The organism is Ciceribacter azotifigens (assembly GCF_048159625.1).
Lineage (GTDB): Bacteria > Pseudomonadota > Alphaproteobacteria > Rhizobiales > Rhizobiaceae > Allorhizobium > Allorhizobium azotifigens.
In genome coordinates this window covers 1-41,487 of record NZ_JBLQTA010000024.1, presented here as the reverse complement: position 1 = coordinate 41,487, position 41,487 = coordinate 1, and the positions used below count along the sequence as shown (strand labels likewise).

At 62.8% G+C, this 41,487-nt stretch carries 55 protein-coding genes; 34 read left to right on the top strand and 21 right to left on the bottom strand.

Features of this window, described 5'->3' with window-relative positions:
• The 28 genes from ACM6UT_RS22120 to rplQ form a co-directional block, all read left to right on the top strand.
• On the top strand, positions 1 to 337 hold a 337-nt coding region (locus ACM6UT_RS22120; RefSeq protein ID WP_465245566.1), incomplete at its 5' end, for an EF-Tu C-terminal domain-related protein.
• A 260-nt stretch (positions 338 to 597) separates the two neighbouring features.
• The gene (gene rpsJ, locus ACM6UT_RS22115) at positions 598 to 906 is read left to right on the top strand and encodes a 30S ribosomal protein S10 (RefSeq protein WP_006728688.1); all 309 of its coding nucleotides are present in this window, start codon (positions 598 to 600) and stop codon (positions 904 to 906) included.
• Positions 907 to 1,077: 171 nt separating this feature from the next.
• Positions 1,078 to 1,719, top strand: coding sequence for a 50S ribosomal protein L3 (rplC, locus tag ACM6UT_RS22110; protein WP_416799467.1), 642 nt, complete (start codon positions 1,078 to 1,080; stop codon positions 1,717 to 1,719).
• Between the two features lie 13 nt (positions 1,720 to 1,732).
• Positions 1,733 to 2,353, top strand: a complete 621-nt coding sequence (gene rplD / locus ACM6UT_RS22105; RefSeq protein WP_129331162.1) for a 50S ribosomal protein L4 — start codon at positions 1,733 to 1,735, stop codon at positions 2,351 to 2,353.
• Positions 2,350 to 2,643 (top strand): 50S ribosomal protein L23, encoded by a 294-nt coding sequence (locus tag ACM6UT_RS22100; protein ID WP_114362263.1) that lies wholly within the window; start codon positions 2,350 to 2,352, stop codon positions 2,641 to 2,643. The genes rplD and ACM6UT_RS22100 overlap by 4 nt, the downstream gene beginning before the upstream one ends.
• A 17-nt stretch (positions 2,644 to 2,660) precedes the next feature.
• Positions 2,661 to 3,497 (top strand): 50S ribosomal protein L2, encoded by an 837-nt coding sequence (gene rplB / locus ACM6UT_RS22095; RefSeq protein ID WP_416799466.1) that lies wholly within the window; start codon positions 2,661 to 2,663, stop codon positions 3,495 to 3,497.
• Positions 3,498 to 3,512: 15 nt separating this feature from the next.
• On the top strand, positions 3,513 to 3,791 hold the full coding sequence (gene rpsS, locus ACM6UT_RS22090) for a 30S ribosomal protein S19 (RefSeq protein ID WP_062282885.1): 279 nt from the start codon (positions 3,513 to 3,515) through the stop codon (positions 3,789 to 3,791).
• 3 nt (positions 3,792 to 3,794) lie between these two features.
• Entirely contained in the window at positions 3,795 to 4,184 is a 390-nt protein-coding gene (rplV, locus tag ACM6UT_RS22085) for a 50S ribosomal protein L22 (RefSeq protein WP_112684683.1), read from the top strand.
• A complete protein-coding gene (gene rpsC, locus ACM6UT_RS22080; RefSeq protein ID WP_129331159.1) occupies positions 4,184 to 4,906 on the top strand; it encodes a 30S ribosomal protein S3 in 723 nt (240 codons plus the stop codon). The genes rplV and rpsC overlap by 1 nt, the downstream gene beginning before the upstream one ends.
• A gap of 38 nt (positions 4,907 to 4,944) precedes the next feature.
• Positions 4,945 to 5,358 carry a 50S ribosomal protein L16 gene (gene rplP / locus ACM6UT_RS22075; RefSeq protein WP_112684679.1) on the top strand — a complete coding sequence of 138 codons (414 nt, stop codon included), beginning with the start codon at positions 4,945 to 4,947 and terminating at the stop codon, positions 5,356 to 5,358.
• Between the two features lie 11 nt (positions 5,359 to 5,369).
• On the top strand, positions 5,370 to 5,570 hold the full coding sequence (gene rpmC / locus ACM6UT_RS22070) for a 50S ribosomal protein L29 (RefSeq protein WP_028735898.1): 201 nt from the start codon (positions 5,370 to 5,372) through the stop codon (positions 5,568 to 5,570).
• A gap of 14 nt (positions 5,571 to 5,584) precedes the next feature.
• A complete protein-coding gene (rpsQ, locus tag ACM6UT_RS22065; protein WP_129331157.1) occupies positions 5,585 to 5,821 on the top strand; it encodes a 30S ribosomal protein S17 in 237 nt (78 codons plus the stop codon).
• Between the two features lie 234 nt (positions 5,822 to 6,055).
• Positions 6,056 to 6,424, top strand: coding sequence for a 50S ribosomal protein L14 (gene rplN, locus ACM6UT_RS22060; protein WP_182304374.1), 369 nt, complete (start codon positions 6,056 to 6,058; stop codon positions 6,422 to 6,424).
• 14 nt (positions 6,425 to 6,438) lie between these two features.
• Positions 6,439 to 6,747: a 50S ribosomal protein L24 gene (gene rplX / locus ACM6UT_RS22055; RefSeq protein ID WP_129331156.1), complete on the top strand. Its 309-nt coding sequence runs from the start codon at positions 6,439 to 6,441 to the stop codon at positions 6,745 to 6,747.
• Positions 6,740 to 7,297: a 50S ribosomal protein L5 gene (gene rplE, locus ACM6UT_RS22050; protein WP_416799465.1), complete on the top strand. Its 558-nt coding sequence runs from the start codon at positions 6,740 to 6,742 to the stop codon at positions 7,295 to 7,297. Before rplX ends, rplE begins: the two co-directional genes overlap by 8 nt.
• A 33-nt stretch (positions 7,298 to 7,330) precedes the next feature.
• A complete protein-coding gene (rpsN, locus tag ACM6UT_RS22045; protein ID WP_416799464.1) occupies positions 7,331 to 7,636 on the top strand; it encodes a 30S ribosomal protein S14 in 306 nt (101 codons plus the stop codon).
• 12 nt (positions 7,637 to 7,648) lie between these two features.
• The gene (gene rpsH, locus ACM6UT_RS22040; RefSeq protein WP_129331153.1) at positions 7,649 to 8,047 is read left to right on the top strand and encodes a 30S ribosomal protein S8; all 399 of its coding nucleotides are present in this window, start codon (positions 7,649 to 7,651) and stop codon (positions 8,045 to 8,047) included.
• Positions 8,048 to 8,090: 43 nt separating this feature from the next.
• The gene (gene rplF, locus ACM6UT_RS22035; RefSeq protein WP_416799463.1) at positions 8,091 to 8,624 is read left to right on the top strand and encodes a 50S ribosomal protein L6; all 534 of its coding nucleotides are present in this window, start codon (positions 8,091 to 8,093) and stop codon (positions 8,622 to 8,624) included.
• Between the two features lie 12 nt (positions 8,625 to 8,636).
• Positions 8,637 to 8,999 (top strand): 50S ribosomal protein L18, encoded by a 363-nt coding sequence (rplR, locus tag ACM6UT_RS22030; protein WP_129331151.1) that lies wholly within the window; start codon positions 8,637 to 8,639, stop codon positions 8,997 to 8,999.
• 146 nt (positions 9,000 to 9,145) lie between these two features.
• Positions 9,146 to 9,715, top strand: coding sequence for a 30S ribosomal protein S5 (gene rpsE / locus ACM6UT_RS22025; RefSeq protein WP_112684661.1), 570 nt, complete (start codon positions 9,146 to 9,148; stop codon positions 9,713 to 9,715).
• 14 nt (positions 9,716 to 9,729) lie between these two features.
• A complete protein-coding gene (gene rpmD, locus ACM6UT_RS22020) occupies positions 9,730 to 9,939 on the top strand; it encodes a 50S ribosomal protein L30 (protein WP_113462293.1) in 210 nt (69 codons plus the stop codon).
• Between the two features lie 16 nt (positions 9,940 to 9,955).
• On the top strand, positions 9,956 to 10,435 hold the full coding sequence (gene rplO / locus ACM6UT_RS22015) for a 50S ribosomal protein L15 (RefSeq protein WP_416799462.1): 480 nt from the start codon (positions 9,956 to 9,958) through the stop codon (positions 10,433 to 10,435).
• A 227-nt stretch (positions 10,436 to 10,662) separates the two neighbouring features.
• The gene (secY, locus tag ACM6UT_RS22010; protein WP_416799461.1) at positions 10,663 to 12,003 is read left to right on the top strand and encodes a preprotein translocase subunit SecY; all 1,341 of its coding nucleotides are present in this window, start codon (positions 10,663 to 10,665) and stop codon (positions 12,001 to 12,003) included.
• Positions 12,000 to 12,656 carry an adenylate kinase gene (locus ACM6UT_RS22005; protein WP_416799460.1) on the top strand — a complete coding sequence of 219 codons (657 nt, stop codon included), beginning with the start codon at positions 12,000 to 12,002 and terminating at the stop codon, positions 12,654 to 12,656. The genes secY and ACM6UT_RS22005 overlap by 4 nt, the downstream gene beginning before the upstream one ends.
• 224 nt (positions 12,657 to 12,880) lie before the next feature.
• Positions 12,881 to 13,249, top strand: coding sequence for a 30S ribosomal protein S13 (rpsM, locus tag ACM6UT_RS22000; RefSeq protein ID WP_112684651.1), 369 nt, complete (start codon positions 12,881 to 12,883; stop codon positions 13,247 to 13,249).
• Between the two features lie 126 nt (positions 13,250 to 13,375).
• Positions 13,376 to 13,765, top strand: a complete 390-nt coding sequence (rpsK, locus tag ACM6UT_RS21995) for a 30S ribosomal protein S11 (protein ID WP_015915761.1) — start codon at positions 13,376 to 13,378, stop codon at positions 13,763 to 13,765.
• Between the two features lie 100 nt (positions 13,766 to 13,865).
• Positions 13,866 to 14,876: a DNA-directed RNA polymerase subunit alpha gene (locus tag ACM6UT_RS21990; RefSeq protein WP_112684649.1), complete on the top strand. Its 1,011-nt coding sequence runs from the start codon at positions 13,866 to 13,868 to the stop codon at positions 14,874 to 14,876.
• Between the two features lie 116 nt (positions 14,877 to 14,992).
• The gene (gene rplQ / locus ACM6UT_RS21985; RefSeq protein WP_112684647.1) at positions 14,993 to 15,415 is read left to right on the top strand and encodes a 50S ribosomal protein L17; all 423 of its coding nucleotides are present in this window, start codon (positions 14,993 to 14,995) and stop codon (positions 15,413 to 15,415) included.
• 105 nt (positions 15,416 to 15,520) lie between these two features.
• Here the strand turns inward: rplQ and ACM6UT_RS21980 are convergent, their stop codons facing one another.
• Genes ACM6UT_RS21980 through ACM6UT_RS21970 form a run of 3 tightly spaced genes read right to left on the bottom strand, consistent with a single transcriptional unit; the run spans position 15,521 to position 17,714 of the window.
• Positions 15,521 to 16,783 (bottom strand): RNA polymerase sigma factor, encoded by a 1,263-nt coding sequence (locus ACM6UT_RS21980; RefSeq protein WP_416799459.1) that lies wholly within the window; start codon positions 16,781 to 16,783, stop codon positions 15,521 to 15,523.
• Positions 16,784 to 16,830: 47 nt separating this feature from the next.
• The gene (locus ACM6UT_RS21975; RefSeq protein WP_416799458.1) at positions 16,831 to 17,253 is read right to left on the bottom strand and encodes a VOC family protein; all 423 of its coding nucleotides are present in this window, start codon (positions 17,251 to 17,253) and stop codon (positions 16,831 to 16,833) included.
• 23 nt (positions 17,254 to 17,276) lie between these two features.
• Entirely contained in the window at positions 17,277 to 17,714 is a 438-nt protein-coding gene (locus ACM6UT_RS21970) for a YciI family protein (protein ID WP_416799457.1), read from the bottom strand.
• Between the two features lie 209 nt (positions 17,715 to 17,923).
• On the opposite strand from ACM6UT_RS21970, the gene lhpI reads away from it, so the two are divergent.
• Positions 17,924 to 19,654, top strand: coding sequence for a cis-3-hydroxy-L-proline dehydratase (gene lhpI / locus ACM6UT_RS21965; protein ID WP_416799468.1), 1,731 nt, complete (start codon positions 17,924 to 17,926; stop codon positions 19,652 to 19,654).
• 33 nt (positions 19,655 to 19,687) lie between these two features.
• On the opposite strand, the gene msrQ is transcribed toward lhpI, so the two are convergent.
• The gene (gene msrQ, locus ACM6UT_RS21960) at positions 19,688 to 20,320 is read right to left on the bottom strand and encodes a protein-methionine-sulfoxide reductase heme-binding subunit MsrQ (protein ID WP_416799456.1); all 633 of its coding nucleotides are present in this window, start codon (positions 20,318 to 20,320) and stop codon (positions 19,688 to 19,690) included.
• Positions 20,320 to 21,270 carry a protein-methionine-sulfoxide reductase catalytic subunit MsrP gene (gene msrP / locus ACM6UT_RS21955; protein ID WP_416799455.1) on the bottom strand — a complete coding sequence of 317 codons (951 nt, stop codon included), beginning with the start codon at positions 21,268 to 21,270 and terminating at the stop codon, positions 20,320 to 20,322. Before msrP ends, msrQ begins: the two co-directional genes overlap by 1 nt.
• Before the next feature lie 270 nt (positions 21,271 to 21,540).
• Here msrP and ilvD point away from each other — a divergent pair, with 270 nt between their 5' ends.
• Complete coding sequence (gene ilvD, locus ACM6UT_RS21950; RefSeq protein ID WP_416799454.1) at positions 21,541 to 23,376, top strand: dihydroxy-acid dehydratase; 1,836 nt, start codon at positions 21,541 to 21,543, stop codon at positions 23,374 to 23,376.
• Between the two features lie 98 nt (positions 23,377 to 23,474).
• On the opposite strand, the gene ACM6UT_RS21945 is transcribed toward ilvD, so the two are convergent.
• The 8 genes from ACM6UT_RS21945 to ACM6UT_RS21910 all read right to left on the bottom strand — a co-directional run bounded on the left by ACM6UT_RS21945 (position 23,475) and on the right by ACM6UT_RS21910 (position 29,135).
• On the bottom strand, positions 23,475 to 23,687 hold the full coding sequence (locus tag ACM6UT_RS21945) for a hypothetical protein (RefSeq protein ID WP_416799453.1): 213 nt from the start codon (positions 23,685 to 23,687) through the stop codon (positions 23,475 to 23,477).
• 42 nt (positions 23,688 to 23,729) lie between these two features.
• Complete coding sequence (locus tag ACM6UT_RS21940; RefSeq protein ID WP_416799452.1) at positions 23,730 to 24,140, bottom strand: SRPBCC family protein; 411 nt, start codon at positions 24,138 to 24,140, stop codon at positions 23,730 to 23,732.
• Positions 24,137 to 24,460, bottom strand: coding sequence for an ArsR/SmtB family transcription factor (locus ACM6UT_RS21935; RefSeq protein ID WP_416799451.1), 324 nt, complete (start codon positions 24,458 to 24,460; stop codon positions 24,137 to 24,139). Before ACM6UT_RS21935 ends, ACM6UT_RS21940 begins: the two co-directional genes overlap by 4 nt.
• Positions 24,461 to 24,581: 121 nt before the next feature.
• Positions 24,582 to 25,559, bottom strand: coding sequence for a glycosyltransferase family 92 protein (locus ACM6UT_RS21930; RefSeq protein ID WP_416799450.1), 978 nt, complete (start codon positions 25,557 to 25,559; stop codon positions 24,582 to 24,584).
• Positions 25,560 to 25,680: 121 nt separating this feature from the next.
• On the bottom strand, positions 25,681 to 26,703 hold the full coding sequence (locus tag ACM6UT_RS21925) for a UDP-glucuronic acid decarboxylase family protein (protein ID WP_416799449.1): 1,023 nt from the start codon (positions 26,701 to 26,703) through the stop codon (positions 25,681 to 25,683).
• Between the two features lie 383 nt (positions 26,704 to 27,086).
• Positions 27,087 to 27,587 carry a diheme cytochrome c gene (locus tag ACM6UT_RS21920; RefSeq protein WP_416799448.1) on the bottom strand — a complete coding sequence of 167 codons (501 nt, stop codon included), beginning with the start codon at positions 27,585 to 27,587 and terminating at the stop codon, positions 27,087 to 27,089.
• Between the two features lie 13 nt (positions 27,588 to 27,600).
• Positions 27,601 to 28,005 carry a DUF1924 domain-containing protein gene (locus ACM6UT_RS21915; RefSeq protein WP_416799447.1) on the bottom strand — a complete coding sequence of 135 codons (405 nt, stop codon included), beginning with the start codon at positions 28,003 to 28,005 and terminating at the stop codon, positions 27,601 to 27,603.
• On the bottom strand, positions 28,002 to 29,135 hold the full coding sequence (locus ACM6UT_RS21910) for a cytochrome b/b6 domain-containing protein (RefSeq protein WP_416799446.1): 1,134 nt from the start codon (positions 29,133 to 29,135) through the stop codon (positions 28,002 to 28,004). Before ACM6UT_RS21910 ends, ACM6UT_RS21915 begins: the two co-directional genes overlap by 4 nt.
• 306 nt (positions 29,136 to 29,441) lie before the next feature.
• On the opposite strand from ACM6UT_RS21910, the gene ACM6UT_RS21905 reads away from it, so the two are divergent.
• Together ACM6UT_RS21905 and ACM6UT_RS21900 are read left to right on the top strand one after the other, a co-directional pair.
• Positions 29,442 to 30,851, top strand: coding sequence for a DegQ family serine endoprotease (locus ACM6UT_RS21905; RefSeq protein ID WP_416799445.1), 1,410 nt, complete (start codon positions 29,442 to 29,444; stop codon positions 30,849 to 30,851).
• On the top strand, positions 30,848 to 32,164 hold the full coding sequence (locus ACM6UT_RS21900; protein ID WP_416799444.1) for a replication-associated recombination protein A: 1,317 nt from the start codon (positions 30,848 to 30,850) through the stop codon (positions 32,162 to 32,164). The genes ACM6UT_RS21905 and ACM6UT_RS21900 overlap by 4 nt, the downstream gene beginning before the upstream one ends.
• 6 nt (positions 32,165 to 32,170) lie before the next feature.
• Here the strand turns inward: ACM6UT_RS21900 and ACM6UT_RS21895 are convergent, their stop codons facing one another.
• On the bottom strand, positions 32,171 to 32,485 hold the full coding sequence (locus ACM6UT_RS21895; protein ID WP_416799443.1) for a DUF1883 domain-containing protein: 315 nt from the start codon (positions 32,483 to 32,485) through the stop codon (positions 32,171 to 32,173).
• A 172-nt stretch (positions 32,486 to 32,657) separates the two neighbouring features.
• Here ACM6UT_RS21895 and ACM6UT_RS21890 point away from each other — a divergent pair, with 172 nt between their 5' ends.
• Positions 32,658 to 32,894: a hypothetical protein gene (locus tag ACM6UT_RS21890; protein ID WP_416799442.1), complete on the top strand. Its 237-nt coding sequence runs from the start codon at positions 32,658 to 32,660 to the stop codon at positions 32,892 to 32,894.
• 43 nt (positions 32,895 to 32,937) lie between these two features.
• On the opposite strand, the gene ACM6UT_RS21885 is transcribed toward ACM6UT_RS21890, so the two are convergent.
• Entirely contained in the window at positions 32,938 to 33,369 is a 432-nt protein-coding gene (locus tag ACM6UT_RS21885; RefSeq protein WP_416799441.1) for a GNAT family N-acetyltransferase, read from the bottom strand.
• Between the two features lie 299 nt (positions 33,370 to 33,668).
• Here ACM6UT_RS21885 and ACM6UT_RS21880 point away from each other — a divergent pair, with 299 nt between their 5' ends.
• Positions 33,669 to 35,348, top strand: a complete 1,680-nt coding sequence (locus ACM6UT_RS21880) for a sulfatase-like hydrolase/transferase (RefSeq protein ID WP_416799440.1) — start codon at positions 33,669 to 33,671, stop codon at positions 35,346 to 35,348.
• Here ACM6UT_RS21880 and ACM6UT_RS21875 read toward each other — a convergent pair.
• The 6 genes from ACM6UT_RS21875 to ACM6UT_RS21850 all read right to left on the bottom strand — a co-directional run bounded on the left by ACM6UT_RS21875 (position 35,308) and on the right by ACM6UT_RS21850 (position 40,892).
• Complete coding sequence (locus ACM6UT_RS21875) at positions 35,308 to 35,631, bottom strand: polyketide cyclase (RefSeq protein WP_416799439.1); 324 nt, start codon at positions 35,629 to 35,631, stop codon at positions 35,308 to 35,310. The two genes, ACM6UT_RS21880 and ACM6UT_RS21875, sit on opposite strands and share 41 nt — an antisense overlap.
• A 116-nt stretch (positions 35,632 to 35,747) precedes the next feature.
• Positions 35,748 to 37,985, bottom strand: a complete 2,238-nt coding sequence (locus tag ACM6UT_RS21870; protein ID WP_416799438.1) for a copper-transporting P-type ATPase — start codon at positions 37,983 to 37,985, stop codon at positions 35,748 to 35,750.
• A 62-nt stretch (positions 37,986 to 38,047) separates the two neighbouring features.
• Entirely contained in the window at positions 38,048 to 39,544 is a 1,497-nt protein-coding gene (locus ACM6UT_RS21865) for a multicopper oxidase family protein (protein WP_416799437.1), read from the bottom strand.
• A 96-nt stretch (positions 39,545 to 39,640) separates the two neighbouring features.
• Positions 39,641 to 40,006, bottom strand: a complete 366-nt coding sequence (locus ACM6UT_RS21860) for a hypothetical protein (protein WP_416799436.1) — start codon at positions 40,004 to 40,006, stop codon at positions 39,641 to 39,643.
• 67 nt (positions 40,007 to 40,073) lie between these two features.
• Complete coding sequence (locus tag ACM6UT_RS21855) at positions 40,074 to 40,547, bottom strand: HIT family protein (protein WP_416799435.1); 474 nt, start codon at positions 40,545 to 40,547, stop codon at positions 40,074 to 40,076.
• Positions 40,548 to 40,727: 180 nt separating this feature from the next.
• Entirely contained in the window at positions 40,728 to 40,892 is a 165-nt protein-coding gene (locus tag ACM6UT_RS21850; RefSeq protein ID WP_416799434.1) for a hypothetical protein, read from the bottom strand.
• Positions 40,893 to 41,487 lie beyond the last annotated feature (595 nt).

Genomic DNA, 41,487 nt, shown 5'->3' with positions numbered 1-41,487 from the left:
CCGCAACGGCGTCGAGCGTGGCCAGATTCTCTGCAAGCCGGGTTCGGTCAAGCCGCACAAGAAGTTCATGGCCGAGGCCTACATCCTGACGAAGGAAGAAGGCGGCCGTCATACGCCGTTCTTCACGAACTACCGTCCGCAGTTCTACTTCCGCACGACGGACGTGACCGGCATCGTGACGCTTCCGGAAGGTACGGAAATGGTTATGCCTGGCGACAACGTGACCGTTGACGTCGAGCTGATCGTTCCGATCGCGATGGAAGAAAAGCTGCGCTTCGCAATCCGCGAAGGCGGCCGTACCGTCGGCGCCGGCATCGTCGCCTCGATCATCGAGTAATCGATTGACGAATTGCCGGCGGCAGTGTATGTCGCCGGCCTAGATCAGAATCGGACGGTGATTTGCTCCGTCCGGTTTTTGCGCTGCATTTTACCGGTCTGTCTTTCTCGGATCGGGGCGGGCAGGGCACCTCATGCTTACAAGTGACAGGGGCACCTTCGGTGTCCCTGTGATTTTTGAAAATCAGGGGCCGGCCAGCAATTGGTAATTCACTGTCTCTGCGTATGCGGGACGCAAGAAAAGAAACAAGGACAAGTCGAATGAACGGCCAGAATATCCGCATCCGCCTGAAGGCGTTTGATCACCGGGTTCTCGATGCCTCCACGCGGGAGATCGTGTCGACCGCCAAGCGTACCGGTGCAAGCGTCCGCGGTCCGGTACCGCTTCCGACCCGCATCGAAAAGTTCACGGTTAACCGCTCGCCTCACGTCGACAAGAAGAGCCGTGAACAGTTCGAGATGCGCACGCACAAGCGCCTGCTCGACATCGTTGATCCGACCCCGCAGACCGTCGATGCGCTGATGAAGCTCGACCTGGCTGCCGGCGTGGACGTCGAGATCAAGCTTTAAGAAGAGATTCCGGCGAGAGCCGAAATAACAAGGAAGGTACGTGGCAAGACCTGCCAACGACTTCTCGAAACGGGAAACCTCCTGGTCCGGAAGGGCTTTGCAGGAATCCTTAAACAAAGAGGCAAGGAAGGGTCGTAAGACCCGGACACGACTCTCAAGAGGAACGAACTGATGCGTTCAGGTGTGATTGCACAGAAAGTGGGAATGACCCGCGTCTACAACGACGCCGGCGAGCATATCCCGGTAACGGTTTTGCGGCTCGACAATGTCCAGGTCGTCGCTCACCGCACCAAGGAAAAGAATGGCTACACGGCCGTCCAGCTGGGCGCCGGCGCTGCCAAGGTAAAGAACACGTCGAAGGCCATGCGGGGCAACTTCGCTGCCGCCAGCGTCGAACCGAAGGCGAAGCTCGTCGAGTTCCGCGTTTCGGAAGAAAACCTGATCGACGTCGGTTCGCAGATCACTGCCGGCCACTTCGCCGCGGGTCAGCTGGTCGACGTGACCGGCACCACGATCGGTAAGGGTTTCGCCGGTGCCATCAAGCGCCACAACTTCGGCGGTCTTCGCGCCACCCACGGTGTGTCTGTCTCGCACCGCTCCCACGGTTCGACCGGTTCCAACCAGGATCCGGGCCGCGTCTGGAAGGGCAAGCGCATGGCTGGTCACATGGGTCAGACGCGCGTTACCACGCAGAACCTTGAAGTCGTTTCGACCGATGAAGATCGGGGTCTTATCCTTGTGAAGGGCGCCGTTCCCGGTTCCAAGGGTTCCTGGATCATCGTCCGCGACGCCGTTAAGTCGGCATCGAAGTAAGGGAGCCAAACCAATGGAATTGAACGTCAAGACCCTCGAGGGCAAAGACGCCGGCAAGGTTTCCCTGTCGGATGAAATTTTCGGCCTGGAGCCGCGCGAGGACATCATCGCCCGCATGATCCGCTGGCAGCTTGCCAACAAGCGCCAGGGCACGCACAAGGCGAAGGGCCGCGCGGAAGTCTCCCGCACCGGCTCGAAGATGTACAAGCAGAAGGGTACGGGCCGCGCTCGTCACCATTCGGCTCGCGCTCCGCAGTTCCGCGGCGGTGGTAAGGCCCACGGCCCCGTCGTCCGCAGCCACGCCCAGGATCTTCCGAAGAAGGTTCGTGCGCTCGCTCTGCGTCACGCCCTCTCTGCCAAGCTCAAGGCTGAAGAGCTGATTATCGTCGACCAGCTGGTCGCTGCCGAAGCCAAGACCAAGGCTCTCGTTGGCAACTTCGCCTCGCTCGGCCTCACCAACGCTCTCGTGATCGGCGGCGCCGAAATCGACAGCAACTTCAAGCTCGCTGCCCAGAACATCCCGAACATCGATGTTCTGCCGGTTCAGGGCATCAACGTTTACGACATCCTGCGTCGTGGCAAGCTCGTGCTTTCCAAGGCTGCGGTTGAAGCTCTGGAGGAGCGGTTCAAATGACTGATCTTCGCCACTACGATGTGATCGTATCTCCGTCGATCACCGAAAAGTCGACCTTGGTTTCGGAACAGAACCAGGTTGTGTTCAACGTCGCCAAGGGCGCCACGAAGCCGGAAATCAAGGCTGCCGTCGAATCGCTCTTCGGTGTCAAGGTCACGGCCGTGAACACGCTGCTGCGCAAGGGCAAGATCAAGCGTTTCCGCGGTTTCGCCGGCAAGCAGAAGGACGTCAAGAAGGCGATCGTAACGCTCGCCGAAGGTCAGTCCATCGACGTGTCGACGGGCGTCTGAGGTAGGGAACAAGAACAATGGCATTGAAACACTTCAATCCGACCACGCCGAGCCAGCGTCAGCTCGTCATCGTCGACCGCTCCAGCCTCTACAAGGGCAAGCCGGTCAAGGCTCTGACGGAAGGTCTGACCAAGAGCGGTGGTCGTAACAACCTCGGCCGCATCACCGCCCGCTTCATCGGCGGCGGTCACAAGCGCACCTATCGTATGGTTGACTTCAAGCGTCGCAAGTTCGACGTCGAAGGCACCGTCGAGCGCCTGGAATACGACCCGAACCGCACTGCATTCATCGCTCTCGTCACCTATGCCGACGGCGAGCAGGCTTACATCCTTGCTCCGCAGCGTCTTGCTGCCGGCGACAAGGTCATCGCGTCCGACAAGGCCGTCGACGTCAAGCCGGGCAACACCATGCCGCTGCAGTACATTCCGGTTGGTTCGATCGTCCACAACGTCGAAATGAAGCCGGGCAAGGGCGGCCAGATCGCCCGCTCTGCAGGCACCTATGTTCAGCTGGTCGGCCGCGATGCCGGTATGGCGATCCTTCGCCTGAATTCGGGTGAACAGCGCCTCGTGCATGGCTCCTGCCTTGCAACGATCGGTGCCGTTTCCAACCCGGACCACGGCAACATCAACGACGGCAAGGCTGGTCGCACGCGCTGGCGTGGCAAGACCCCGCATAACCGCGGTGTCGTCATGAACCCGGTCGACCATCCGCACGGTGGTGGTGAAGGCCGCACCTCCGGTGGCCGTCATCCGGTTACCCCATGGGGCAAGCCGACCAAGGGCAAGCGCACGCGCTCGAACAAGTCGACCGACAAGTTCATCATGCGCTCCCGCCACCTGAAGAAGAAGTAAGAGAGGTAGTCAGTAATGGCTCGTTCAGTATGGAAAGGTCCGTTCGTTGACGGCTATCTTCTCAAGAAGGCTGAGAAGGTTCGCGAAGGCGGTCGTAGCGAAGTGATCAAGATGTGGAGCCGTCGCTCCACGATCCTGCCGCAGTTCGTAGGTCTCACCTTCGGCGTCTACAACGGCAGCAAGCATGTTCCGGTCAGCGTCAACGAAGACATGGTCGGACACAAGTTCGGAGAATTCGCTCCCACCCGGACCTACTATGGTCACGGTGCGGACAAGAAAGCGAAGAGGAAGTAAGAAATGGGCAAGGCAAAAGCCGAACGTCGGCTGAAGGATAACGAGGCGCAAGCCGTTGCGCGCACGCTCCGCGTCAGCCCCCAGAAGCTCAACCTGGTTGCCGCGATGATCCGCGGCAAGAAGGTTGACCGCGCGCTCGCCGACCTCGAGTTCTCGCGCAAGCGTATCGCCGGCACCGTCAAGAAGACGCTGGAATCGGCCATCGCGAACGCCGAGAACAACCACGATCTCGACGTCGACCAGCTGATCGTTGCGGAAGCCTATGTCGGCAAGTCGATCGTCATGAAGCGTTTCCACGCTCGTGGCCGCGGCCGTGCATCGCGCATCGAGAAGCCGTTCTCGCACCTGACGATCGTCGTGCGGGAAGTCGAAGCCAATGGGGAGGCCGCATAATGGGTCAGAAAATCAATCCGATCGGTTTCCGTCTCGGCATCAACCGTACCTGGGACAGCCGCTGGTTCGCCGACAACGCCGAATACGGCAAGCTGCTGCATGAAGACCTGAAGATCCGCTCCTACCTGATGTCGGAGCTGAAGCAGGCCGGCATCGCCAAGGTCGTCATCGAGCGTCCGCACAAGAAGTGCCGCGTCACGATCCACTCGGCTCGTCCGGGTCTGATCATCGGCAAGAAGGGTGCAGACATCGAGAAGCTTCGCAAGAAGCTCTCGGAGATGACGAATTCCGAAACGCACCTCAACATCGTTGAAGTGCGCAAGCCGGAAATCGACGCGACGCTCGTCGCACAGTCGATCGCCCAGCAGCTGGAACGTCGTATCGCGTTCCGTCGTGCGATGAAGCGTGCCGTTCAGTCGGCCATGCGTCTTGGCGCCGAAGGCATCAAGATCACGTGCGCCGGCCGTCTCGGCGGTGCGGAAATCGCCCGTACCGAATGGTACCGTGAAGGCCGCGTTCCGCTGCACACGCTGCGTGCGGACATCGACTACGGCACCGCCGAAGCAGAAACCGCCTACGGTATCTGCGGCATCAAGGTCTGGATCTTCAAGGGCGAAATCCTTGAGCACGATCCGATGGCATCTGAGCGCCGTGCGCTCGAAGGCGACTCGCAGGGTCCGGCAAGCCGTGAACGCGGCGAGCGGCGTCGCGAGAACGCTTGATAGGCGCTGGCGAAAGATAAGCTCGGAGAAGTAAGAAAATGTTGCAGCCAAAGCGTACCAAGTACCGCAAGCAGTTCAAGGGTCGCATCAAGGGCGTCGCCAAGGGTGGTTTCGATCTGGCTTTCGGTGAATTCGGCCTCAAGGCTCAGGAACCGAACCGCGTCAACGCCCGCGAAATCGAAGCGGCTCGTCGCGCCATCACGCGCCACATGAAGCGCGCCGGTCGTGTGTGGATCCGTGTGTTCCCCGACGTTCCGGTCACGGCGAAGCCGACCGAAGTCCGCATGGGTAAGGGCAAGGGTTCCGTCGAATACTGGGCCTGCAAGGTCAAGCCCGGTCGTATGATGTTCGAGATCGACGGCGTTTCCGAAGAGATCGCCCGCGAGGCTCTGCGTCTCGGCGCGGCCAAGCTCTCGGTCAAGACGCGCTTCGTTCAGCGCATTGCAGAGTGAGGATCAGGCCGATGAAAGCCGCAGATGTTCGCGCCATGAGCGCCGACCAGTTGAATGATGAGCTTGCCAAGCTGAAGAAAGAGCAGTTCAACCTGCGCTTCCAGAAGGCGACAGGCCAGCTTGAAAAGTCTTCGCGTATCCAGGAAGTCCGTCGGGACATCGCACGCGTGAAAACCATCGCCCGCCAGAAGGCGGCGGAAGCCAAGGCCTAAAGGACCAGAATAATATGCCTAAACGCATTCTGCAGGGCGTCGTCGTCAGCGACAAGAATGACAAGACCGTGGTGGTTCGTGTTGAGCGTCGATTCGCTCACCCGCTCCTCCAGAAGACGGTCCGTCGTTCGAAGAAGTACAAGGCTCACGACGAAAGCAACCAGTACAAGGTCGGCGATGTCGTTTCCATCGAGGAATGTGCGCCGATTTCGAAGGACAAGCGCTGGACGGTGGTAGCCGCCCACGCCTGATTGGCAGAGATTTGCGCTTTGGTATTGCACCTTGCGCAAAAATCTGTATGAAGCAGCACATCGGCGCAAGAACGCTCGGCAAGCGGGCGTTCTTTTGCTTTGAGCGCAGGGAAGGTCCCTCGACGGGAAACCGCCTTGGCAAGATCCCTCCCGCGCGACAATCGAGATTTATCATGAGCCGGAATAGGGGGCTTTGCGCCCAACCGTTCCGGTACAACAAGAAGGCGACCTGACATGATTCAGATGCAGACTAACCTCGACGTGGCGGATAATTCCGGCGCACGTCGTGTCATGTGCATCAAGGTGCTGGGCGGCTCCAAGCGCAAGTATGCTTCGGTCGGCGACATCATCGTCGTTTCGATCAAGGAAGCGATTCCGCGCGGCCGCGTGAAGAAGGGTGACGTGATGAAGGCGGTCGTCGTCCGCACCGCCAAGGACATCCGCCGTGCAGACGGTAGTGTCATCCGCTTCGACACCAATGCTGCCGTCCTCATTGACAACAAGAAAGAGCCGATCGGCACCCGTATCTTCGGACCGGTTCCGCGCGAACTTCGCGCCAAGAACCACATGAAGATCATCTCGCTGGCTCCGGAAGTACTGTAAGGGAGCGACAAGCGATGCAAAAGATTCGTAAGGGCGACAAGGTCGTCGTACTCACCGGCAAGGACAAGGGTCGTTCCGGCGAAGTCATTCAGGTGATGCCGAAGGAAGACCGTGCGGTCGTTCGGGGTGTCAATATCGTCAAGCGCCATCAGCGTCAGACCCAGAGCCAGGAAGCCGGCATCATCAGCAAGGAAGCTTCTGTGCATCTGTCCAACCTTGCCGTCATGGACAAGGACGGCAAGCCGACTCGCGTCGGTTTCAAGGTCGTCGACGGTAAGAAAGTGCGTGTGGCCAAGCGTTCGGGAGATGTGATCGATGGCTGAGGCAAAGTACGAGCCGCGGCTCAAGAAGGAATATGTTTCCCGGATCCGCAAGAGCATGCAGGAGGCTTTCTCCTACGCCAACGAAATGCAGATCCCGAAGATCGACAAGATCGTGATCAACATGGGTGTAGGCGAAGCTACCGGCGACTCCAAGAAGCCGACCATTGCTGCGGCCGACCTCGCGGCGATCGCCGGCCAGAAGCCGGTTATCACCAAGGCCCGCAACTCGATCGCCGGCTTCAAGGTCCGTGAAAACATGCCGATTGGCGCGAAGGTTACCCTGCGCGGCGCCCGCATGTACGAATTCCTGGACCGCCTGATCAACATCGCGCTTCCGCGCGTTCGCGACTTTCGTGGTTTGAACCCGAAGTCCTTCGATGGCCGTGGCAACTTCGCCATGGGCATCAAGGAACACATTGTGTTCCCTGAGATCAACTACGACAAGGTTGATCAGATGTGGGGCATGGACATCATCGTTTGCACGACGGCAAGCACGGACGACGAAGCTCGGGCTCTTCTGAAAGAGTTCAACTTCCCGTTCCGTCAGTAACCGTAACGACGAGCGTAGAAGAGGAACTTCGATATGGCGAAGACAAGCGCAGTTGAAAAGAACAAGCGCCGCCGCAAGACCGTTGCCCAGCACGCTGCAAAGCGCGCTGCCCTGAAGGCAACCATCATGAACCAGTCTCTCTCGATTGAAGAGCGGTTCAAGGCAACCCTGAAGCTGGCAGAACTGCCGCGCGATGGCTCCAAGACCCGCATTCGCAACCGTTGCGAAGTGACCGGTCGTCCGCGCGCATTCTACCGTAAGCTCAAGATGTCGCGTATCGCGCTTCGCGAGCTGGGCAACCTCGGCAAGGTGCCGGGCATTGTCAAGTCGAGCTGGTAAGGAGACGGGTAAATGACGATGACTGATCCGTTGGGCGATATGCTCACCCGCATCCGGAACGGTGCTGCTCGCCGCAAGGCGTCGGTAACCACCCCGGCCTCCAAGCTCCGTGCCCGCGTTCTCGACGTCCTGCAGGCTGAAGGTTACATCCGTGGCTACAGCCAGGTCGACTACGACAACGGCAAGTCCGAACTCACGATCGAGCTGAAGTACTACGAAGGTGCTTCGGTCATCCGCGAGATCGGCCGCGTCTCCAAGCCGGGCCGCCGGGTTTATGTCTCGGTAAAGTCCATTCCGCAGGTCGCGAACGGCCTCGGCATCACCATCCTTTCGACTCCGAAGGGCGTGATGGCCGATCACCAGGCTCGCGAACAGAACGTTGGTGGCGAGGTTCTCTGCTCTGTCTTCTAAGGCAGGGCAGGGATCTCCAGAGCGAACAGACAGGATTTCAAAAATGTCTCGTATCGGTAAAAAGCCCGTTCAGGTTCCTGCAGGGATCACGGCCACTGTCGATGGCCAGAAGGTCACCGCCAAGGGTCCGAAGGGCGAACTGTTCTTCGTCGCTAATGACGAAATCTCCGTGAAGCTCGAGGACAACGCCGTTGTCGTCCAGCCGGTCAACAACACCAAAGATGCTCGTTCGAAGTGGGGCATGTCCCGCACGATGATCGAGAACATCTTCAAGGGTGTGAAGGACGGCTACGAGCGCAAGCTCGAGATCAACGGCGTCGGTTACCGCGCCGCCATGCAGGGCAAGAACCTGCAGCTGGCTCTCGGCTTCAGCCATGACGTCGTCTACGAACCGCCGGTCGGTATCTCGATCGCCGTTCCGAAGCCGACTGAAATCGTGGTTTCCGGCATCAACAAGCAGCAGGTCGGTCAGGTCGCTGCCGAGATCCGCGAATACCGCGGCCCCGAGCCCTACAAGGGCAAGGGCGTCAAGTATGCCGAAGAGCGGATCGTCCGCAAAGAAGGCAAGAAGAAGTAAGGAACGCGCGAAATGGCAAGCAGAAAAGAAGCACTGGTTCGTCGTGCCAATCGCGTACGGCGTCAGATCAAGGCGGTGGCCAATGGCCGTCCGCGTCTGTCGGTTCATCGCTCGTCGAAGAACATCTATGCCCAGATCATCGACGACGTCGCCGGCCGCACGCTGGCTGCTGCGTCGACCCTGGACACCGGTCTTCGCTCGTCGCTGAAGACCGGCGCGGATGTCGCAGCCGCAGCTGCCGTCGGCAAGCTCGTCGCCGAGCGTGCCGTCAAGGCCGGCGTCAACGAAGTGGTCTTCGACCGCGGCGCCTTCATCTATCACGGCCGCATCAAGGCTCTCGCCGATGCTGCTCGCGAAGGCGGTCTGACCTTCTGATTTGAGAGTTTCCGCCCGGGCTTGCAGTCCGGGCGGATTTCCGGCATGAGCCGGTTTCCCCGATTTCGCCCCATGACCCGGAAGGGCAGGGCGGAATTTTTTCGTAATCTGCCGATTGCACCCGGAAAAGAAAAAGGAACAGGACAATGGCACAGGACAGGCGTGGTTCGCGCGAAGAGCGTGCGAGCCGTGAAGAGCGCGACAGCGAGTTCGTCGACAAGCTGGTCGCCATCAATCGCGTCGCCAAGGTGGTGAAGGGCGGCCGTCGTTTCGGCTTTGCTGCTCTCGTCGTCGTCGGCGACCAGAAGGGCCGGGTCGGTTTCGGCCATGGCAAGGCACGCGAAGTGCCGGAAGCAATCCGCAAGGCGACCGAGGCCGCCAAGCGCGACATGATCTTCGTACCGCTGCGTGACGGCCGTACGCTGCATCACGACGTCAATGGCCGCCACGGCGCCGGCAAGGTTCTGCTGCGCTCCGCCAAGGCCGGTACCGGTATCATCGCCGGTGGTCCGATGCGCGCCGTCTTCGAAACGCTCGGCATGCACGACGTCGTCGCCAAGTCGACCGGTTCGTCGAACCCGTACAACATGGTTCGCGCCACGTTCGACGCCCTGAAGCACCAGGTGCACCCGAAGGACATCGCAGCTCAGCGCGGCCTCAAGTATGCCACGCTCCAGGCTCGCCGTGCCGCTTCCGGCAACGCCTCTGAAGAATAAGAGGAGTCTGAACCATGGCCAAGGCTACGAAGAAGACTGAAGCAAAGACGATCACGATCGAACAGATCGGTTCGCCCATCCGCCGCCCGGAAGTCCAGCGCAAGACGCTCATCGGGCTGGGCCTCAACAAGATGCACCGGGTCCGCACCCTGGAGGATACCCCTTCGGTTCGTGGCATGATCCGTGCTGTCCAGCATCTCGTTCGCGTCGTCGACGAGAAGTGAGACGGAGGAAGTCACCATGAAACTGAATGAAATCAAGGATAACGAAGGCTCCTCCAAGGACCGTATCCGCGTTGGTCGCGGTATCGGCTCCGGCAAGGGCAAGACCGGTGGTCGCGGCGTCAAGGGTCAGAAGGCTCGTTCGGGCGTTGCCGTCAACGGTTTCGAAGGCGGTCAGATGCCCATCTACCGTCGTCTGCCGAAGCGCGGCTTCAACAACATCTTCGCATCTGAATTCGTGACCGTATCGCTCGGCCGCATCCAGACCGCGATCGATGCCAAGAAGCTCGACCCCAAGGCAACGATCGATGCTGCAGCCCTGAAGGCTGCCGGCGTCATCCGTCGCCCGAAGGACGGCGTTCGCGTTCTTTCCGACGGCGAACTCAAGGCAAAGGTCACCCTTGAGGTTGCCGGCGCTTCCAAGGCCGCGGTCGAAAAGATCGAGAAGGCCGGCGGTTCGATCAAGCTGCTGGTTGCAGCTGCGGAAGCCGCTGAATAAGTACGATTTGATCGCCCGGGGTGCTTCACACCGGGCGATTTTGCTCCCATATGTGAGCCTCACGATCCTCAGAAGGGGTGACGTTGTTTCGTCTTCCGGGAGATTCTGGAAAACAAAGGTGAGGCAAAGCGGTTGCTCCGCAATCGTGCCGCGCCCGGTTTTCTGAAAACGATTTGGTGAATTGCCTCCGGGGCTCTCGCTTCGGATCGGGTTACGCGGAGAATTTCATGGCTTCTGCAGCGGAACAATTGGCCTCGAATCTCAATTTTTCGACCTTTGCGAAGGCGGAAGATCTGAAGAAGCGGCTGTGGTTCACTCTTGCCGCGCTTCTTGTCTATCGTCTCGGCACGCACATCCCGCTGCCCGGTCTCAATCCTGACGCCTACGCGGCTGCCTTCAAGGGGCAGGCCGGCGGTATTCTTGGCCTCTTCAACATGTTCTCCGGCGGTGCCGTCGAGCGCATGGCGATTTTCGCCCTCGGGATCATGCCCTATATTTCCGCCTCGATCATCGTGCAGCTGATGACGTCCGTCGTCCCGGCGCTCGAGAACCTCAAGAAGGAAGGCGAGCAGGGCCGCAAGGTCATCAACCAGTACACCCGCTACGGCACTGTTCTTCTCGGCACGCTGCAGGCCTACGGCATCGCCGTGGGGCTCGAAAGTGGGCAGGGGCTTGTCAACGATCCCGGCCTGTTCTTCCGTTTGTCGACCGTCGTGACCCTTCTCGGCGGGACCATGTTCCTGATGTGGCTCGGCGAGCAGATCACCTCGCGCGGCATCGGCAACGGTATCTCGCTCATCATTTTCTCCGGCATCGCCGCGGGCCTTCCGTCCGCTGTCGTCGGAACGCTCGAACTCGGCCGCACGGGTGCTCTTTCGACCGCGCTCATCCTGACGGTCATCTTGGTCGCGATCGCGGTCATTGCGCTGATCGTCTTCGTGGAACGCGCGCAGCGCCGCCTGCTGATCCAGTATCCGAAGCGTCAGGTCGGCAACCGCATGTTCCAGGGCGACACCTCGCACCTGCCGCTGAAGCTCAACACCTCGGGCGTCATCCCGGCGATCTTCGCGTCGTCGCTGCTGCTTCTGCCGGCGACGGCTGCGGGCTTCACCGGGACCTCGACGCTGCCGTCGTGGGCGACCACCATCGTCGCTGCGCTCGGTCACGGCCAGCCGCTCTATATGGTGCTCTATGGCGCTCTCATTGCCTTTTTTGCCTTCTTCTATACCGCGATCGTCTTCAACCCGAAGGACACCGCGGACAATCTGAAGAAGCACGGCGGCTTCATTCCGGGTATCCGCCCCGGCGAGCGCACGGCCGAATACATCGACTACGTGCTGACCCGAATCACCGTGATCGGCGCGATCTATCTCGTCTTCGTCTGCATCCTCCCCGAGATCCTGGTCGCCCGTACCGGCGTTCCATTATCCCTTGGTGGTACTTCGCTTTTGATTGTTGTCAGCGTCACCCTCGATACTGTAGCACAGATTCAGGGCCACCTGATTGCCCAGCAGTATGAGGGCCTGATCAAGAAGTCGAAGTTGCGTGGAGGAAAGAGGGGACGATGAGACTTATCCTTTTGGGACCGCCGGGTGCGGGGAAGGGCACCCAGGCCCAGCGTATCGTCGCGAAGCACGGCATTCCGCAATTGTCGACCGGTGACATGCTGCGCGCAGCGGTCGCCGCGGAGACTGAGGTCGGCAAGCGCGCCAAGGCTGTCATGGACGCGGGCAAGCTGGTCTCGGACGATATTGTGATCGCCATCGTTTCCGAACGAATCGATCAGCCGGACTGTGCCGACGGTTTCATTCTGGATGGTTTCCCGCGCACGCTCGTGCAGGCGGATGCGACCGAGAAGATGCTCGCCGACAAGGGCCTGGATCTTTCCGTCGTCGTCGAGCTCAGGGTGGATGACAAGGAACTCGTCCGTCGCGTTTCGGGCCGCTATTCCTGCGGCAATTGCGGAAGCGTTTACCACGACACCGACAAGAAGCCTTCGGTCGAAGGCGTATGTGACACGTGCGGATCGACGCAATTCAAGCGCCGGCCGGACGACAATGCCGAGACCATGAAAGCCAGGCTCGAGGCATACTACAAGGAAACCTCGCCCCTCATTGGCTACTATTACGCCAAGGGCAAGCTGAAGTCGGTGGACGGCATGAAGGACATGGATGCCGTCACCGCAGATATCGAGGCTATCCTCGCCACCGTGAAGGACTGACGAGGCTTCAAGAATCTTTACCGGAACGGTTGCTTTTGTCGGCTGATTCCGCTAAATAGCGCGCCAACTCGCGACATTTAAGCGATCGGCGCGTTCTTCCGCATGGAGGACCGGGTTCGATCGTTTTGACATGTTGAGGACCCGAATTTGAACGCGCGGCCTGTTTGGCTGCGTAAACCAGACACCACTTGCCGGATGGCAACTGGAACGCAAGGAGAATAGGCGTGGCACGTATCGCTGGCGTCAACATCCCGACCGCGAAGCGCGTAGTAATCGCGCTCCGTTACATTCACGGGATCGGCCCGAAGTTCGCACAGGAAATCATCGAGAAGGTCGGTATCCCGGCTGAGAAGCGTGTTCATCAGCTGACGGACGCCGAAGTTCTGGCGATTCGCGAAACTATCGACCGCGACTATCAGGTCGAGGGTGATCTTCGTCGCGAAACCGCGATGAACATCAAGCGTCTGATGGACCTCGGCTGCTACCGTGGCCTGCGTCATCGCCGCGGCCTGCCGGTTCGTGGCCAGCGCACGCACACCAATGCCCGCACCCGCAAGGGTCCGGCAAAGGCGATCGCCGGTAAGAAGAAGTAATTTCGCGGCATTTGCCGATAAGGCAGTAGGCGGTGGTGAACACTATTGCCTACTGCCTCATTGCTTTTGCCTCGAAGGTGTAGCCGCTGGCGTTACGGCGGTGCAGAGATCAACGAAAGGAAGACCATGGCCAAGGAAGCCACCCGCGTTCGCCGCCGCGAGCGCAAGAATATTTCGTCGGGCGTTGCACACGTCAACTCGACCTTCAACAACACGATGATCACCATCACCGACGCGCAGGGCAATGCGATTGCCTGGTCGTCGGCCGGTGCCAAGGGCTTCAAGGGTTCGCGCAAGTCGACCCCGTTCGCCGCGCAGATCGCAGCGGAAGATTGCGCCAAGAAGGCGCAGGAACACGGCATGAAGTCGCTCGAAGTCGAAGTCTGCGGCCCGGGTTCCGGCCGTGAATCGGCCCTGCGTGCTCTGCAGGCTGCCGGTTTCATGATCACTTCGATTCGCGACGTGACGCCGATCCCGCACAACGGCTGCCGTCCGCGCAAGAAGCGCCGCGTCTGATCATTATTCATCCAGTCGACGGGCGCTCGGGCGCCCCTCTCGACGCTTCTAATGCTCGGTTGCCACGATTGGATGGTGGCAACGAACGGAAGGTAAAAACATGATTCAGAAGAATTGGCAGGAACTGATCAAGCCGAACAAGGTGGAGTTCACCTCGTCCGGCCGCACGAAGGCAACGCTGGTTGCTGAACCGCTGGAACGCGGCTTCGGCCTGACGCTCGGCAACGCGCTGCGTCGCGTGCTGTTGTCGTCGCTGCGCGGCGCCGCCGTCACCGCCGTCCAGATCGACGGCGTGCTGCATGAGTTCTCGTCGATCCCGGGTGTCCGGGAGGACGTGACCGACATCGTGCTCAACATCAAGGAAATCGCCATCAAGATGGATGGCGACGATTCCAAGCGCATGGTCGTGCGCAAGCAGGGCCCGGGCGTCGTCACTGCTGGTGACATCCAGACGGTCGGCGACATCGAGATCCTGAACCCCGACCACGTGATCTGCACGCTCGACGAGGGCGCCGAGATCCGCATGGAGTTCACGGTCAACAACGGCAAGGGCTATGTTCCGGCCGAGCGCAACCGCGCGGAAGACGCTCCGATCGGCCTCATCCCGGTCGACAGCCTCTACTCGCCGGTCAAGAAGGTGTCCTACAAGGTCGAAAACACCCGTGAGGGCCAGGTTCTCGACTACGACAAGCTGACCATGACCATCGAAACCGATGGCTCGGTCACCGGAGAGGACGCGGTCGCTTTCGCTGCCCGCATCCTGCAGGACCAGCTCGGCGTGTTCGTCAATTTCGAAGAGCCGCAGAAGGAAGTCGAAGAAGAAGCCGTCACCGAGCTCGCCTTCAACCCGGCGCTGCTCAAGAAGGTCGACGAGCTCGAACTTTCGGTCCGTTCTGCGAACTGCCTGAAGAACGACAACATCGTCTACATCGGCGACCTGATCCAGAAGACGGAAGCAGAAATGCTTCGCACTCCGAACTTCGGTCGCAAGTCGCTGAACGAGATCAAGGAAGTCCTGGCTTCCATGGGCCTGCACCTCGGTATGGAAGTGCCCGCCTGGCCGCCGGAGAACATCGAAGATCTCGCCAAGCGCTACGAAGACCAGTACTAAGAAACAAAAAAGGCAGGTTTATCTCTGCCTTTTCCAGTCAAACTGCGGGTGACTGCCCGTATGTGTCAGGAAACGGCAGCCTCTGGGATAGAGCCTGCACTTAAAGGAGAATAGCAATGCGCCACCAGAAAGCCGGCCGCAAGCTGAACCGCACCGCCAGCCATCGCAAGGCGATGTTCGCCAACATGGCTGCTTCGCTCATCACCCATGAGCAGATCGTCACGACGCTCCCGAAGGCGAAGGAAATTCGCCCGATCGTCGAAAAGCTCGTTACGCTCGGCAAGCGCGGCGACCTGCACGCTCGTCGTCAGGCCATCTCGCAGATCCAGGACCAGGACGCTGTCCGCAAGCTGTTTGATGCCATCGCCACCCGTTACGCCAACCGTAACGGCGGCTACCTGCGCATCATGAAGGCCGGCTTCCGCCAGGGCGACAACGCTGCGATGGCCGTCATCGAGTTCGTTGAACGCGATGTGGACGCCAAGGGCGCAGCCGACAAGGCCCGCGTCGCCGCCGAAGCTGAAGCTGAAGCAGCGTAAGTTTCCCCCCGTTAGGGAAGGGATTGAAGGCCGGAGGGAAACCTCCGGCCTTTTTGCGTCGGAGGGCTCGGGCGCTGGCACGCGGGAATTCGCGAACCTGGCCCGTCAGTCTCCGCACGCGGCTGCGCGTGCGGTCAGGAACTGCCGCTCGGCGGCGTTTCCGGCGAGGCTTGCGGCCTTCTCGAATGCCGCCCTCGCTTCCGCCCTCCGCCCGGCGCGCATCAGGAAGTCAGCGCGCGCCGCGGACATGCCGACATAGCCTTGCAGCGCTGGTTCGGCTTCCAGTGGCGCCAGCAGTTCGAGGCCCGTCTCCGGGCCGAAGGCCATCGAATGGGCGATCGCGCGGTTGAGATCGACGACGGGCGAGGGCATCACGCGGCGCAGCCGGTCGTAGAGGGTCGCGACCTGTCGCCAGTCGGTGTCCTCGGCCCGCGGCGCCCGGGCATGGCAGGCTGCGATGGCGGCCTGCAGCGCATAGGGGCCGTCCGCCCCACCAAGCCGTTCGACCCGGCCGAGTGCAGCCAGCCCGTGCTGGATGAGGAGACGGTCCCAACGGGCGCGGTTCTGTTCGGTGATCATGACCGGCGCACCGTCGGCGCCTGTGCGGGCCGGAAATCGCGAGGCGTGCAGCTCCATCAGCGCCAGCAGGCCATGAACTTCCGGTTCGTCGGGCACAAGGGCCGAGAGGATGCGGCAGAGCCGCATCGCCTCGGCGCAGAGCTGCGGCCGCATGGCGTCGTCACCGGCGCTCGCTGCATATCCTTCGTTGAAGATAAGGTAGATGACCTCGAGTACAGCAGTGAGACGCCGGTCACGGTCCTCACCGCGCGGCACCTCGTAGGCGAGACCAGACCCGGCGAGGGTTTTCTTCGCCCGCACGATTCGCTGGGCGATCGTTGCTTCGCCGACGAGAAAGGCACGGGCGATTTCCTCCGTCGCCAGCCCGCCAATCAGCCTGAGCGTCAGCGCGACTCGTGCGTCGACGGAGAGCAGTGGATGGCAGGCGGTGAAGATGAGGCTCAGGCGTTCGTCGCCGATATCATCATCCATGGCGGCCTCGACCTCCTCGATCGTGGTATCCCGCTCGATCGACAGATCATGACCGATTTCGGTGTGCTTCTGTGCTTGCATCCGGCGGCGGCGGAAGACGTCGATGGCGCGCCGTTTGGCGGTAGCCATCAGCCAGCCGGCCGGGTTCTGCGGCACACCCGTTTTCGGCCATTCGGAAAGCGCGGTGACGAGCGCCTCCTGAGCCAGATCTTCGGCGAAGCCGACATCGCGCACCATGCGGTTGAGACCGGCGATCAGCCGGGCCCGCTCGATGCGAAAAACGGTCTCTGCCACGCGATGTGTGTCGGAAGCCTCCATGAACGGATTATGGAGGCTCCCGCAGCTCAGTCAACGCAGCTTGGGCGTCATTCGCCGGGAGGCCCGCCCGCCGCAGCTGCCTGGTCCATCCACAGGATCTCCCAGACGTAGCCGTCGGGATCCTCCACCGAGCGGCTGTACATGAAGCCGTGGTCCTGCATCGGGTTCGGATCGGCCTTGCCGCCGGCACGGGCCGCCTTGTCCACCGTCTGGTCGACCTCGCCGCGTGTTTCAACGCTGAGCGCGATGAGCGTCTGGCTCTCCGTCCGCGCATCGCCGATCGGGCGGCTGGTGAAGGTGGCGTACCGTTCGTGCGTCAGCAGCATCACGCCGATGGCGCCCGAAAAGATCATGCAGCTCGTCTGCTCGTCGGAGAAGTTCGGATTGCGCGTGCCGCCCAGCGCCTCGTAGAACGAGGTTGCTGCTGCCAGGTCTCGAACCGGCAGGTTCACGAAGATCATCTTTTCCATGATGCTTTCCTTTCGCTGATGGCTCAGGACTTGCCGGCTTCACGCTCGGCGAGCCGCTCCCCGGTGCGCTCGTGCAGCTCGATGACATCCGGCGTCAGCGCCTCGGCGAAGTCCGAGAGTTCGTAGACGGGTCGGATTTCGATCTCGCTCGGCCCCGGCATCGGGTTCGGGCAGCGCTTCACCCATTCGACCGCCTCGTCCATGTCCCTGACCTCCCAGATCCAGTAGCCGGCGACCAGCTCGCGAGTCTCGGCGAAGGGGCCGTCGATCACACGGCGGCCCGGACCGTCGAACGCCACGCGCTTGCCCTTGGAGGAGGGCTTCAGCCCTTCGCCGCCAAGCATGATGCCGGCATTCACCAGCTCCTCGTTGAACTTGCCCATCGCTTCACCGAGCTCGTTGCTCGGCATGACGCCTGCTTCGCTGTCTGTCGTCGCCTTGACCATGACCATTACACGCATCGTTCTTCTCCTCTGTTGAACAAGGCCGCCTCGGCGTGCCCGACACCATGACGAACGAGTGTTACAGAAATCGACATGGGCGATGAATCTTTTTTGCCGGTCCTCTGCGGCGGGTTGATGACAGCTGGCATCGCACGGATGGGCCCATCCTTGCGGCGTCTCCCGTCCGTGGTATGAGGAAGAGAATGACGGCATCATGGGAGGCGACCATGGACGAGGAAAGTACGGCTTTCGCAGCGCCCGCAGCAATGCTGGTCGAGGGCAGGGCGGAAGGGCCGCTTCTCTTCTCCGACACTGCCTTGAGCTTCTGGGGCGGGGTTGATCCGGAGACGGGCATCGTCATCGATCATGCCCATCCGCTTCATGGGGCTTGCCTCGCCGGCGCCGTGCTGGCGATGCCGGGCGGTCGCGGGTCCTGCACCGGCAGTGCCGTGCTGCTGCAGCTGATCGTCAACGGTCTGGCGCCCGCCGCCATGGTATTCTCGCAGCGCGAGGACATCCTCACCCTCGGCGTGATCGTCGCCGAAGAGGTCTATGGCCGTTCTCTTCCGATCGCGGTGCTCGATCCGCAGGATTTCCTCCGCCTGGAAGGGCGCAAGAGCCTGTGTGTCGGGGGCGGTTCCGTGTTCGAGCCAGGTGCCACGCCGAAGCGGGGAGAGGAAGTCGCCGCGTCCGCTGGTCGGCTGACACTCACCGAAAGGGATCGCGAGCTGCTTTCAGCATCCGTGTCCCCGGCAACCAGGCTTGCCATGCGGATCGTCACCCGAATGGCACGGCTCGAAGGAGCGGAGCGGCTGATCGACGTGACACAGGTCCATGTCGACGGCTGTATCTATACCGGTCCGGCCAGCCTCGATTTCGCCGAGAAGCTCGCCGGCTGGGGCGGCCGCGTTGTCGTCCCCACCTCGCTCAATGCGATCTCGGTGGATCAGGCGCGCTGGCGCGAGCAAGGAACGGATCCGGCACGCTCGCAGGCCGCGAGCGCCCTTGCCGACGCCTATGTCCGCATGGGGGCAGCGCCGACCTTCACCTGCGCACCTTACCAGCTCGACGATGCTCCTCACCGGAGCGAGGACATCGCCTGGGCGGAATCCAACGCCGTGGTCTATGCCAACAGCGTGCTTGGCGCGCGCACGATGAAATATCCGGACTTCCTCGACATCTGCATCGCGCTCACCGGACGGGCGCCTTATGCGGGTTGCCACATCAACGAGAACCGCAAGGCCCGGATGGTCGTCGTGGTCGAGCCGATGGCCGGTTGCGACGACAGCTTCTGGCCACTGCTCGGCTATCAGGTCGGCCTGCTCGCGCCGAACACCATTCCGGTTCTAACGGGGCTCGACAAGGCCGCACCGGCTGACGACGATCTGAAAGCCTTCGGCGCGGCCTTTGCTACCACGTCCGCGGCGCCGATGTTCCACATCGTCGGCGTCACGCCGGAGGCGCCGACCTTCGAAGCGGCAACGGGCGGCGCAACGCTGCCGGTGCTCACCGTGTCGCACGCCGACCTGCTGGCGGTCTGGCGGAGCTTCAATCCGGTGGCCGGCGAGCCGGTCGACCTGGTCGCGCTCGGCAATCCGCACTTCTCTGCTGACGAATGCCGGACGCTTGCCGACCTCTGCCGCGGGCGGAGAAAGCACCCCAACGTGGCGCTTACCGTAACGGCAAGTCGCTCCACTTACGGGAAGATCGTAGAGAACGGCATCGCCGCCGAACTGGAAGCCTTCGGCGCCACCTTCGTCCGTGATGCCTGCTGGTGCACGGTGATGCCGCCGATCGTGCCGCCGGCGGCGCGCCTGATCCTCACCAATTCCGGCAAATACGCCCATTACGGCCCTGGCCTGAGCGGCAAGGAAGTGCGCTTTGCCAGCCTTCCGGGATGCGTCGAGGCCGCCGTCGTCGGGCGGTGCCCCGAGGCGCCGGCCTGGCTGACGGGTTGAACTCGCGTCGCAGGGCCGTCCGGCGACAGTAGCTCAGGCTCTCGCGGAAACCTGCGCCTTGCGCTGCCGTTTCCAGCCCATAAGCCGCGGCCGCACCAGCCGGTAACCGAGAAGAATACTGACCGCGGCGATATAGAAGGCTGGCTCGGTGGTGATCGATTTCAGTGACAGCGCATAGTGAAGCGCGCCGGCGGCGGCGATGACGTAGACAAGCCGGTGGAGCATCGTCCAGCGCGGCCCGAGCCTGCGGATCGACCAGCGGTTGGAGGTAAGCGCCAGCGGGATCAGCATCACGAGCCCCGCCATGCCGAGCATGATGTACGGGCGCTTGGCGAGGTCTCCGCCGATCGACGTCAGGATCATTCCGCGATCGAGGGTGAGATAGACGGTGAAATGGGCAAGCACGTACCAGAAGGCGAGCAGGCCGAGCGCACGCCGGTAGCTAATTAGGTTTATACCTAAGAGATCGCGAACTGGCGTGACGAGCAGCGTCAGGCACAGGAAACGCAGGGCCCAGAGGCCAAGGAAGTGCTCGAAGGTTCTGACGGGATCGGCGCCCAGATCGGCCGTGACCCCAAGGTAGAACGTCCAGAGACCGGGGGCGAGGCCGATCGCATAGAGCGCCCAGACGGAAAGCGGTCGGTAGCGGGCGGGAAGGGCAGGCATCAATAGTACTTCGCGAGATCCATGCCGGCATAGAGGCCGGCGACCTCTTCCGCATAACCGTTGAAGGGCAGGGTCTCGCGCCGGGAACCGCCGAAGAGCCCGCCGCCTTCGCCGATTCGCCGCTCCGTCGCCTGGCTCCAGCGGGGATGGTCGACCGCCGGATTGACGTTGGCGTAGAAACCGTATTCCTGCGGTGCCGAGAGGTTCCAGGTGGAGGGCGGTTCCTTCTCGGTCAGCGTGATCCGAACGATCGACTTGATGCCCTTGAAGCCGTATTTCCACGGCACGACGAGGCGGAGCGGCGCGCCGTTCTGGTTCGGCAGCGTCTCGCCATAGAGTCCGGTCGCGAGGATCGCCAGCGGATGGCGTGCCTCGTCGAGCCTCAGGCCCTCGACATAGGGCCAGCGGAGCGGCTGGAAGAGCCCGCGCTGGCCGGGCATCTCGTCGGGCCGAACGACCGTCTCGAAGGCGACGTACTTGGCACTGCCGAGCGGCTCGACCCGGTCGAGCAGGGCGGAGAGCGGAAAGCCGATCCACGGAATGACCATCGACCAGGCCTCGACGCAGCGCATCCGGTAGATGCGCTCCTCCATCGGAAAGTCCTTCATGATGTCGTCGATGCCGAAGACGGTGGGCTTGGCGACCAGCCCGCCCACTTCCACCCGCCACGGCCGCGGCTTGAAGTCGCCGGAATAGCGGACCGGATCGGCTTTGTCGGTGCCGAATTCGTAGAAATTGTTGTAGCTGGTCGCGTCCTCCTTCGAGGTGACCGTCTCGTCGACCTTGTAGTCGCTGGGCTTGGCGGCCAGGGGAGCGGCGCGCAGCGATTTCGGCAGGGCGGCGAGCGCAAGTCCCGCGCCTGCCGTCGCCATCAGCGTTCGGCGGCTCATGTAGAGCGCCGGCGGGGTGATCTCGCTCGCGGCGATCCTGGGCGGACGATAGGATGACATGGCTTTGCTCTCTCGTACCTGTTGCTTGCTGAAGAGTATACGCAGGAAATTGGACCAGAGTTTCAGCCGCGTGAAAAGAAACGTCGAGCCACGATTTCGTGAGGAAACCGGCCAGTCGTGCCAGGCGTACCGTTTTGCGGTATGCTGATAGTGACACTTTCCCTCTATTGCACTAGGACAGGGGAAACCCGCAGGCATGCGCATGAGATCGGCTCTTGACTGCCGCGTGCGCCGGGAAAAACAACCAGGACAGATCCGAGGAAACCACCGATGCCAGCTTATCGTTCAAGAACCACGACCCACGGCCGCAACATGGCGGGCGCGCGCGGTCTATGGCGCGCGACGGGCATGAAGGATGCCGACTTCGGCAAGCCGATCATCGCGGTGGTAAATTCGTTCACCCAGTTCGTTCCCGGCCACGTTCACTTGAAGGATCTCGGCCAGCTCGTTGCCCGCGAAATCGAAGCCGCCGGCGGCGTCGCCAAGGAATTCAACACGATCGCCGTCGATGATGGCATCGCCATGGGCCATGACGGCATGCTCTATTCTCTGCCGTCGCGCGAACTGATCGCCGACAGCGTCGAATACATGGTCAACGCCCACTGCGCCGACGCCATGGTCTGCATCTCCAACTGCGACAAGATCACCCCTGGCATGCTGATGGCGTCGCTGCGCCTCAACATTCCGACGGTCTTCGTCTCCGGTGGCCCGATGGAGGCCGGCAAGGTCGTGCTGCATGGCAAGAAGCATGCACTCGACCTCGTCGACGCCATGGTCGCCGCCGCCGACGACAAGGTGTCCGACGAGGACGTCAAGGCGATCGAACAGTCCGCCTGCCCGACCTGCGGCTCCTGCTCGGGCATGTTCACGGCCAATTCGATGAACTGCCTGACGGAAGCGCTCGGCCTGTCGCTGCCCGGCAACGGCTCGACGCTCGCCACCCACGCCGACCGCAAGCGGCTTTTCGTCGAGGCCGGTCACCTGATCGTCGATCTCGCCCGCCGCTGGTACGAGCAGGACGATGCCACCGTCCTGCCGCGGACCATCGCCTCCAAGGCCGCCTTCGAGAACGCGATGGCGCTCGACATCGCCATGGGTGGCTCGACCAATACCGTGCTGCACATCCTCGCCGCCGCCCACGAGGCGGAGGTGGATTTCACCATGGACGACATCGACCGCCTGTCGCGCAGGGTCCCGTGCCTTTCCAAGGTGGCGCCGGCCAAGAACGACGTCCACATGGAAGACGTCCACCGGGCGGGCGGCATCATGCGCATCCTCGGTGAGCTCGACCGCGGCGGCCTGATCAATCGCGACAGCCCGACCGTCCATGCCGCCTCTCTCGGCGACGCGATCGATCGCTGGGACATCACCCGGACGAATTCCGAGACGGTGCGCGAATTCTTCAAGGCCGCTCCCGGTGGCATTTCGACCCAGACGGCCTTCTCCCAGAATGCACGCTGGGAGGAACTCGACACCGATGGCGAGAAGGGCATCATCCGCTCGGTCGAACACCCCTTCTCCAAGGATGGCGGCCTCGCCGTTCTGAAGGGCAACATCGCGCTGGACGGCTGCATCGTGAAGACGGCAGGCGTCGACGAGTCGATCCTGAAGTTCACCGGTCCGGCCAAGGTCTATGAGAGCCAGGACGCGGCGGTGAAGGCGATCCTGTCGAACGAGGTCGTCGCCGGCGATGTCGTCGTCATCCGCTACGAAGGCCCGAAGGGCGGCCCCGGCATGCAGGAAATGCTCTATCCGACGAGCTATCTGAAGTCGAAGGGCCTCGGCAAGGAATGTGCGCTGATCACCGACGGGCGCTTCTCCGGCGGCACCTCGGGTCTGTCGATCGGTCACGTTTCGCCGGAAGCGGCAAACGGCGGTACGATCGGCCTGGTTCGCGACGGCGATACGATCGAGATCGACATCCCGAACCGCACGATCAATCTCGCGGTCGCCACTGATGAACTGGCGCGCCGCCGCGCGGAACAGGACAAGGCCGGCTGGAAGCCGTCGAGCCCGCGCAAGCGCAACGTGACGACAGCGCTGAAGGCCTATGCCGCCTTCGCGAGCTCCGCCGACAAGGGCGCAGTCCGCATCCTGCCGGAATAAGATCCGGCAGACAGGCCTGTACGAGCTGAACGAGAGAGCCGCCGGCGGGAACCGGCGGCTTTTTTCTGCCGAGCAGGGCCTGATCAGCTCTTATTGTCTTATGCCGCCGCGCGCCGTCCTCTGCCGAAATAGGGCAGTGCGAACATATAGAGGCCGCTGAACAGCAAGAGGAAGAGCGGCAGCAGGGGCGAATAGGTCACCCAGGCAGGTGGTTCACCGAACGACATCGCGACGAAGTTGGCGGCGACGGTGGTCGTGAATACGATCGATGTCCAGCGGTGAAACTGGCGTATCCCGGTATTCCAATTCATGCTTTTCTCCTTCGCAACGTTGCTTCAACAGGCGTGCTGACCTCAGTCCAGCCGCTCCAGCACGGTCTCCAGTTTGTCGATGAACTGCGGCCAGCCGGCTCTCGCTCCGCCATAGTAGCGCGGCTGGTCGGGTCTGAAGCCGGTTTGCTCCATGCGCAGATGTGTGCCGCTCTCCACGGGCGTGAGGGTCCAGGTCACGACGCTCCTGAGGTCGTAGGCGTCCCAGGTATAGGAAAGCGCCCGGTTCGGCTCGACCGTGCGGACCTCGCAGTCGATAGAGCCCCAGTCGGCTTCCAGCCTGAAGCGGTGGCCGGTCTCCGGCTTGAATTCGTTCTTCATCAGCCATTCGGCAATGAGATGCGGTTGCGTCAGTGCGCGCCAGATCTTGTCCGGGGGAAAGGGGAGTTCTCGCTCGACGACGACGGAGCGCGTTGCGGTCTCGGCAGTGGTCATTGGTCCATCCTCTTGAGTAGGTCTTCGAGTTCGTCGAAGCGGCTATGCCAGAAGCCGGACATCTGCTTCGTCCAGTCGACCAGCGGGGCCAAGGCCTCAATCCGGGCGCTGTAATGGGTCTGGCGTCCTTCGTGACGATCGCGTACGAGGCCCGCCCGCTTCAGCACCGCGAGATGCTTCGACACCGCCGGCTGTGAGACGCCGGCTCGCGCCGTCAGCGCCGCAACGGTCTGGTCTCCTTCGCGGCAGAGCCGTTCGAAGATGGCTCTGCGCGTCGAGTCGGCAAGCGTCCGGAAAAGGAGGTCGTGCGTGTCAGGCATTGAGATCTATAACTGGTTGGCTATGGATCTACGTATAACTGCAGAGTTATCGATTGGTCAAGGTGCGGACGACATCCGCCGGTGATGGCGGTCGCAAGCATCGTGAGGGGCTGCGACCGCCCTATGCGATCTGCGGCTCAGTCCGAGGAAGAACTGGCGGTGCATCGCTCCGCATTTCGTCCGGACCGTCGCCGAGTTCAATTCCGTTTCGTTCTATGAAGTCTACCATCGCAGAGTCCTCGACCTGCGACAGTTGGATGTGACGGATGGTTGTGGTCATCCGGTCCGGAACATGGTTGCGGGAGAGCGAGTAGATCGCACCGCGCGCCAGCTTGGCGGCGAACTCCTCTTCCGATTTGCTGTAATAATGGTTCAGCTGCAGGAAGGCGCTCGAATAGAAGTCCGGCCGCTTGCGCTCGTCGCCGTTGGCCCGCTTGCCGGCGTCGTTGGAAACCACGCTGCCGTAGCTGACGGTCGCAAAGCTGTGCACGCTCACGCGCGTTACCTCGCACGGATCGACGATACACTTGAAATTGCGTAGATGCTTCAGCCGGCTCATCGGATCGGTGGCGCGCCAAGTGTAGCTCGTCGTGACCGGCGCCGCCGGTTTTGTCTTATGTCCGCCCGTGCCGAACATGTGCCAGGGCAGAGAGATGTTCGGGAAGTCGCCGGCCTCCGTGAGGGCCTCCTCGACAGTCGTTCCGTGCTTTGGCAGAAGGAATTCATCGACATCGATGAAGGCCATGCGTCGGAAATCGCCGCCGAAACTCTGGATCGCGTGGGCGAAGGCCACCACTTGCCAATCGATCAGAAGATCCGTCTTGGTGGCAACGATCTGCCCGGCCCATGGCAGCAGCGTCAATTCGTCTGGCCGAAGCACTCGGCGAGCCTCTGCGACGGTGCCGTCATCCGATCCGTGATCGTAGAGGACGAAGTGTCGAATGCCCACGGCGCGATGGAAGCGCAGCCATTCGGCGATATATGGCTCTTCGTTCTTCACGCACGCTGCAATCGCAATCCCGTGTCGGCCGGATCGCGGAACGGGTGGGGTGATGGAGAGCTCCTTGATTCCGTTCTTCTTTCTGCCGAACCAGTTCATGATGCAATCTCATTGCCGATGCGTCGGATGGTAGGAGCGGACACGGGCGGTGACAGCTGACGGAAAGCCGCGCGAATGTGTCGGCCGGGGATCGGAAGCATAAGTGGGACCTGGGCTGGCGTTATTCGGCGGCGCGGAGGGCGTCGAGGGGATTATCTCGGAGGATGCGATCGAAATAGGCGACGGTGCTGATCAGGCCATCGTGCAGGCTGGTCGCGGGTCGCCACCCGAGCAGGCGTTCGGCCTTCGAAATGTCGGGTCTGCGGCGCTGTGGATCGTCGGCCGGAAGCGGCAAACGCACGACCGGAGAGCGCGAGCCGGTCAGCTCGAGAATCAGAGCTGCAAGCTCCTCCATCGAACACTCGGCCGGATTGCCGAGGTTGACGGGGCCTTCCTCCGTCGGGCTTGCCATCAATGCGGTCAGACCGCAAATGAGATCATCGACATAACAGAAGGACCGCGTCTGCTTGCCGTCACCGTAAACGGTGAGGGGCGTCCCGCACAGTGCCTGGACGATGAAGTTTGACACGACGCGCCCGTCATCGGGGCGCATGCGCGGTCCGTATGTGTTGAAGATGCGGGCAATCCGCAGCGTCACACCGCGCGTACGGGCAAAGTCGGTGAGGAGCGTCTCGGCGAAGCGCTTGCCTTCGTCGTAGCAAGATCGCGGTCCGGCCGGGTTGACGTTGCCCCGGTAATGTTCCGGTTGCGGATGGATCTCCGGATCGCCGTAAACCTCCGAGGTCGAGGCATGAAACAGTCGGGCGCCGTCGCGCTCGGCCCTGCGCACAACGTTGAGCACGCCCACACTGTTGACGAGCGCCGTCGAGACGGGGTCGGCCTGATAGTGCACGGGCGACGCTGCGCAGGCGAGATTATAGATCTCGGCAAAGGGGGGAAGTGTATCGGGGATGCCGTCGATTATGTCGTGGCGGAGCAGGGTCAGGCGCTCTTGCGCATGCAGTCCGGCGAGGTTCGACGCCTGGCCCGTCAGGAAGTTGTCGAGGCAGAAGACGTGGGCTCCGCGGGCGTGGAGCACATCGGCCAGGTGCGACCCGAGAAATCCGGCACCGCCGGTGATGAGGACATTTCGACCGTGCACTGGGCAGGGACGATCATCCCCGGCAAGCGATTCCCGTACCAACGCCAACTCCGTGGGGATCGGCCAGGATCCCGTTTCGCTTCGATGCGCGTCGACGCTGAAGCCGACACTGCCCGGAGCCTACTTGGCTCCATAATCTGTTTTGGAGACTTTTTCTCGCCGGTCAACGGCTGTCGAGCGTCCTTTATTGGGCGCGTCGGAACGGCTGGCACACCTTTCCGAACATGGAACTAGGCATATAGGTATATGCCTAAGAAACGAAGCGACGGCGAGATGATTGTTCGTGTGGCTGACTACTGTCGCCGAACTGCAAATGTTGAGTTTCGCAAGGTGCGGACAAGCACAAGGCCCGCCGGCGGGAGCGCGCCGACGGGCCTTGCCGCTCGGTGCCGCCGACGTGGAAGGCGACACCTTTAGGTTTCTGATCAGTCGTCTTCGAAATAGCCCTGTTCGGCGCCGCGGTGGCAGGCGGCGCAGTTCGAGATCGAGCCGATCTTGGGGTTCGACTTAGCCCGGGCGATGAGTTTGGACCCGTGCTCACGCGTGAACCACGGCAGCTCGGAGATGCGCAGCGGGGTCTGGTCGGCCTTCAGTCCGCGCATCGCCCTGCCACCTGCATCCGCCGCGTTGGCGACCAGATAGTCCTCGATTTCCTTGCGGACAGGTTCGTCGAGGCTTGCGTCCTCGCCGAAGTGGTTGGACAGGTTGCCCATCAGCGCCTGCCAGGAGCGCTGCGGCAGCAGCCCCGGCGGATAGGCCATGTGGCAGGCGGAACATTCGGCCTTCACCGTCTCGTTGGCCACGGCGCGTATGCCGCCTTCGCCACCCTCGTCGTCATCGGCGAGAGCGGGGGCGAGGAGGGCGGTACCCGAAAAGGCGGCGGCGAGAAGCGCCAGTTTGAAGCCGGATCTAAAAAGTGTCGTCATCGGAGGTCTCCGGTCAGAGGCTGGAAAGATAGGCGATGATGTTGCCCTTTTCCTCGGCGGTGCATTCGCGCCCGAGGACGGAGGTGCAGTTGCGGCGGAACCATTTTTCGACCTTGGTGGCGTCGGTGAAACGGCTCGGATTGGCCGATACGGCCATCGGCTCGATTGGCTTTCCGACGCGCGACTTGCCCGGCTGGCGCGGATCGGTGGTGTGGCAGGTCGTGCAGGACGGGGTATCCGGCTTGCCCCCGGTGTGGTTCGCCTGGAACAGCGTCTTGCCGGCCTCAGCCGAGAAGGAGGTGACGCCTGCGGCGGTCGCATAGTCCTTCAGGATCGCGTCACGCGCCTGGTCGGCGTTCGCGGGCGCAGCCGCAAGCAGGCCGAGGCCGCACAGCAGGAGCATCGCTTTCTTCTTCATTTCAAGTCCTCCTTCGGGATGTTGATATTGGCGGGATAGAAGGCGCCGCTCTCGGCGTCGCGGTGGCAGGCGGCACAGTTCGCCTTGCTACTCACGGCCTTTGCCGAAAAGACGGTGTCCGGAATTTCGCCGTGCATGCGCTTCCAGAACGGTGCCGCCGTGAGGTCATAGGGCGACGCCGGATCGAGACGGCGGAAGGCGTTGGCCGGCTTGGTGTCGGCAGTTTCGGCGGCATTCGCGGTCAGGAATGCCGTGATCGTCGTCGCCGTTTCGGGATCGAGGCTCGCATCCTCGCCGAAGTGGTCGTCGAGGTTTTCCATCAATGCCTGCCAGCTCGCCGCCGGCAGCAGGCTCGGATGATAGGCCATATGGCAGGCAGTGCATTCCTGCCGGTAGACAGGATCGAGTTGCGCCACGGGCATGCCGGACGGAGGGATGGCTGCGAGCGAAAGCCCGAGCGGCACGGACGCGCCGAACAGAACGAGTATCGTGACGAAGGCCACCAGCGGCCGGGCGGCAATCGGCCTTTCCTGGTGCATGCCGGGCTCCAGCCGCTTGCGGCCCGTCACCATCGCCCGGGTCAGGTTCTCGCCCGTGCGCCAGCTTTCAAAGAGCGCGCCGGCGATGTGAAGGCCGACAAGGCCGAGCAGCGCGAGGGCGAGCAGTTCGTGGATCTCGCGCGCCGAAAATCCAGTCGCGAAGGAGAAGAGGGCGCCGCCCGGCCCCTTCTTGAAGACGCCACCGAAGACGATCGTCCCGGATATGACGAGCCCGGCGATCACCGCGACGAGCGCGAGGATCATCAGGGCACCGAGCGGGTTATGACCGAGATGGGGGCTGGCGGTTCCCGATTTCAGTTCGCGGACATGGGAGAGCACCGTGTCTGGTGCCGGCAGGAACGTCGAGAAGCGCGCATAGGTGCTGCCGGCGAAGCCCCAGACGATACGGATGACGAGGAGGGCGGCGAGTGCCGCGCCCGCCCAGACATGCACATCGATCCAGCGTCCGCCGAGAACGAAGCCGGTGATGGCGGCGACCGCGACGAGGGCGACCTGCGCCCAGTGATAGGCGCGGACCGGCAGGTCCCAGACGGTTATGCGGGGGTCCCTTGGTGGTACTTGCTCGGGCATCTTGTCTCCCTCGGAATCTGCTCTTCCTCGGGAAAGCTAGAGGTGCTTCCTGACAACCACCTGAACGCCCGTCGTTCGGAATTGATAAAGCGCAAGTCAATCAAAAGGTTATGTGCCGGCTGATCGACCGCACCCGGGGATCGGGCGCCGGTCTGCGGCCGGAGAACATGACCGACTTGTAATGTCGCCGGCCTTGGAAATGTGCCGTGCGCGGCTAATTGTAGGGACCGGAGGAGGGCGATTTGCCGTTCCCTTCCGGTTCGCTCCGCACTAAAAGCCATTCTGTAAATCTATCGGGAGTCTCCCATGCAAGGCCTGCTCCGCTTCGCTGCCGTTTCGGTGCTTTCGCTCGCTCTGCTGTCGCCGGTTTCTGTTTCTGCCCAGGAGGCGACCAAGGTCCTGCCGCGCTCGCAGGCCGAGATGCAGCTTTCCTTTGCGCCGCTCGTGCGCGAGACCCATGGCGCGGTCGTCAACGTCTATGCGGAGCGCATGGTCCAGCGACGCATGTCGCCCTTCGCCGGCGATCCGTTCTTCGAACAGTTCTTCGGCCAGCGCATGCCGAACCGCACAGAAAAGCAGACCTCGCTCGGCTCGGGCGTCATCGTCGATTCCAAGGGGATCGTCGTCACCAACAACCACGTCATCGGCGGTGCCGACGAGATCAAGGTCGCGCTCGCCGACGGGCGTGAGTTCCCCTGCAAGGTGGTGTTGAAGGACGATCGTCTCGATCTCGCCGTGCTGAAGATCGATGCCCGTGAGCCGCTGCCGGCCCTGAAGATCGGCAATTCGGACGCGATCGAGGTCGGTGATCTGGTGCTTGCGATCGGTAACCCCTTCGGCGTCGGCCAGACGGTGACGAGCGGTATCGTGTCGGGGCTTGCCCGCAATCAGGTGACGGAAGGCGATTTCGGCTTCTTCATCCAGACCGATGCGGCGATCAATCCCGGCAATTCCGGCGGTGCGCTGATGAACATGAATGGCGAACTGATCGGCATCAACACGGCGATTTTCTCCAAGGGCGGCGGGTCGAACGGCGTCGGCTTCGCGATCCCCGCCAATCTCGTCAAGGTCTTTCTCGCCGCTGCCGAACGGGGTGACGTCAGTTTCGAACGTCCCTATATCGGCGCCTCCTTCGATGCCGTGACCTCGGATGTCGCCGAAGCGCTCGGGCTCGACAGGCCACGCGGCGCGCTGGTCGTTCGCGTTGTCGAGGACGGACCGGCTGCGAAGGCGGGTCTGCGCCCCGGCCAGGTGGTGACCGCCGTCAACGGTGTTCCGGTCGAGCATCCCGATGCACTCGGCTACCGGCTGACGACCGCGGGTCTCGGGACGTCGGTAACCCTGGCCGTCAAGGAGAACGGTTCGGAAAAAGAGATCACCCTGCCGCTTGCGGCCGCGCCGGAAACCCGCCCGCGCGACGAGAGGGTGATCGGCGGTCACAGCCCGTTCGCCGGCGCTACCGTCGCCAATCTGTCGCCGAGACTCGCCTACGAACTGCACATGCCGACGGAGGTCACCGGCGTCGTCATCACCGCCATCGACGGCAGCTCCATCGCCGCACGGCTCGGCTTCCAGCCCCACGACATCATTGTCGCCGTCAATGGTACCAACATCACGTCGAGCGCCGACATGGAGGCGCTGGCCGCCACCGACCCCGGCATCTGGCGGGTCGAAATCGAGCGCGATGGCGAACGCATCAGGCAATTGTTCCGATGAGCGACGATCTCTTTGCACCGCAGGTTCCCGACGCCGTCGCTTCGAAGCGGCCGCTCGCCGATCGGCTGCGCCCGACCTCGCTTGCCGAGGTGACCGGGCAGGAGCACCTGACCGGCGAGGATGGCGTGCTGCGCCGTATGATCGACAGCGGTTCGCTAGGTTCGATGATCTTCTGGGGACCGCCCGGCACCGGCAAGACCACCGTCGCCCGGCTGCTTTCCGGCGAGGCGGGCCTTGCCTTCGAGCAGATCTCGGCGATCTTTTCCGGTGTCGCGGACCTCAAGAAGGTCTTCGACGCTGCGCGGACGCGGCGGATGAACGGACGCCAGACGCTGCTCTTCGTCGACGAAATCCATCGTTTCAACCGTGCCCAGCAGGACAGCTTCCTGCCGGTCATGGAGGACGGAACGATCATCCTCGTCGGTGCAACGACGGAGAACCCCTCGTTCGAGCTCAACGCCGCACTTCTTTCCCGCGCTCGGGTCTTGACCTTCAAGCCCCATGACGAGGAAAGCCTCGAGACGCTCCTCACGCGTGCTGAGGCGGTGGAAGGCAAACCTCTGCCGCTCGATGCCGACGCGAGGGCGAGCCTCATCCGCATGGCGGACGGCGACGGCAGGGCCGCGCTGACGCTCGCGGAGGAAGTCTGGCGTGCCGCCCGCAAGGACGAAGTGTTCGACACGGAGGGCCTGACCCGGATCGTCCAGCGGCGCGCGCCGGTCTACGACAAGGGCCAGGACGGTCATTACAACCTGATCTCCGCGCTCCACAAGTCGGTGCGCGGGTCGGACCCCGATGCCGCACTCTACTATCTCTGCCGGATGTTCGACGCCGGCGAGGACCCACTCTATCTCGGCCGGCGGCTGGTCCGCATGGCCGTCGAGGATATCGGTCTTGCCGATCCGCAGGCACTCGTGATCTGCAATGCCGCGAAGGATGCTTACGACTACCTGGGCTCGCCGGAGGGGGAACTGGCGCTCGCCGAGGCCTGCGTCTATCTCGCCACCGCGCCGAAGTCGAACGCCGTCTACACCGCCTACAAGTCGGCGATGCGGGCGGCCAAGGAGAACGGCTCGCTGCTGCCGCCGAAGCACATCCTGAATGCGCCGACCAAGCTCATGAAGGGTGAAGGTTACGGTGAGGGATACCGCTACGACCACGACGAGCCTGACGCCTTTTCAGGCCAGGACTATTTTCCGGAGAAGATGGGCCGCAAGACCTTCTATGATCCACCGGAACGCGGCTTCGAACGGGAAATCCGCAAGCGCCTCGACTGGTGGGCCAAGCTTCGCCGCGAGCGTGGTGGCGCCTGACGGCCTTTACGACGCCTTCTGCTGGCGTTGTTGCCGGGAGGGCGAAGCGATCATTCGGACGGAGGAGTCGGCCAGCCCGTGATGGCCCTCCATGTCGACGATCAGATGCCAGTGCGCGGCTTCCGGAATGGTCAGCCGGATCGGCGACTTCTTGGCGACCCCTCCGACATATTTGAAGTCCAGGGTTTCCTTGAAGCGCTGGAAATTCGTCGCCGTCATCAGCCGCACATTGTTCACGGCGTTCAGCGTCACCTCGATAATCGCACCGGCCGGTTGCTCGTTGAGGTCGTAGTGGGTGAAGCGGAAGTTTGGGTTCGGCATGCAAGTCTCGCGTCAGTCTCTGCTTTGAGGACGCACTCTAAAGCCCGCCGGTTAAGGATTGGTGGCCTGGCTGGCAGAGGTCTCTGCCGTCGCGATCCGGAACCATCGGTCGCCGCCCGGCGTTGAACCGGTGCATGTAGTCAGAAAGGCCCTGTGGGCCGGGGAGGCGATCATGAAAACCGATCTGTTCATCACCGTGATGGTCGCGATGATGGTAAACGCCGTGCTGTTCGGCATCGGTGCCGTCACGGTTCTTTCGATTCCGGCCCTGAACGAACAGGCGAAATACCTGTTGCCGGCCGTGATCGTGCTCGCGTTCGCGCTGACGCCGTTCGTTTCGCGCGCCATCGCACCGCACCTGCGCATCCGCAACTGGTATAACTGGCGGGAAAACAGGTACAACGCGTGAGAACGATTGTGTGTGGGGCGGGCGATCCGTCTGCCCCCTGCAGTCAGGAAAAACGCTTCCTCAGGAAGAACTGGCCGCGAGCACCGTCGCCGCCTTCGAGCTCTCCGAAGACCGTGTAGCCGAGCTTCTCGTAGAAGGGCCGCGCCTGGAAATCATAGGTGTCCAGCCAGACTCCGACGAAACCGCGGCGGCGCGCGATTTCTTCCGCTTCCTTCATCAACCGGCTGCCGAGACCCAGCCCGCGGAGGTTCTCCGGCACCACCAGATACTTGATGAAACCCCAGCCGTAGCTCTCTTCTCCGTAGAGACCGCCGATCACCGCTCCGGTTTCCGGATCGCGCAGCAGTACGGCGAAATCGGCTCCGCGAACGCGCCCGGTCTGCGCCTGGTTGTACGTGCGCAGCACGGCAAGTACCGCGTCACGGTCTTCGGGCGGCGTGTCGCTCACGACGACATCGATAATGGGGCTTTGCATGGGAGAACTCACTTCGGGGAGGGTAAGCCGGTGACGGGAATCACCGACACGATCATAGCCGCGCATAGGGTCGCGCGGGAAGGCCGTAACACGAAGCCTGGTTGGCCTTGACTATATATTCGCATGTGCTTCTATTCGTAAGCATTTGGTTTCTCAGTGATGGATTTGAAGCTCTCACCACTCGTCCAGCGGATCCCGCTGTACATGCGGGAGTTGCGCAGGAAGCAAATCTCTCGCATCATTCTCTTTTCGGAGGTCGCCATTTGCTTGAGCATGCGGGACTGTCCGGAGAACGCGCGATGGTAAAGGCTGCCCTCGGCTTTGTGGTCCGGCCGGTCGGTGTTCTGCTCGCTGGAGCGATCTATTCCGTCCTTGTGCGCTATTTCGACACCCGCTGGACCTTCTTGCCCTACACCATCGCGACGACGGGGAGCATGGCCGCACTCTTCTTCCTGCTGACGCGGCGATACGTGTTTTCCCTTTATGCCGCCGGCACGATCATCATGCTGGCGACGCTCGTTTCGCTCTTGAAGTTCCGGCACAATGGGCTGGCGCTTCATGTCTACGATTTCGTGTTCACGGGCACCGATTGGTCGCTCTTCGGTTTCCTGCTTTCGAATTATACGGTGATCATCGTTTCGGCGCTGCTGATCGGTGGTGCAGCGATTGCTTTTCTCGCAGCACTCTATCGCTTCGAGCGGCCGCAGCGCTTGCCGCTCTCCATCCGGCTTGCGGGGATCGGCGTCTTCGTCGGTGCGGCCTACATTGCGCACCCTGCACGCAACTCGCAGGAGGCGGAATTTCTGCCGTATGTGGCGGGCTACAACGCTTCGGCACTGCCGCTGTCGCTGTGGAACCTGCCGGACCTCTTCGGACGCCTGCCGCTTGCCGAGCAGATCGACCTCGTGCACATCGAGGCGCCGTTCAGGGATGCCGTCGATTGCGGACCGGAACGAAAGAAGCCGGATGTCTTTCTGGTCCTGGCCGAGAGCCAGGTGCCGCCGACCGCCTTCCCGGAACTCGGGATGTCTCCACAGCTTGCCGCGAGCTTCCGGTCGGGCGACGGGGTCATAAAACCCTTCTTCGCCGAGACGCTCGGCGCCGGCACATGGATGACGAATTTCTCAGTTCTGACCGGACTCTCCACCGCCGATTTCACATGGCAGGGAGCCTATGTCACGCAACTGCTCGAAAACAAGATCAAGGGTGCGCTGCCGGACGTTCTTTCCCGTTGCGGCTACCGCACCGTGGCCGTCATTCCGCTCAAGTATCACGCGCTGAACGAAGGGCCGTTTCTGAAGTCGACCGGCTTCCAGGAGGTCTACGACTCCGACCGCACCGGCCTTGAACCGATGAAGGTGCGCGACAGGGCATACTATGCTTTCATCGAGGACCTGATCGCCAGGCATCGCAAGGAGGACGGCCGGCCGCTCTTCATCAATCTGCAGACCATGTTCAGCCACGCACCCTACGAAGAAGTGCTGTTGCCGGAGACCGGGGATCCGGTGGTCGGACGCTCGTCCGACCCCGAAACCAACGAATACATGCGCCGCCTGGGCATCGCCCGAAGGGATCTGGAAGGCTTCCGCGCATGGCTGACGGAAGAGCCGGGGCCCCGGGGTAGCGTTCTCGCCGAATTCGGTGACCACCAATCGGTAGCAACCCGGGAGCTCGTGCTTGCACGTCGTCCGGACCGCGCAATTCTGGCCGACTTGCGTTCCGCGATCTATGAAACCTATTATGCGATCCGCGGATACGGTGCCGAGGTGGACTACAGCCTGCTTGAGCAGGCGGAGGATGCGCCGTTCCTGCCGGCGAGGCTGGTCGCCGCGGCGAGGCTGCCGACCTCTCCGGTCTTCGAGGATCTCGTCGGGTTGAGCGACGCCTGCCTTGGGCGCTTCCATGTCTGCGCGGATCGTGCTCTTGTCGACCGTCACCTCAAGAGGCGGATTGCGGCAGGGATGCTGGAGGTGGAGTGACCGCCGCATCCTCAGCGATCTGTCGCAAGCACCAGCGGGCATAGGCCGGGCCGAACAGTGATTCCGCGAGCCGGCTGAGACGCGTGTCCGGATCGTCATAGTCGATGAAGACGCGAAGATAAGACCTGCCCGCGGCGGGCGAGACGTCGAAACCCATGCGGTAGGCACCGATCACCAGAAGGCGAGGGCGCCCACGCGTCTCCCAGACCTTCCGGGATGGCCGTTGATGCCCGGTCACCACCTCGTCGACGGCAAGGTCGACGAAGGCGAAACGTCCTTCCATCCGGGTCGTCGAGCAGATCGAACACCTGTTCGGGCGGTGCCGCGACGTCGACGTCGACGACGTCCGAATGGGCGTAGTTCATGCCTCCCTCCGTTCGCGCCTGTGTTTGCCGGACCTCACAGCCGCGCGCTTCGCAGCCGCAGCGCATTGGTGATGACGCTGACGGAAGAGAGTGCCATCGCCGCCGCCGCTATGACCGGCGACAGCAGGAGACCGAAGACGGGATAGAGCACGCCCGCTGCCACCGGTACGCCGAGCGCGTTGTAGATGAAGGCGAAGAAGAGGTTCTGGCGGATGTTGCGCATGGTCGCGCGGCTCAGTTGCCTCGCCCGCACGATGCCTTCCAGGTCGCCCTTGACGAGGGTGACGCCGGCGCTCTCGATCGCGACGTCGGTTCCAGTCCCCATGGCGATGCCGACATCCGCGGCGGCGAGAGCGGGCGCGTCGTTGACGCCGTCGCCGGCCATCGCCACGGCGCGGCCCTCCTTGCGCAGGCGCGCGACGATCTCGCTCTTGTGTTCGGGCAGAACCTCGGTCTCAACCTCGGAAATGCCGAGCTTGCGAGCGACGGCGTTAGCGGTGGTGCGGTTGTCGCCGGTGAGCATCACCACGCGCACGCCTTCCGCAAGGAGCGCGCTGACGGCCGACGGGGTCGTCGGCTTGATCGGATCGGCGATGGCGAAGAGACCGGCCAGACGGCCGTCGACGGCGGTGAAGATCACCGTCGCGCCTTCGCCGCGCAGATCCTCCGCCTTTTCGTTAAGCGCCGAAATATCGATCTTCTCGTCCGCCATGATCCGGTGGCTGCCGATGATCAGCCGGTGCCCGTCGACGGTACCCGTTACGCCGCGACCAACGGGGCTGTCGAAGTCCCGCGCATCGGCGAGCGCGACCTTGCGGACTTCGGCGGCGTTCACCACCGCGGCCGCCAGAGGGTGTTCGCTCGAACGCTCGAGGCTTGCCGCAAGTCGCAGCAGTTCGCTCTCGTCGGCCCCGGGAACGGTGGCGATGGCAACGACTTCCGGCCGGCCGGCGGTCAGCGTGCCGGTCTTGTCGACGACGAGCGTGTCGATCTTTTCCATCCGCTCCAGCGCCTCGGCATTCTTGATCAGCACGCCCATGCCGGCGCCACGCCCGACGCCGACCATGATCGACATCGGCGTCGCAAGCCCCAGCGCGCAGGGGCAGGCGATGATGAGGACGGCGACCGCCGCGACGAGGCCGTGGGCGAAACGCGGCTCGGGCCCGACCACCATCCAGGTGGCAAAGGCGACAAGTGCCACGAGGATGACGATCGGCACGAACCAGCCCGAAACGTCGTTGGCGAGCCGCTGGATCGGCGCCCGCGAACGCTGCGCTTCCGCCACCATGTGGACGATCTGCGAGAGCACCGTATCGCGTCCGACGCGACGGGCTTCCATGACGAAGCCGCCGGTGCGGTTGATCGTGCCGCCGATCAGCCTGGCGCCGACCTCCTTGGTGACCGGCATCGACTCGCCGGTGATCATGGATTCGTCGACGGAACTGCGGCCTTCGAGGAGCTCGCCGTCGACCGGAACCTTCTCGCCCGGACGGACGCGCAGCCGATCTCCGACCGCCACGATGTCGAGCGGCACGTCCTCGTCGGTCCCGTCGCTGCGCACCCGCCGGGCGGTCTTCGGCGCGAGATCGAGAAGCGCGCGGATCGCGCCGCCCGTCTGCTCGCGCGCCCGCAATTCGAGCACCTGCCCGAGCAGAACCAGGACGGTGATCACCGCCGCCGCCTCGAAATAGACATCGACCGCGCCGTCGCCGGAGCGGAAGGTGGCGGGGAAGGCCGACGGGGCGACAGTCGCAACGACGCTGTAGATCCACGCCGCGCCCGTGCCCATGGCGATCAGCGTGAACATGTTGAGGTGGCGCGAGACGAGCGAGGCCCAGCCGCGCTCGAAAAAGGGATAGCCGGCCCAGAGAACGACCGGCGTCGCCAGCACCAGTTGGATCCAGGAGCCTGTCGTCGGCGGGATGAGCATGTGCAGGTCGAAGAGGTGCTGTCCCATTTCCAGCAGCACGACCGGCAGCGTCAGGGCAAGTCCGATCCAGAAGCGCCGCTGCATGTCGAGGAGTTCCGGGCTCGGCCCCGTCTCCAGCGTCGCCGTCTCCGGTTCCAGCGCCATGCCGCAGATCGGGCAGTTGCCGGGTCCGAGCTGGCGGATCTGCGGATGCATGGGGCAGGTGTAGACGGTTCCGCCCTTGCCGGAGGCAACCGGTGCCGGCGGTGCCGATCCGCCCGTCTCATGAGCGTGATGAGTAGAATGGCCGGCCGGCTTGTGGTCATGACCGTGATGGTGGTGATGATGTTGTTCTTCAGCCACGATTGCCTCCTCGCGTTAACGGTCGGGACACGGGCGAGGCTACACCTCGCCCGTGCATTCTATCAGGCATTGTCGTAGGCGACGAAGGCCATCATGCCCGAGGCCATGTGGTAGAGATGATGGCAGTGGAAGGGCCAGCGTCCGGCATTCTCGGCGTCGAACTCCAGCGTGACCTCGGCCATCGGCGGCAGCAGCACCGTATCACGAACCGCACCGGCGATCGCGACGCCGTTGACCGCCGTCACCTGGAAGTGGTGACCGTGCAGGTGCATGGGATGCGCCATCATCGACATGTTCTGGACGACGAAGCGGATGCGCTCACCGGTGCCGACGGAAAGTGCATCACCGCCGGCGATCGACCAGGTGTAGCTCGCCATGTCACCGCCGAGCACCATGTGGTAGCTGCGGGCGGGCGTTCGCCTGTCGAGCGGCGTTACGGCCCGGAGCCGCTGTTCGAGACCCAGATCGAGCACGGGGCCGGTTTCCTCGCCGTCCCCGGCGAGCTTTCCGATCGAGGCTCCGGCACTCGCGAGCACGATGCCGGTCCGTTTCGTCGAGCCTTCACGCAGGGCAAGTACCGGGAAGGCGCCACCCTCGCTGGGAAGCTCGACGACGATGTCGAGCCGCTGGCCCATGGAGGCCGGGAAGCGCGTGCCGGCGATCGGCTGCACCGGCTGGCCGTCGACCGCGACAAGGCGGCCGAGAACCTCGCCGGTGTCGATGGTAAAGGCGGTTGCGGTGGCACCGTTGATGATCCTCAGCCGCACTCGTCCGCCTTTCTCGACCTGCACGACTTTCGGATCGTCGAGTGTCCGGTCGTTGGCGAGATAAGCGTCGTATTCGATGTCGTTGAGATCCATGCCGGCCATTCCGCCCATGCCGCCCATGGCCATGCTCTGATGACCGCCCATCGCACCGCCACCCATGGAACCGCCCATGTCGTGGCCCATGTGGCCCATGCCGGACATTCCGCCCATCGACATTCCGCCCATATGGGCGGCGCCGTGGCCGTTACCGCCCTTCAGCTCTTCGAGGAGTTCTTCGGGCGACCGGAACGAGAAGTCATGGAGTAGGATGACCACCTCCTGCTCGTCGCTTGACGCTTCGTCCGGCCGCCGCACGATCAGCGGGGCGGCGAGCAGGTTCTGCTCCTGCAGCGTATGGGCGTGCATCCAGTGGGTGCCGCCCGCACCGACGGGGAAGGTGTAGCGGCGGGTTTCCTGAGGCGCCAGAAGGGCGGCCGGATTGTCCGGCACGCCGTCCATGGCCCAGGGCGGGGTGAGCCCGTGCCAGTGGATGAGCGTCGGCTCGGCGGTTTCGTTGGCGAGCAGCACGTCGAAGTCGCTTCCCGCATCAAGGGTCAGGCCGGAGGTGCCGTCCGGCTGGACGAGCCCGAACACCTTGGCCGGCTTGCCGTTGACGTCGAGCACACGGCTGGTGACGGCAAGGCGCTTTGCCGGTGTTTCGGCGGCGCGTGCGCTGGTTGAACGGAAGAAAGGGGCGAACCCGGCCGCGGCGGTGCCGAGGGCGAGGGTCTTCAAGAATTGACGGCGATACACGATCTTTTCTCCTGATCGTTGCGTCGGCGTGGCCGACAGCAGTTTCATCCATGCATGTGGGGACATGCCGCCGTTGGAACGCGGCTGGCGGATCGATCAGGCGAGGGGTCGGGGCGGTTCGAAATCCGGCGGCGGTTCGCTGCCGGAAAGGCCGAACTGGCGTTCGGGATAGGCAAGGTGGAGGAAGGCGACCGCATGGGGAGCGGCCGCGGCAGGACCAGCCGCCGAAACGCAGAGCGGGCAGGCCGTCGTGCAGCAGGGAACGGCTGCCGCTTTCGCAGCCGTGCTGTCGTCGGATTTCGTATGGTGGTGCTGATGATGGGCGCCGTCGGTCGCGACGGTCACGACACTGCCGCAGTTCACCTGGTGCGCGCTGGCGCCGGGCGCACCGGCAAAGGCAAGCGCGGCCGCAACGACCAGCACCAGCCAAGCCATTCTCCCGAAATCGCGCAATCGCCGCATCAGGCCAGGTCTCCGCGAAGAACGATGCATCGGATCGAACGCGACGCCTTTATCACTCGCGTTTCATCTAGGGCGCATTTGCGGCATTCTCAAGGGGAGACGCCCGGCCGGTGTCAGCGGCCGCCGCAAACAGCGCCCGCAGATGCGCGGCGATCGCATAGGCCTCCTCGAGCGGCACCGGCGGCGGCGGCTTGGGCGAGGGGTTCTGGTGATAGCGGGTGTCGGCGATGGTATAGTGCTTCCACTGCCGCGGTGTGTCGTAGCGCGGGATGGCATGCACATGAAGCTGCGGCCACTCGTTGCCGAGTTGCGTATAGTTGAAGCGCGCCGACTGGAACGCGGCCCCGACGACGCGCTCATAGCGCTGCAGGACACGCCGAAGATCGCCATATTCCTCGTCGCTGCAGGTGGCGAGCGAGGTATCCGAGACGCGCTTTGCGATGACGAGGCAGCGTCCGAGATAGCTCTGGTTGAAATGAAGGCGCGTCAGCCAGTGCTCGCTCTCGCAGACGTCCATGCGCGAGAAATCGACGTCTTTCATGTGGATGTCGAAGGAAGGAGACATGGTCGGCCCTGCCGTGGAACGGAAACCCGATGTTCCTGCGATTCGTGCGGAGGTTGCAAGGCTGCGTGCGGCCGCAGCCGCGGTTGGTTGCACCATTGTAAGGTCGGGCGCACGGCCCTCTCCTGTCTGAAGGAAAGGGGAAGGCGCGCGCCGGGCTCAGCGCGAATCGAGGATCGCGTTCAGTTCGTCGATCTGGGCGGATGTCAGCGTCAGGCCGAAGCCTGCTTCCAGCTGGTCGACCGCGGCGTCGAGAGCGGCCGTCCGGGTGGCCGGATCGGTAAGTTCGAAGGCTGCGACGCGGGCTTCCTGATAGGTCGCCACCTTGCCGACCCCCTCACCAACAAAATCTGCGACTTAGCTGACGCTATGACCGCGCTCTTGTAACCTCTCCCACAGGGGGGAGAGGCGGCGTCGACCTGGCTAGACGGATTTCTCCACGAGAGCGACAGCTTCTTCGTCGTATCCAAAGCCGGGGCCTGCAAGTCCTGACTTTGATGCTTTCTGTGCTTGCGGACATGTGCGAGTCTTTATGTCCAGAAAGCCAAAAACGACGAAAGCCCAGGGATACCCCTGGGCTTTATAATTTTACCAACCGATCTCGTCGGTGTAGGATGACACGGACTTTGCCACACATTAACCAACGAAACCCATTGAAATCATTGGCGTAAAAGACATAGAAGTTGTCATTGTTTTTGTGCGCCAGTGTCACAGCACGGTTGATTGATCTACCGTTCTATCCGCCGCAGGCGGGACCCGACCCGCGAATGGTTAGGTAGCAAATGCCACCAAGCCAGACCGGACCGTATGAATGCCGGCTGGCGCCCATAAGAGACGTTCGCGTCAAGTCGATGAGTAACCGCTTCGGGCCCGGAGAACGAACCCGCTGCGCGGGAGGGTGTCCGCGGCTGAGGTAGCG

Excerpts from the sequence above, each read along its gene's own strand:
- rplB (WP_416799466.1), top strand. The coding sequence starts at position 2,661 with ATGGCATTGAAACACTTCAATCCGACCACGCCGAGCCAGCGTCAGCTC.
- rplR (WP_129331151.1), top strand. The coding sequence starts at position 8,637 with ATGGCAAGCAGAAAAGAAGCACTGGTTCGTCGTGCCAATCGCGTACGG.
- ACM6UT_RS21895 (WP_416799443.1), bottom strand. The coding sequence starts at position 32,485 with ATGCCGAACCCAAACTTCCGCTTCACCCACTACGACCTCAACGAGCAA.
- ACM6UT_RS21890 (WP_416799442.1), top strand. The coding sequence starts at position 32,658 with ATGAAAACCGATCTGTTCATCACCGTGATGGTCGCGATGATGGTAAAC.
- rplX (WP_129331156.1), top strand. The coding sequence starts at position 6,439 with ATGCAAAAGATTCGTAAGGGCGACAAGGTCGTCGTACTCACCGGCAAG.
- rpsC (WP_129331159.1), top strand. The coding sequence starts at position 4,184 with ATGGGTCAGAAAATCAATCCGATCGGTTTCCGTCTCGGCATCAACCGT.
- ACM6UT_RS21875 (WP_416799439.1), bottom strand. The coding sequence starts at position 35,631 with ATGGAAGGACGTTTCGCCTTCGTCGACCTTGCCGTCGACGAGGTGGTG.
- rpsQ (WP_129331157.1), top strand. The coding sequence starts at position 5,585 with ATGCCTAAACGCATTCTGCAGGGCGTCGTCGTCAGCGACAAGAATGAC.
- rpsE (WP_112684661.1), top strand. The coding sequence starts at position 9,146 with ATGGCACAGGACAGGCGTGGTTCGCGCGAAGAGCGTGCGAGCCGTGAA.
- ACM6UT_RS22100 (WP_114362263.1), top strand. The coding sequence starts at position 2,350 with ATGACTGATCTTCGCCACTACGATGTGATCGTATCTCCGTCGATCACC.
- rpsS (WP_062282885.1), top strand. The coding sequence starts at position 3,513 with ATGGCTCGTTCAGTATGGAAAGGTCCGTTCGTTGACGGCTATCTTCTC.
- ACM6UT_RS21910 (WP_416799446.1), bottom strand. The coding sequence starts at position 29,135 with ATGCCCGAGCAAGTACCACCAAGGGACCCCCGCATAACCGTCTGGGAC.
- ACM6UT_RS21975 (WP_416799458.1), bottom strand. The coding sequence starts at position 17,253 with ATGGAAAAGATGATCTTCGTGAACCTGCCGGTTCGAGACCTGGCAGCA.
- rplQ (WP_112684647.1), top strand. The coding sequence starts at position 14,993 with ATGCGCCACCAGAAAGCCGGCCGCAAGCTGAACCGCACCGCCAGCCAT.
- ACM6UT_RS21970 (WP_416799457.1), bottom strand. The coding sequence starts at position 17,714 with ATGCGTGTAATGGTCATGGTCAAGGCGACGACAGACAGCGAAGCAGGC.
- ACM6UT_RS22005 (WP_416799460.1), top strand. The coding sequence starts at position 12,000 with ATGAGACTTATCCTTTTGGGACCGCCGGGTGCGGGGAAGGGCACCCAG.
- rplD (WP_129331162.1), top strand. The coding sequence starts at position 1,733 with ATGGAATTGAACGTCAAGACCCTCGAGGGCAAAGACGCCGGCAAGGTT.
- rplF (WP_416799463.1), top strand. The coding sequence starts at position 8,091 with ATGTCTCGTATCGGTAAAAAGCCCGTTCAGGTTCCTGCAGGGATCACG.
- ACM6UT_RS21880 (WP_416799440.1), top strand. The coding sequence starts at position 33,669 with ATGGTAAAGGCTGCCCTCGGCTTTGTGGTCCGGCCGGTCGGTGTTCTG.
- ACM6UT_RS21920 (WP_416799448.1), bottom strand. The coding sequence starts at position 27,587 with ATGACGACACTTTTTAGATCCGGCTTCAAACTGGCGCTTCTCGCCGCC.
- ACM6UT_RS21900 (WP_416799444.1), top strand. The coding sequence starts at position 30,848 with ATGAGCGACGATCTCTTTGCACCGCAGGTTCCCGACGCCGTCGCTTCG.
- ACM6UT_RS21935 (WP_416799451.1), bottom strand. The coding sequence starts at position 24,460 with ATGCCTGACACGCACGACCTCCTTTTCCGGACGCTTGCCGACTCGACG.
- msrP (WP_416799455.1), bottom strand. The coding sequence starts at position 21,270 with ATGTCATCCTATCGTCCGCCCAGGATCGCCGCGAGCGAGATCACCCCG.
- rplP (WP_112684679.1), top strand. The coding sequence starts at position 4,945 with ATGTTGCAGCCAAAGCGTACCAAGTACCGCAAGCAGTTCAAGGGTCGC.
- rpsN (WP_416799464.1), top strand. The coding sequence starts at position 7,331 with ATGGCGAAGACAAGCGCAGTTGAAAAGAACAAGCGCCGCCGCAAGACC.
- rpmD (WP_113462293.1), top strand. The coding sequence starts at position 9,730 with ATGGCCAAGGCTACGAAGAAGACTGAAGCAAAGACGATCACGATCGAA.
- ACM6UT_RS21885 (WP_416799441.1), bottom strand. The coding sequence starts at position 33,369 with ATGCAAAGCCCCATTATCGATGTCGTCGTGAGCGACACGCCGCCCGAA.
- ACM6UT_RS21905 (WP_416799445.1), top strand. The coding sequence starts at position 29,442 with ATGCAAGGCCTGCTCCGCTTCGCTGCCGTTTCGGTGCTTTCGCTCGCT.
- ACM6UT_RS21940 (WP_416799452.1), bottom strand. The coding sequence starts at position 24,140 with ATGACCACTGCCGAGACCGCAACGCGCTCCGTCGTCGTCGAGCGAGAA.
- ACM6UT_RS21990 (WP_112684649.1), top strand. The coding sequence starts at position 13,866 with ATGATTCAGAAGAATTGGCAGGAACTGATCAAGCCGAACAAGGTGGAG.
- rplC (WP_416799467.1), top strand. The coding sequence starts at position 1,078 with ATGCGTTCAGGTGTGATTGCACAGAAAGTGGGAATGACCCGCGTCTAC.
- rplE (WP_416799465.1), top strand. The coding sequence starts at position 6,740 with ATGGCTGAGGCAAAGTACGAGCCGCGGCTCAAGAAGGAATATGTTTCC.
- ACM6UT_RS21915 (WP_416799447.1), bottom strand. The coding sequence starts at position 28,005 with ATGAAGAAGAAAGCGATGCTCCTGCTGTGCGGCCTCGGCCTGCTTGCG.
- secY (WP_416799461.1), top strand. The coding sequence starts at position 10,663 with ATGGCTTCTGCAGCGGAACAATTGGCCTCGAATCTCAATTTTTCGACC.
- rplV (WP_112684683.1), top strand. The coding sequence starts at position 3,795 with ATGGGCAAGGCAAAAGCCGAACGTCGGCTGAAGGATAACGAGGCGCAA.
- ACM6UT_RS21945 (WP_416799453.1), bottom strand. The coding sequence starts at position 23,687 with ATGAATTGGAATACCGGGATACGCCAGTTTCACCGCTGGACATCGATC.
- ACM6UT_RS21860 (WP_416799436.1), bottom strand. The coding sequence starts at position 40,006 with ATGCGGCGATTGCGCGATTTCGGGAGAATGGCTTGGCTGGTGCTGGTC.
- msrQ (WP_416799456.1), bottom strand. The coding sequence starts at position 20,320 with ATGCCTGCCCTTCCCGCCCGCTACCGACCGCTTTCCGTCTGGGCGCTC.
- rpsH (WP_129331153.1), top strand. The coding sequence starts at position 7,649 with ATGACGATGACTGATCCGTTGGGCGATATGCTCACCCGCATCCGGAAC.
- ACM6UT_RS21855 (WP_416799435.1), bottom strand. The coding sequence starts at position 40,547 with ATGAAAGACGTCGATTTCTCGCGCATGGACGTCTGCGAGAGCGAGCAC.
- rplN (WP_182304374.1), top strand. The coding sequence starts at position 6,056 with ATGATTCAGATGCAGACTAACCTCGACGTGGCGGATAATTCCGGCGCA.
- lhpI (WP_416799468.1), top strand. The coding sequence starts at position 17,924 with ATGGACGAGGAAAGTACGGCTTTCGCAGCGCCCGCAGCAATGCTGGTC.
- ACM6UT_RS21930 (WP_416799450.1), bottom strand. The coding sequence starts at position 25,559 with ATGAACTGGTTCGGCAGAAAGAAGAACGGAATCAAGGAGCTCTCCATC.
- rpsK (WP_015915761.1), top strand. The coding sequence starts at position 13,376 with ATGGCCAAGGAAGCCACCCGCGTTCGCCGCCGCGAGCGCAAGAATATT.
- rplO (WP_416799462.1), top strand. The coding sequence starts at position 9,956 with ATGAAACTGAATGAAATCAAGGATAACGAAGGCTCCTCCAAGGACCGT.
- ilvD (WP_416799454.1), top strand. The coding sequence starts at position 21,541 with ATGCCAGCTTATCGTTCAAGAACCACGACCCACGGCCGCAACATGGCG.
- ACM6UT_RS21980 (WP_416799459.1), bottom strand. The coding sequence starts at position 16,783 with ATGGAGGCTTCCGACACACATCGCGTGGCAGAGACCGTTTTTCGCATC.
- rpmC (WP_028735898.1), top strand. The coding sequence starts at position 5,370 with ATGAAAGCCGCAGATGTTCGCGCCATGAGCGCCGACCAGTTGAATGAT.
- rpsJ (WP_006728688.1), top strand. The coding sequence starts at position 598 with ATGAACGGCCAGAATATCCGCATCCGCCTGAAGGCGTTTGATCACCGG.